Here is a 56079-nt window from a genome sequence, read left to right on the forward strand (position 1 = left end):
AGCCCGAGCTGCGTCGCGGCCAGCACGCGCCCGTGGCCCGCAATCAGCTCGCCGTCCTCGCTCACGAGGCAGGGCACGGTCCAGCCGAACTCGGCCATGCTGGCGGCGATCTTCGCGATCTGGTCCGCGCCATGCGCCTTCGCGTTCTTCGCTTAGGGCTGGAGGCGCGACAGCGGCCACGTCTCGATCGCGTCCGGGGCGAAGCTCAGCGTCATGGTGGACAAGGTTCCTCGGTCGGGTGGATGCCGGTGGCTTCCGGACTCCGGATGCCGCGCCGGACTCCAGGCGGGGTCCAGCGGCCACCAGCGGTGTCCGGTCGGAAGGCCAGCGTTCATTGGTGTTTGCGCGGGGTCAGATGGCTCCGGCTTCCGGGTGGCTTCCCAAAAATCCGGCCCTGTCGCTGGCGATGTCCCGCGCTTCGCCCGCCAGCATACGAATATCGCCAGGAAGGACCCGTGAACTCGTCTTGAACCGGTCGAGGTCCTGGCGCGCGCGCCTCCCGCGAGGATAGCTGAAAACCTAGTCTGATCCGCTGTTTATGTCCGTTCGAAAACCGTCCGGCGGACACTTTCCTCGCTGCTGCTCACCGCCGCACCGCGCCTGCAAGCTCAATTACCTTGCGCTTCGAATAGCTGCGATTGAGCCGCCGACCATTGAGCCGGAACGCAATGACGCACAGCGCATACAGCCAGCGCTCGTGCGCCGCCGACCGCTGCAGTCCCACCGTCCAGCAGATGGTTTTCCAACGCTCGCCGTGCGCACGCAGCCAGATGATCTTGCCGTCAACAGGGTCGAGCCCCACCGTCCAGCTGAGCGTCTCCTCCATCCGACTGATGGCGGCGGGCGACGGTACGATGCGCATTGGCTGGGGCTGCTGTCCAACCTTGTCGGCGAAGTCATGGACGACCTCCGGCCATGTGCTGAAGTATCCCTGCCGCCGCGGTTCGGGCAGTCGCTTGAGCACGTAAGCGGCTTGAGCCAGACGTTCCTCGACGAGGCTGGGTGTCCATTGGGTCATCGGCGCGCCTCCTTCGCCTGATCGCGATCGCCATAGAGCTTGTCGCCGAGTTGCCGGATCAGTTCACGTTCGGGCCAGGTCAGCCGGTCATCATCGAGCGACACCGCGAGGACGCGCTGCTCCCGCCAGCCCTCGCGCTTGACCTCTTCGGGGCTGCGGCGCTGTCCGCCATAACCTCGTGGCGCCCACCTCACAGCACACCTCCCCGGGTCTCCATCGCCCAGAGCAGGATGGCGATTGCATCGGCCTCATTATCGTCGGCGGGCTGGAATCCACGCTCGCGCATTGCGGCCAACACGGCTTCCTTGCCGGCGTTTCCCTTGCCGGTGGCGAAGCGTTTGATCGTGCCGACCGGAACGCCCTGATAGGCGACGCCCCTGCGCTCGCACCACGCGGTCAACGTCGCCAGGAAGCCGCCGTAGAGGTGGGCCGCATCGGTTCCAATGTGGCGGCGGACCTCTTCGAAATAGATCGAGGCCAGCCCGCCGCTATCGTCGGCCAGCTGTTCGAGCCAGTGCTGGAAGCGCAGATACCGCATGCCGCCGCCGTCGTAGCGCCCGGTCCGGAAGGTCGCGGTGCCACTGTGAACGATCCCGTTGACAAGGCTCGCCCAGCCGGTGGTGGTCCCGAGGTCAAGAGCGAGGATGGTGCTGCCGGCACAAGCGGAAGCAACGTGCACGGGAGAGAGATCGGCTACGGGGATGGGTGATGGATGCATATTCATGCGGATTGATCCTTCTCGTGTGCTGTCGGGGATGAGAGGTCCGGCACGCCATGCGCACGCGAAGCCCCTGGGGGTGGGCGAGGGAGAACCCGCCTGCGGCGTTCTCCCCCACCCCTGAAGGGGGTGGCTTTCACCCCCACAACTTGGGAGGCCAGACAATGCCTTGTTCTTGTTCCGGAATTTCATGCTGGGGATGGACTGGGGAGCCGCCGCTTCCCCAACTTGAACCTGCGCAGCCCATCGGGGACGCGCGAGCAGCAGCGCAGGTAGTTGGAAGAGGTCTTCCCAACTTGACGCTGCGCAACAGGGGGCAGTCGTGCGGACTGGGGCGCAGGAAGTTGGAAGCCGCTTTCCCAACTTCCCCAACTTGAAGCTGCGCAAGTCTGCGCATGATGCGGATCGACCTAGGGCAATCATTCGGCGCCCTCCGGATAGACCCAGATGCCGGGATTTTCGACCGGCAGGGCGGCCCCCGTTTGGGGGCACTTGTACGTGCTGGGCAGGACCGGAATCTGCTCCGGGATGACCTCGCCGGTCTCGAGATCGGCCGCCTCTTCACCGGTCGGGAACACCATGTCCTCGACGCAGAGATAGCCAAACTTCGACTTGGAGGTGGGCAGGCCAAAGGGTGCGCCGTCGCGCACGAACTTGATGAACCCCTTGGTCGCGAGCACGCTGATCCGATCGCGGATCGTGTCCTTGCCGCCGAGCCCGGCGCGGTTCTCGAAGCTCTCGGCAAACTGCAGCGCCGTGTAGAGCCGCCCGGCCTGCGCTTCATCGAAGAGCAATTGAAGGATGACGTCGTGCTTTCGGACGCGCTCGGCATCGAGCTTTTCGCCGAACTCACGCCGGACGATCCGTTCGCCGGAGCGGTCGATCTCGACCCAGCGCCCACCGGCCTTGTCGACGACCATCGGCTCGATGCCCGGCCCATTGCGCAGCTCGAAATGCAACATCCGCTCCGGGCGCTCCTCATCGGGCCGGTGCATGATGATGCCGGAGCTGTAGAAGCTGCGAAGCGATCCGGCGCCCGAGAGCGCCATGAACGGATCCTCGACCAACTGCTTCTTGGTGATCTTGCGCGTGTGGTGACAAAGGATCACGCCGGCATCGGGCGCGACAGCGTCGCGCAATGCCTCGACCCGCTCCTGCAGGAAGAAGAGCATCGCCGTGTTGTCGTTCTCGCCACCTCCGTCAGGGCCGCCATCGAAGAGGTTGCGGATCGGATCGATGCAGAGGATGTCGGGTGCGCCATGTCCGTAATGAGCACGAGCGGCAGCGACGGCGAGAGCGACCCCGCCGGCGTCGAGCAGCATGCGCACCTTGGGCGTGGCGACCAGATTATCGCGCGCCATCGCCAGGAGAGCGGGATCGACTCGGATGGCCTGGAGACGCTCCCGGAGATAATGGTACTGGATCTCGGCCTGCAGATAGAAGATCCGCAGCGGCCGGCTCGGCGCAAAACCGAGGAACGGCACGCCCGCTGCCATATGGACGAGCAGGCTGATGAGGAAATCGCTCTTGCCGACCTTCGGCGCGCCGCCGAGCACCAGCATCCCGCCCGGAGTCAGCAAGCGCGGAGCGATGATGTCCTCCGGCATCGGGCTCAAATCATCGAGCAGCGCGCCGAGTGTGAAGGCCGGCAGTGCCGACATGGGTGGGGCGGAGAGCCGCTCGAGCGCCGGCCCATGGCGTTCCTCGTGCAGTCTCCAGAGGCGCTGCGCGTCCGAGGCGAGTCGGTCGAGCGGCCAGCTGGGACGGAGCTGGGCGGCGTTGTACTGACAGATCGCCTCCCAGGCCTCATCCCGGCTCATGCGGCCTTCGTGGGCCATCCGCACATAGTGACCGATCGCAGCGCTTGCGCCCTGAAAGCGCGACCAGTCGTCCGCGCCGCCTTCGCGGACCGGCGTCTTCAGGATCTCGTCGATTGATGGTTTGTCGGCCGCTGGTCCTGGCTCGGAACCAACACCCGCGAGCGGCGGCATGTCCGCGACGAGTTCGGCGAAATCGCCGAGATGGACCTCGACCCAAGGGCTGTGGCGGCGGATGTTTACCAGCCGTCTGAAACCGCCCTTGTGATAAACCGAGCCGGCCAAACGGATGGGCTGGTGAGCCGATCGGAAATGGGTGTCGCCGCCGACTTTGACCGCAATGTCGCCCCGCAGCCGGCAAAGGAGCGCAATGTCCTCGCCCTCGGCCGGTTCGCTCAGGCGCCACCAGACATGGAGCTTGTCCAGGCCATCTGGCGTGCGGCCGCCGCTTTCAACGAGCAGCGTCGGTTCGCCGAGATGCCGGATGAGATGATCGAGCTTGGCTGTGATGTCGCCCGCGTCGAGATCGACCAGAACGGTCTGCATTTGCCGGACGTCGGCGGCCTTCGCCTTGCCGGTCTCAGCGACCGTCCCCGGCACCACATAGAAGGCCGCGCCCTCGCGCGCCGCCCAGCTGGCGAAGGCCCCCGCTTTCTCGAGAAGACTGTCGCCGATCTCGATCCAGGCATTATGGGGGCGGCCGTCGATGCCCTGGCCCTTGTCGACGAAGCCCCGCAGCGGCACCCAGCCCTCGCAATAGCCGAAGACAACGTCGAGAAAGATTGCAATCTGCTCGGGATCCGGCTCGATATCGAAGGGATCTGCTTGCGGGGCGGCATCGTTGAAATCCCGCCATGCATCGAGGGAGACGACCTTGTTCTCACTCATGCCGACAACCCCCAGCAGCGATCCGCCCACGGGCACATTCGGCATTCGTGAAAATCGCGCGTCGTGGCGATGCGGGGAAGCAGCTCTCCTGCGTCCGTTGCCTGCAGGATCCGCACGCCGCGGTCGCTCATGCGCTGGGCCAGCACTGCGTCGAACGGTACGAGCTCGTGGTGGAGTTCGGCGGTGTCCTTGTTGATGGCGGTGAACAGCGCCGGATTGGCGGACATGCCCGGCACCTGCGCTTCCATGTAGGCTTGGTAGAGCGAGATCTGCGCCGCGTAGATGGGCTTTGCCAGAACGACGCCCCTGGCTACGGTGTCGCGCCAGTTCTTCGCGTTCATCGTCTTGCATTCCCAGAGCGCCGGAACCTTGATCTGCAGCGGCTCCGGTGCGGCGGCGATGATTCCGTCGACATGCCCGCGAATACGTCCGCCGGCGGCAGAGAAGCCGAATTGCTCCCCGTCCGGGTGATTGCCCTTGCGGGTGTAGAGATCGAACCCGGCGCCGCGCAGCCACCGGATCGCGAGGTCTTCGAGGGCGTGTCCGATCTCGAAGATTCGCAGTGTCCGCCCGCCGAAATCGGCGCCTTCGTCCTTCGAAGCTCCGGCAAACTCGAACTGCAAGGCGCGCTCGCAGGCGTGTCCGAGGCGAGAGCCTCCGAGATAAGTTCGTGGCGGGATTGCCGCTCGTTCAGCAACGATCGCCTCGTCAATGACCGTGTTGATGTGTTCCGCGCAGCTGGCGCGGTGATTGTAGTCGAGCATCAGAACGGCACCTCCGCGTCGGCACTTGCCGCGATGCCGTGCATGGCGTCCTGAAAGCCGCCGACGGCGACCTCGATGAGCGTCAGCACCTGCGCCTCGGAGAGGTCGGAGAGGCGCGCTTGCCAGCCGATCTCCTCCATGATTTCGGCGAGCGGTTTCATCGCGGCGCGGATCGCCGCCGTCTCGTGTTCGGTAAGGTCAACCATGGCCCAGCGCTCCCGCGCCAAGCGCGTCCAGAAGCCTTGGCAAGCCATCGAGCAGAACCAGACCGAGGGGCGCGGTTGCTTGGACCGCACGGGGTCGGACCAGCCAAAGCCACGGGTTGGCCGCCGACATACGGCGCAGAGCGTCCCACGCGGATGCCAGAGCCGCAGGCGATCGGAGACGGACGTGACCATGAGCACCCTCCATCACGCCGCCGCTCCGATCAGTGTCTGGGGATCAGCGTCGGCCGCCCCGAAGACGAGGGAGCGGATAGCATCGCGGTTGAAGCGGAAGGACAGCAACGCCGAGGCCTGGTAGCGGGTGAGCCCGAAGTCCTGCCGGTATTCTGCCGGCAGGAAGGCGAGTTGCCGGCTGGTCGGCGGCTCATTGAGCCAGCGACGCGTCTTGTGGGCGCTCTCGTCGCTCTCATGCTCGTTGAGCCAATCGTCGGCTGCCGCGAGGCACACAGTACGCTCGCCCAGCGCCAGCAGATGCGGCCGCTGCTTCTGCAGGCCGCCGACGCCATACCAGCGTCCGCCCAGAAAGAAGACACCGCCCCAGGCGTTGAAGCCGTTGGCGACAAGCGCAGCATCATCGCCGAAGAGATCGCACCAGCGGAAACTCGACCGCTTCAGGAGATCAATCTCCGACATCACGAAGTCGCCAAGCGGGGTTGCTTCGCCGCCTTCAGGGCGCTCCCAGCGATGACCGCACAGCGGGCATTCGGTGGTGGCGAGCGGCACAACGGCGCCGCAGTCGGGGCAATCCTTTGCTGGTGCCTCGCCGGAGGGCTCATGGCCGTTCAGGTCGACGTCCTGCTCCAGCGATCCATGCAGCAGGGTCGAGGTGCCGAAATCGAGCACGATGCAGTCAGTCTTGACGATGCCCGGATGCTCTTCGGGCGAGACCGTGCGCAGGCCCCGGCCGACCATCTGGATCATGGTCGACTTGTAGGAACTCGGCCGCAGCAGCACGACGCAGCTGGTCGGCGGGTGATCCCAGCCTTCGGTCAGGACCGCGACGTTGACAACGACCCTGAGTTCCCCGGCGCCATAGGTGTCGAGTGTCGCCTTGCGGTCCACATCGCTCATGTCGCCGTAGATCAACCCCGCAGCGATGCCCGCCGCGTTGAAAGCGTCAGTGACGTTGCGAGCGTGGTCGACGGTGGAGCAGAACACCACCGTCTGGCGCTCGCTCGCCTTCTCCTGCCAATGTCGAATGACCGCTTCGGTGACCGGCGAGCGGTTCATGATCGCGTCGACCTCGGCCATGTCGAAATCGTCGGCGGTGCGGCGCACCCTGGTGAGCTGATCCTGGACGCCGACATCGATGACGAAGGTGCGCGGGGGCACGAGGTGGCCGGAGGCAATCAACTCCCCGATCCGGATCTGATCGGCAACGTTCGAGAACACCGGGCGCAGCCCGCGCTTGTCGACCCGGTTGGGGGTGGCGGTAACGCCATAAATGCGGCACATCGGATTGCGCTTGAGCGCGGTGTCGATGATGCGCCGATAGCTGTCTGCCGCCGCGTGATGCGCCTCGTCGATCACCAGGAGGTCGAGCGCAGGGATCTGATCGAGATTGCTGGCGCGTGCCAGCGTCGGCACCATCGCAAAGGTGACCTGTCCGCCCCAGGATTTCTCCTTGGCATCGACGACCGAGGTCGTAATCCTCGAGTTCACCCGGCCGAACTTGCTGCGGTTCTGGACGGTCAGTTCGTCGCGGTGGGCAAGCACGCAGGCCTTGGCTTCGGTCTCGGCGACCATGCGCCCGGCGACCGCAGAGAGCATGATCGTCTTGCCCGCTCCGGTCGGGGCGACGCCGAGGGTGTTTCCATGCTCGCCGAGCGCGCGGACGCTGCGCTCGACGAACTGCTTCTGGCGAGGGCGCAGCAGCATGGCGTGCTCCTCACTGTGCCCAGGAGGGGCGCACGCCCGGCTGCGGCATCGAGGACTGGGGAGCAAAAGTCTGGGGCTGCGGCGGCGCCACCGTGCCGGCTGCGCCCATGATGGCCGCGTATTCCTTGTGGTCCGGCGTCACCGCCGCGCGAACCTCGTTCTTCTCGTCGCCATTGGTGTCCGTGCCAACATCGATCTTCGCAACGAACTCGAGCCCGTCAAGATCGGCGAAGCTGCTGATGCGGCGGGCGGACTGCGCCTGTGCAGAAAGGTCCTTGTCCGAGATGCCGCGCGCAGAATTCAGCATGCCGCGGATCAGGCTGCGGCCCATGTTTGCCCAATCCGGGCCCTTCGGGCTGTAGAGCCCGATCAGGGTGAAGATCTTGCGCCGGGCGTACGGCCCTTCAAGCACCGTGAACTCGCCCGAGAGGTAGACCGAACCGGTCGTTCCCCGCGTGGCGTATCCACCGGTCCAGCCCTGCGCCGGGTCGTCGAAACCGCCCGGGCGGATCGTCAGGCGGACCTTGGCCAGCGTGCCCTTGGGGATGATGTTGGTGTTCTGCTTGGCGTCGTTGAAGTCGTTCCAGGATCCAGACATGACTGGGCTCTCCTCGTTCAGGCGTTTTCGGATTGGGTGGGCGTGTAGGTGGCCGGAGCGGCGGCGGCCGGTGATGGGCTGCGATAGTCGAGCCGCTCGGAAGCGGGTTTCACCGGCCCTCGAATCTTCGCCATGAGACGGCCGAGATGTGGCTCCTCGACAGACAGGAGCCGGCCGGAGCGGTCCTTAGCCGGGAAGTTCCAGGGATTGATGGTCTGGCAGACAAAGGCGCGGTAGGGCGTGCCCGCCTCGTCCTTGATCTCGGCCATCGTCAGGACTTCATCGACGATGCCGGGGAGCTCGAGGCCGGTCTTCGACCCGTCGATCTGCGCCGAGAAGACGCGCCGGTTGAAGTCGTCGAGCTTCTCGTCGAGGATCCCGACGAACCAGACGTTCTTTGCTCGCGTGTGCTGCAGATGGGTGAGCCACGCGATCATCTCGCGGCCGTGCAGTCCGTATGCGCCGCGGATGTCGGGCTTGCCGGTCTTTTCCGAAAAGGCCTCCGGCTGACCCTTGCACCACTGGAAGCAGAGTCTGGCCGCAACGGTGATCGAGTCGATGAAGATGGTCCGGTAGCCATCGAGCCCTGATGGATCGCCGAAGCGGTCGCACACTGCAGCGTGGTGGGCGTCGCTATAGACCTGGTCGTCCCGGAGCGCCGGATTGGGCCCGCCGATGAAGACGGCGAAGTCGCGGCATTCGGCCCATGTACGCGGTCGGACGCTGTCACCGGGCCAACCTTCTATGGCGAGGTCGCCCGCCTCCAGATCGATGAAGAGCGTGGTGGCCGGATCGAGCGTCCACAGCAGACTGGTCTTGCCGATGCCGGACTTGCCGAAAATTGCACCCTTGATGCCACGCGGTTCGGCGAGCCGCTGATCGGCCGAAATGATGGGGAGGGTCATTTCATTCCTCCCCGGCCCGGATGAGCCTGAAGGTCATCTTGCCAGTGCGGACCGTACGAGCCGGTTCGAAGATCTTGCGGATGTGGGAAGGCCAGGCCGCATAAGCGCGCTCGGTGATGTCGAACTTCGTCCTGACGTATTCGGCAGGGTCTTCGCAAGCGGCTCTGATCTTTTCGACGAGCGCAGCTAGGATATGCTGGTCCCAATCGACCCTCTTGGGCGTGGTCACGGCAACGACGACGCCATCTTCGTCCGCGAGGCGCACCGTGCCGGTGTCCTTTGCAGCCTCGAGGCGCGCCATGGCTGCCCGGTCGGTGTATTTGAGTGCAATGGCCCCGTTGAGCCACTCGCTGATCGCTTCGGCGCTGCGCAACCGTTCGCCGGCCTCCTCCTGCAGCAGCGCCAGTTGCTCGGCGGGCAGAGCGGCGATGTCGCCGACCGGCATGAGCCCGAGCTCGTCAAGTGAAATGCGGTTGGAATCTCTCATTGCCGCACCCCTCACGCCGCAGGATTGGTGAAGGTGCGGGCGGTGCTCGCGCGCATCTGCTCGCGCTCGTACTCCTCGATGTCCTCGAGCCGGTACACGACGCGGCCGCCCAGCTTGACAAAGCGCGGGCCTTCGCCCGTCCAGCGCCACCGCTCAAGCGTGCGGTGCGAGATGTTCCAGCGCGCAGCCAGATCAATTTGATTGAGGTGTTTCGTAGCCATCTGTCTGTCCTTCGGTTCCAGTCGAAAACCTGCGGAGAGGATGGCGAAGGATCAGAACTGCGTCGTCGGGACGGAAAGTGGATCGTCAGGGGATGAAATAGGATGATTTTCCCATGCCGCGGGGGATGGCTGGGGGATTTGGTCAGACGAGCCAGGCCCGTCTAAAGCGAAAAGCCCGGCTGAACCGGGCTTCGTGGTGGGGGATCAGGAGAACTTGATGTTGAGCCGATATCGGCCGCGCCGATCGGATTGGATGAGCTTGCGCCATTCCGGCTGTGTCTTGAATAGATCAGACAGTCGGGTGCAGGAGGAGCCAGCATCCGCCAGCACCGCCTTACCGTGCTGCCATGGGCACCCGCTCATGGCCGCATCATGGAGGATTTTCACGACGCGAGCCTGGAACTGCCCGAGCATGTAGGTTCGCTCTCCGAGGACCACCTCGCTGAAGTCATCCCTTTGTTCGAAGACGATCTCGGAACCGCGCCCCGTGCCCGCCAGTCCGTGCTTGGCTTCAGCCCGGTCCCGCTCATCTCGCCGGACCACCAGTTCATCCTGCTTGATCAAGATGCCGCTCTCCGGCTGCAGCACCACGCAGTAGCGGCCAGCGGATGCATCGAAGCGCTCCACGCGCAGCGCACCCTCGTGGAACAGACGATAGGCGTCGTGAGCCCTAAGGTCCTGAAGCCCGTGAAATAGACTCTGTTCTTCGGGGATGCTGCACCACTGGCCCTTATCCACCTCCTCGTAGCAGCCCTGTTCCAGGCGAACGCCATAGAGGCGCACCGAGACTTTCAGCAGTCCGTTCTCGGCAAGGTACACCAAGTCGCGGTGAGGCAGTTCCCACCGCTCCTCCAGCTCTTCGAGCGCAAAATACTCCTTCTCGATGCCTGCCATGCCACGGACTCGCCCACTACCATTCGTTCCGTGTTTGTTCTATTTCCTTGACGCGGACGAATCAATCCGTCTATGTCCACATTATCCACATATTGGATGGTCCAGATGCAGATGAAGCTCGCTGAACGGCTCAGGGCACGCGCTCAGCAGTTGGCAATGAACGCGCGCGAAGTGGCAGAGCAGGCCCGCGTCAACCGGTCGTTCGTCTACGACATTATGCGCGGTCGGTCGGAGCATCCCAACCTGGAGAAGCTGGACAAGATCGCCAAGGTGCTGAAGGTCGATCGTAACTGGCTGCTGCACGGCAGAGGCGAGGTAGAAGGCGAAGAACCCGACATGGGCGGGGAACCCGACGGGTTCGTTGCCATCCCCTCAGTCGAGGTCACGGCCTCGATGGGTGGCGGGAAACTCGTCGCCGACGAAGTGGAAACCGGCGAGCCCTACCACTTCAAGAGCTCCTGGATCACCCATAGCCTGCGCGCCAACCCCGCGAACTTGAGGATCATGCACGTCGAAGGCGACAGCATGATGCCGACCCTTCACGACGGAGATGTCGTCCTTGTGGATCTCGGTCGCGCTCTCCCAACGCCACCCGGCATCTTTGTGTTGTTCGATGGGATGGGACTGGTCGCCAAGCGACTGGAACATATTCCGAACTCCGACCCGCCACAGGTCCGCATCATCTCGGACAACACGTTCTATAGCCCCTATGAGCGAACGGCCGAGGAGATCAAGATCATCGGGCGCATCAGGTGGTTCGGGCGAGAGATCTAGTGGGAGAGCATGTGTCAGCGGAGGCCGCAGCTCGGGCTTCAGAGGTCATCGCTGGGCGGGTCTCCAGCCAGCATCTCCCGCTTCAGCCTCCCTGCAGAACCAGCGCTCACCCGCACGCTCGTTGATCCGCGTCCGGTCATAATCGCGCATGCCTGGAACGTGATAGATCCGCTCGCCACTCCTGCTGATGTTGCCCTTGATGTCGCAACCGTCCGACGTGACCGGCGCGATCAGAGGGGCGACAGGTGACGAATTCCGTTGTGCTGCCCGCCACTCCCATGGCGGCTGAAATTCGCCCTGCCAGATTCCTGCTTTCTCGACGGCCGCCGCCGACTGCTCATCCGCGTAGGCGCCACCACTATAACGCGGCCAGTCCATAGCCATTCCGGCTCGCACCATTGCAGCTGCCACGCCGAGCCCGTCGGCGCGGAAGCAGTCCCCGACGAACCGACCATATTGATCCCGCTCCACGAACTCGCAGCGCACGGGTCGAGACTCAGCAAGCAATTGGTCGATGGCGCGAGCCGAGATCGCTCCGCAGCGGTATGATCGTCCCTGATCGTCCTCGCAGAGCTGCGAGGATTCAGGCGCATCTATGCCGTTGATCCTGATGCGCTCGCCGGCGATCTCGATCGTGTCGCCATCAATAACCGAGGCGCGACCAACCAGTGACCGCACGCTCTCGTCCGCAACCAGCGAGTCTGCCGAACTTGCAACGAGCGCAAAAGCAGCAAAGATAAACGGCAAGATTGCGCGTTGGATCATTGGCATGTTCTCCATCTTCTCCAAATGGCTCGAAAGACGACGAGAGTTAAGACGGCTTTGTCGGGATGACGCACGCCAACTTGTAGAGCGGGATCCCCTGACCGCCTATTATGATGCTCAACGCGCCGCCGCCCGGGCCCGCTTCGCCGGTGATGGCGGGGCTTTTCTTCATTGGGCGCGTGTCGCGGCCGAAGTTGCGCGAATCAGTCAGGCGCCAATGAACTTCGAAATCGTCGAATCGATCGTTGACGAGGAAGAGCGCAGAGCAAAACTGTCGTAAGCTATCTGCGCAGCAACTCGCGATGTTGCTTTTGTTTTCTAGAAGCTTCTATAAACATCTGTTTTTGCTGTTCTTTCTGCCTTCTGCGTGATTGCCTTGGCTCCAAGAGGGAGCAATCAAAGGCATGAATCCACTTTCCCCGGACCGAATGAGCCCAGTTGAGCGCCGCGCAGCACTTTGCGCGATCCTCGGTCGCGGACTCGTCCGGCTGCGTATGCGCGAGCAGACGCAAGTCTCTGACGATATTGGAGAAAGTTGCCTACACTTGCCGCCCGACCAATGCCGTCATGCAACCGCAACTCAGCGGAGCGACGCATGACCAATCTCGATCCGATCCCCGCGCGCCTGGCCGCGCTGAAGACCACGTCGACTCCCGAACTGAAACAGCAGTGGCGCGAACTCTTTGAGTCCGAGCCGCCAGCCTTCAACCGTCGCTACCTCGAGAGCAGGCTGGCGTATCGTATCCAGGAGCTCGCCTACGGCGGCTTAAAGCCGGAGACGGTGAAGCGCCTTGAAGCCCTTGGCGAGCAGCTTGATGGCGGCAATATCACCACCCGCCGCATCCGTGCCGATCTCAAACCGATAGCGGGCACGCGGCTGCTGCGCGAGTGGCAGGGCGTCGAACAGATCGTCACCGTCACAGCCGACGGATTCGAATGGCAGGGCCGCCCCTACAAGTCGCTGTCCGCCATCGCGCGCGCAATCACCGGCACGCGCTGGAACGGCTGGGTCTTCTTCGGGCTCAAGAACCACAGGGCGCGGACATGACGAAGCCCGCGGAAAAATTGAAGGTCGTCCGGAAGCTGCGATGCGCGGTCTACACCCGGAAATCTTCCGAGGAAGGGCTGGAGCAAGAGTTCAACTCGCTCCACGCCCAACGCGAGGCCTGCGAATCCTACATCGCCAGCCAGCGCTCCGAAGGCTGGGTGCTGGTCCGCGACCACTATGACGACGGCGGCATCTCCGGCGGGACACTGGAACGACCAAGCCTGCAGCGGCTCGTCGCTGACATCGAAGATGGGCTGGTCGACGTGGTGGTTGTCTATAAGATCGATCGTCTGAGCCGCTCGCTTGCCGACTTCGCCAAGCTGGTCGACGTGTTCGACCGCAATGGCGTAACCTTCGTCTCGGTCACGCAGTCCTTCAACACCACCACCTCGATGGGCCGGCTGACGCTGAACATCCTGCTCAGCTTTGCCCAGTTCGAGCGGGAAGTGACGGCCGAACGCATCCGCGACAAGGTCGCCGCCAGCCGCAAGAAGGGGATGTGGATGGGCGGCGTGCCGCCCTTCGGGTATCGCGTCGAGAACCGCAAGCTGCTGGTCGACGAGGAAAGCGCCGCGAATGTGCGCTGGATCTTCGAGCGCTTCCTCGAGATTGGGTCCTGCACGGAACTGGCGCGGGAGGTCGGCACGCGTGGTATGTGCACCCCGCGCGGCAACCGGATCGACAAGAAGTACATCTACCGCATGCTGAGCAACCGCGCCTACATCGGCGAGGCGGTCCACAAGGGCGACAGCTATCCCGGAGAGCACGATGCGATCATCGACCGCGAGATGTGGGACAAGATTCACGCCATCCTGCAGGAAAGCCCACGCAAGCGCGCCGCGCGCACCCGCGCTGACACGCCCGCGTTGCTGAAGGGGCTGCTGTTTGGCCCCGACGGCGCCGCGTTCTCGCCCACCCACACACGTAAGGGCGGTAGGCTCTATCGCTACTACGTCAGCCAGACCGTGCTGAAGCATGGCTCCGGGTCATGCGCCGTGGGCCGTGTGCCAGCAGGCGAAATTGAGGCCGCCGTCATTGACCAGCTCCGTGCCGTGTTCCGCCAGCCGGAGATCGTGGCGGGGACTTGGAAGGCTGCTCGCGCTGAGAGCGACGACATCACCGAGACCGACGCTCGCGGCGCCCTACACCAGCTCGACCCGCTGTGGGAGGAACTCTTTCCCGCCGAACAGGCCCGCATCGTGGCGCTGCTGGTGGAGCGCGTGGACATCGGCACGGAGGGCCTGAACGTCAGGCTGCGCGTCGATGGCCTTGGCAGCCTGGCTCGCGAGATGCAGGGCGACGACATGGGCGTGGCGGCATGAACCGAGGCTCGCCGATCCCGGACACCGTAACGCTTCATGTCCCGTTCCGCGTCGTGAAGCGCGGCGGGCGGAAGGAGATGCAATTGCCCGAGGGGGCCGCTCAGCCGCGCAGGACGGACAGCACACTGGTCAAGGCGCTCGCCCGCGCGTTCCGCTGGAAGCGGATGCTGGAATCAGGCGAGTTCGCCACCATCGCCGAGCTGGCCGAGCGCGAGGACATTGCGCCCTCCTACATGACGCGCGTCCTGCGCCTGACGCAACTTGAGCCTGGTATCATCGAAGCGGTTCTCGACGGACGGCAGGCAGATGCCGTTACGCTTGGCCGACTTATGGACCCGTTCCCGATCAGCTGGATCGAGCAGAAGAACACCTTCTCCAACACCTGATCACCTCGGTCCATACATCTCACGTTACTGCCGCCATTGCTTCGTTGGGCCAAATTGGCCAAAAGTATCGAAGGCATGGGCGAGGATTCGAATGCAGACCCTGAGCGCAAAAGACGCGAAGTACGGGTTCGGACGGTTGATCGATCTCGCCCGAGCCGAGCCGGTGGCGGTGGCCAAGCACGGGCGGACTGTCGTCGTCGTGTTGGCCGTTGAGGAATATGAACGGCTGAAGGCGATCGAGGCCGGCGCAGCACCCAAAGCCCCTGGTGGCGGTCAGAGTGAAGAATGAACGATTCGTTGAACAAGGGTCTGCAATTGAAATCTGCGATGTGGGACGCCGCGAATACTCTTCGCGGCTCCGCTGTCGATCGGACGGATTGGAAGGGTTACATTCTTCCTTTGCTGTTCTTCAAGCGCATCTCCGACGTCTGGGACGAAGAGACGGCTGAGGCTCGGGAGATCTATGGCGAAGCGGACCCCTCCCTGTTTCCGGAGGTGCACCGTTTCGTGCTGCCTGAGGGCTGTCACTGGAACGACATCAGGGAAGTCCCGGCCAACGTCGGCGCGGCCCTCCAGAGGGCCATGCAGGAGATCGAGCGGGCCAATCCGGACACGCTGTTCCGCGTATTCGGTTCGGCGGACTGGGGCAACAAGGAGAAGTTTTCCGACGAGTTACTGAAGGATTTGATCGAGGGATTCTCCGAGATTGGGCTCGGCAACACCACCGTCAGCACTGACGTGCTGGGCGACGCCTACGAATATTTGGTGGGCAAGTTTGCCGACGTCACCCGCCGCAACAAGGCGGGCGAGTTCTACACGCCGCGCAGTGTCGTGCGCATGATGGTCGAAATCCTCGACCCCAAGGAAAGTGAAAGCATCTACGACCCCGCCTGCGGCACGGGCGGCATGCTGCTCGGGGCTATCGAGCATGTCATGCGCAAGGGCGGCGATCCGCGCACCTTCTACGGCAAGATCTACGGCCAGGAGAAAAACCTGACCACGGCCGCGATCGCCCGGATGAACCTTGTCCTGCACGGGATCGAGGATTTCCAGGTGGCCCGTGAGGACACGTTGCGGTACCCGGCCTTCACGGATTCCAGCACCGGCGGCCTTGCCACCTTCGACTGCGTCATCGCGAACCCGCCGTTTTCGCTCAAGGAATGGGGGCGTGACTTGTGGGAGGCCGACCCTTGGGGCCGGGCCCAGTACGGCATCCCGCCTGAGAGCTATGGCGACTACGCCTTCGTCCAGCACATGATTGCGTCGATGGCGCCCACCGGGAACAGCCGCATGGCGGTCGTCCTGCCGCAGGGCGCGCTGTTCCGGAAATCTGCCGAAGGCTCGATCCGGCAGGCCCTGCTTGAAATGGACATGGTCGAGGCGGTCATCGGCCTTGCGCCGAACCTTTTCTACGGCACGCAACTGGCCGGATGTGTCGTCATCCTGCGCCGCAAGAAGCCCGAAGCCCACAAGAACAAGGTGCTGATCATCGACGCCTCCAGCCTGTTCCGCAAAGGCCGGGCGCAGAACTTTCTCGATCAGGAGCACAGCGGCCAGATCGTCGCCTGGTACCGCGCATTCGAGGATGTCGAGGATCGCGCCAAGGTGGCGACGCTGGAGGAGATCAAGAAGGAAGGCTGGACGCTGAACATCTCGCGTTACGTCCTGCCGCCCATCGGCCAGGACATCCCGCCGCTCCCCGAAGCCGTCGAGGCGTTCAAGACCGCGCTGGCCGACGCCCGGGCAGCCGAGGATCACCTGCGCAAGGTGCTGGTCGAAGGGGGGTGGCTGCAATGAGCGGGCTGACCCAACGCGAACTCGAAAGTTATCTCTGGGGCGCCGCCACCTTGCTGCGCGGCCTCATCGATGCCAGCGACTACAAGCAGTACATCTTTCCGCTGTTGTTCTTCAAACGTCTGTCCGACGTCTGGGATGGGGACTACCAGGAAGCTCTCGATGAAACCGGCAACGAGGGCTATGCCACCGCCACCGCCAACGACCGCTTCGTGATCCCCGAAGGCGCGCACTGGAACAACGTGCGCACGGCACCGCGCGATGTCGGCCGGGCGCTGCTGTCGGCTTTTCTCGCCATCGAGGCCGCGAACCCCGAGCGCCTGCAGGGCGTCTTCGGCAATGCGAACTGGACGGACAAGGCCCAGACGTCCGACAGCACGCTGAAGAACCTGATCGAGCATTTCTCCAAGCACGATCTGACCCTTGCCGCCGTGCCTGAGGATGAGCTTGGCAATGGCTACGAATACCTGATCAAGAAGTTCGCCGACGACAGCGGCCACACGGCGCAGGAGTTCTACACCAACCGCACCCTCGTCCATCTGATGGCGCAAATGCTGGAACCCCAGCCGGGCGAAAGCATCTATGACCCGACCTGCGGCACCGGCGGCATGCTGATCTCGTGCCTGGCCGAGGTGAAGCGGCGCGGGGGCGATATCCGCACCACCGGCCTTTACGGGCAGGAGCTGATCACCATCACCGCCGCTATCGCGCGGATGAACCTGGTCATCCATGGGGTGGACGATTTCCAAATCGCCAGCGGCAACACGCTGGCCACGCCCGCCTTCGTGCAGGGCGACCGGCTGCGCAGCTTCGACGTGGTCCTGGCCAATCCGCCCTATTCCATCAAGAAATGGAACCGCGGCGCGTGGGAACAGGATGCCTGGGGGCGCAACTTCCTTGGCACCCCGCCGCAGGGGCGGGCGGATTACGCCTTCTTCCAGCACATCCTGTCGTCGATGCACGCCAAGACCGGGCGCTGCGCGATCTTGTTTCCGCATGGCGTGCTGTTCCGCAATGAAGAGGCCGAGATGCGGCGCAGGCTGGTCGAATCCGACCGGGTCGAATGTGTGCTGGGGCTCGGGCCGGGGCTGTTCTACAACTCGCCGATGGAGGCCTGCGTGGTGATTTGCCGGTCGCAGAAGCCCGAGGCGCGCAAGGGGCGCATCCTGTTCATCGACGCGGTGGCCGAGATTGCGCGCGAACGGGCGCAGAGCTTTCTGCGCCCCGACCATCAGGCGCGTATCTTATCGGCCTATCACGCCTTTGCGGATGATCCCGGCTTTGCCGCGGTGGCGGATGGGGCCGATGTGCTGGCGGCCGACGGCAACCTGTCGATTGCGCGGTATGTGAAGCGGCCCAAGGCAGCGGTCGCAGGCGGAGGCGCGACGCTGGCGGCGACATGGGCGGCGTTTGACGAGGAGGGGCGCGAGTTCTGGACGGGCATGAACGCGCTGGTGGACATGCTCGATGGCCTGACGCCTGCAGAGGATGCCGATGCTTGAGCGGCCGATTTCCAAGGCGGGGTGGACGCGCGTGGCCTTTGGCGACGTGGTGCGCCTGTCAAAAGCGCGGGTGGCCGATCCCGAGGCGGCCGGGATCGAACGTGTCGTGGGGTTAGAGCATATCGAACCCGGCGACCTGCGCATCCGGCGCTGGGGTGACGTGGCCGATGGCACGACGTTCACCACCTTGTTCAAGCCCGGTCAGGTTCTGTTCGGCAAGCGCCGCGCCTATCAGCGCAAGGTGGCGGTGGCGGATTTCGAAGGGGTCTGTTCCGGCGACATCTATGTGCTGGAACCGGCCAACGACCGGTTGATGCCCGAACTGCTGCCGTTCCTGTGCCAGACCGATGCCTTCTTCGATCACGCCGTCGGCACCTCGGCCGGGTCGCTGTCGCCGCGCACCAACTGGACAAGCCTCGCCAGCTTCGAGTTCCTGCTGCCGCCGATTCAGGAGCAGGCGCGGTTGGTGGAAGGACTGACAGCGATTGATAGTTCGGGAAATGAACTTGAACAGGTGGTGAAGACTTCGGAATCTCTGATTGTCCCAATTCTGCGTAGCCTTGTTGGAATCCTCGATGGCGATGTCGAAGGCTTTATCGTAAAGGGCCGTGCGCACAGAACCCCCAATGGAACGCCGATACTGAGCGTGAAGGAGTTCGGCAGCAAAGCTCGGCAGGCTGTCCAGGTGGGGCCCTTCGGAGGCTCGGTATCAAGCAAATACTTCGCAGAATCCGGCGTCCCTGTTGCCAAAATCAATAACATTACACCATTTGGTGCGCTTGACCTGAGCGAACTGGTCTACCTCGAAGCAAGTCACGCGAAGTCGCTTGCAGGCAGATACTCTATTGAAGCAGGTGATTTGTTGACCGCAGCCCAAGGTGCAACGATAGGAAAATCGGCCTTGGCAGATGATAGGCTCTCTGGCGCAATCATCTCTCAGCACCTTATTCGAGTTTCGTGTGACAGGGGGCGGTGTCTCCCTGAATGGCTCCATGCTTGGTTTATCTCACCATTCGTCTTGCGTCAGATATTCGGCTCGATTCAAGGGGGGACCAGAGGAGGCCTGAACACCACTGACGTGGAAGAATTGCTGGTTCCTCTCCCTGACCTTCAGGATCAGGTTGCTCATGTTCGCACATTGAACGGCCTAAGATCGACTGCTGAAAAAGCGCGGCGAAGGCTACAGGTATTGGCTGAACTGAGGGCCAGACTTCTAAGTTTGGGAGGTGCCGAATGACCTTCAACGAATCCAACACCGTCGAAGCCCATCTGCGCGACCTTCTCGCGGGCGCGGCCTCGGCCCGCCCGGCGCAACTCTCCATCGGCCTTGCCCGCACGGGCGGCAGGATCGCGGGCCTCGGTTGGCATTACGTCGCCCCCGCCGACCTTCCCCGCCAGCCGCAAGAGGTGCTGGTCGAGCCCCATCTGCGCGACGCCCTGATCCGCCTGAACTCCGACATCGCCGCTAACCCCGGCCGGGCCGATGACGTGCTCTATCGCCTGCGCGCCATCGTCATGGGCGCACGGTCGGACGGGCTGGTGAAGGCGAACGAGGAATTTGCCGAGTGGCTCTTGGGCGAACGCTCCATGCCCTTCGGCGCGAATGGCGAACACGTCACCATCCGCCTGATCGACTTTGACGAGATCGAAAACAACAGCTTTGTCGTCACCCAGCAGTTCACCATCCGGGCGGGCAAGACCGAAAAGCGCGCCGATCTGGTGCTGCTGGTCAACGGCATTCCGCTGGTCCTGATCGAGGCCAAGACGCCGGTACGGTCCAGCCAAAGCTGGCTCGACGCCGCCTTGCAGGTGCATGACGATTACGAACGCAACGTGCCGGAACTGTTCGTGCCCAACGTCTTTTCGGTGGCGACCGAGGGCAAGGAGTTCCGCTACGGCTCGATCCGGATGCCGGTCGATCTGTGGGGCCCCTGGCGCGACGGCGACGGCAAGCAATCGCTGGGCGAGGTGGAAAAGGCCGCCGCCTCGATGCTGCGCCCGGCGATGGTGCTCGACATGCTCGACAGCTTCACCGCGTTCGCCACGCAGAAAGGCAAGCACCGCATCAAGATCATCGCCCGCTATCAGCAGGTGGACGGCGTCAACAAGATCGTCGCGCGGGTCGTGGCGGGCCAGCCGCGCAAGGGGCTGATCTGGCATTTCCAGGGATCGGGCAAATCGCTGCTGATGCTGTTCGCCGCGCGCAAGCTGCGGCTGCACCCGGCGCTGAAGAACCCCACGGTGCTGATCGTGGTGGACCGCATCGACCTCGACAGCCAGATCTCGGGCACCTTCTATGCCGCCGACATGGCCAACATGGTGCGCACGGAAAGCCGCAAGGAGCTGTCCGATCTGCTGGTCAAGGATGCGCGGAAGGTGGTGATCACCACGATCCACAAGTTCGCCGAGGCAGATGGAGTGCTGAACGACCGCGACAACATCATCGTGCTGGTCGACGAGGCGCACCGAACGCAGGAAGGCGATCTGGGCCGCAAGATGCGCGACGCGCTACCGAACGCGTTCCTGTTCGGCCTGACCGGCACGCCCATCAACCGCGCCGACAAGAACACCTTCTACGCCTTCGGCGCCGACACCGACGATGGCGGCTACATGAGCCGCTACGGCCTGAACGACTCGATCCGCGACGGAGCGACGAAGGAGCTGCATTTCGAGCCGCGCCTGGTGGACTTGCACATCGACCAGAAGGCCATCGAGGAGGCCTATGCCGAGCTGACGCAGGGTCTGACCGACGAGGACCGGGATCGGCTGGGCAAGGCGGCGGCCAAGATGTCGATCCTGGTCAAGGCGCCCGAACGCATCCGCGCAATTTGCGGTGACATCGCCAAGCACTTCCAGGAGAAGGTCGCCCCGAACGGCTTTGGCGCGCAGGTGGTGACCTTCGACCGTGAGAGTTGTCTGTTATACAAGCAGGAACTCGACCGCCACCTGCCGCCCGAGGTGTCCGACGTGGTGATCTCGGTCAACAGCGGCGAGCCCGAATATGCGGCCTTCAAGCGCGACCGCGATGCCGAGGAGAAGCTGCTCGACCGGTTCCGCGACCCGAAGGACCCGCTGAAGATCATCATCGTGACGTCGAAGCTGCTGACCGGCTTCGATGCGCCGATCCTGCAGACGATGTATCTCGACAAGCCGCTGCGCGACCACACGCTGCTGCAGGCGATCTGTCGGACCAACCGTCCCTATGGCGAGCAGAAGACGCATGGCCTGATCGTCGACTACCTCGGCATCTTCGACGACGTGGCGCAGGCGCTGAAGTTCGACGAGGAAGGCGTGCAAAAGGCGGTGTCGAACATCGCCGAGTTGATCAACGCCCTGCCGACCGCCCTGCAGAAGTGCCTCGCCTATTTCGCGGGAGTAGACCGAAGCCTGACCGGCTACGAGGGCCTGATCGCAGCGCAGGAATGTATCCCGAACAACGACCTGCGCGACGCCTTTGCGGCCGATTTCAGCGTTCTGGCGCGTATCTGGGAGGCGCTGTCGCCTGATCCGGTGCTGACGCAGTACGAGAACGATTATCGCTGGCTGGCGCAGGTCTACGAGTCGCTGAAACCCTCCAGCGGCACAGGGCGGCTGCTTTGGCATCGGCTGGGCGCCAAGACCATCGAGCTGATCCACGAAAACGTCCACGTCGATGCGGTGCGGGATGATCTCGACACGCTGGTTCTGGATGCCGAGCTGCTGGAGGCCGTCCTCGGCAATCCGGACCCCGAAAAGAAGGCCAAGGAAATCTCGGTCAAGCTGGCGGGCCGCCTACGGAAGCATGTGGGCAATCCGAAGTTCAAGGCGCTAGGCGAGCGCCTGGAGGACCTGAAGAACCGGCATCAGCAGGGTCTTCTGCTGTCGATCGACTTCCTGAAGGAGCTTCTGGCGCTGGCAAAAGACGTGGTGAAGACCGAACGCGAGACGCCGGAAGAAGAGGATATTGACCGGGGCAAGGCGGCGTTGACCGAGTTGTTCGAGGAAGCCCGGAACGGCGACACGCCGGTGATGGTCAAGCGGGTTGTGGACGATATCGACGAGATCGTGCGTGCGGTCCGTTTCGATGGCTGGCAGGCCACGCACGCGGGTGAACGCGAAGTCAAGAAGGCGCTTCGCCAGACCCTCTTCCGCTTCAAGCTGCATCAGGACGCCGAGCTCTTCGAGAAGGCATACGGCTACATTCGCGAGTATTACTGAACATGAAGGAGTTGCTCGACAACGCGGTGCTTTCGATCGAGCTCGGAGTTGAGGACTACCAGACAGGCGACGAGCGTCGTGTGCTGTCCGCCATCCGGAACCTTTACGCCGGCGTCCTGCTGCTATGCAAACAGGTGCTTTGGAACGAGTCGCCGCCAGGAACAGACGGCTCACTGATCTACAAGGATCTTGTTCCGCGAAAGATAGATGGCCGCGTTCTCATGGTGCCTAAGAAGCCACACCGGAACACGGTTGACCGACAACAGATCGAGGAGCGTTTCAAGGAGCTGGGGCTCAATCTAAACTGGTCAAAGCTCCAGGAGCTTGCTCGGATCAGAAATGATGTCGAGCATCTGTTCATGACGGTGAAACCTGCGATTGCGAAAGAAGCTCTTGCTTCGGCCATGCCAGTCATCGAGCAGCTGTTGGTGGGGCACCTTCAGGAAGAGCCCGCACACCTCTTCAGAGATGGTGTCTGGAAGTCACTTCTTGAGAATAAGGATGTTTTTGATCAGCAGCAGGTGAGATGCACTGAATCGTTCCGGCACATGAACTGGGAGTTTGAGACCCTCGTTGAAGCGGTCACAGAACTCAGGTGCTCGAATTGTGGATCCTCTCTGGTTCGGCAGATTGATTCCGACAACCAGAGCTTCGAGGCAATGGAGATCGATTGCGCGGAGTGCGGCGAGGCATTGGATCGTGAGGATGTTTTCGAGGCTGCAATCGGCGAGTCTGTGGCAAGCGACGCATACATCGCCATGACGGACGGCGGAGAACCGCCAGTCACAACCTGTCCCGAATGCCATCGCGAAAGCTGGGTGAACGGAGAAGGTTGCGTCCTCTGCCCGGGCGCTGATCTGATATGTTCAATGTGCGGAGAGGAGTTCAATCCAGACGACTTCAACTATGACGCGGGCATGTGTTCATACTGCGCATGGCGAATGGACAAGGTCATGCGCGAGTAGCTCATCCGGGTTCTTCACTGTCGCCACCCGGCAAAGTTCGATTTCTGTTCCACGCGGCAAATGCCCCTGAAATTGAAGTGTTTAGCGGGACACCTGATAAAACCTTGTTTTATCAGGTGCTTGTAAAAACTTCACCGAAATGACGAAGGCAACAGGTCCAGAGAATATCGGCCCTGAGAGACCGCTTCCGAGCCCCTTGGCGCAGCGGCCAGGGCTCAGCCCCTCCCGCATAACCCTCGAAAACAACGGAAAAATCCGGCCGCGGCCGGATCGGGAGAACGCTTTCGCTGGGGCAAGTGGCGGAGGGAGTGGGATTCGAACCCACGGTGAACTCGCGCCCACGCCGGTTTTCAAGACCGGTGCCTTAAACCGCTCGGCCATCCCTCCAACCAGAGCGCGGTTATAGCTGCGTTCCGGTCGGCGTCAACGTGTCCGCCGCAGCCTCTGGCTGCCTCTGCGTTCGCTAAGAACGACGCGCAAGCCTCAGCGCGTCGTTTGGGCCAGGAAACGGCGCAACTGCGGCAGGCGGTCGGCTCCGAAAAATCCTTCGCCATCGACAAGAAAGAAGGGTGAACCGATCACCTCTTGGTCCACCGCCCATTGGACGGCCTCCTGCAACAGGGTGCGCCCGGTCTGTCCGTTCAGCGCTTCCTGAACTGCGTCGGCTGGGATGCCGCACTCGCTGGCAACTTCGGCAAGCACCGATTCGGATTGGATATCCCGCTGCTCCGCGAAAAACGCGGTGAACAAACGCCGCCCGAGGCGCGCTGCCGCATCCGGGTCGCTTTCCCGCGCGACGTACCAGAGACGAGCGGCGAGGTGCGAGGACAACGGCAGTTTCACCGGCTCCCGGTAAGGCAAACCGTAGAACGCGGCAGACCGCTCCATGTCGTGGAGAAAGTAACGCCGCTTGGCCGGAACATCCATGGGCGCCGGAATGCCGTGTGCCTTCAACACCGCCCACATCAGGATGGGCTGCCAGCGAACCTCCCGCTGGAACTCCGCGCCGATGCGTTCGATCTCGTCCACGGCGCAATAGGCGTAAGGCGAAGCGAAATCGAAAAAGAAGTCGATTGGGCCCATGTCAGAACCGGAAAACGCCATAGCCGGGCTCGGCGAGAGGTGCATTCAAGGATGCGGCGATCGCCATCCCGAGTGCGTTGCGCGTGTCGAGCGGGTCGATGATTCCGTCATCCCATAGCTCCGAGGTGGAGTAATAGGCCGACAACTGCTCCTGGTAGGCGAGGCGGGTTTGTTCCCACAACCGCTTGACCTCGGCCTCGTCCACCGTGCCGCCGTTGCGCTTCATCTGGTTGACCTTGACTTCCGCGAGCGTGTTGGCGGCTTGGTCGCCGCCCATGACGCCGATCTGGTGGTTAGGCCAGGTGAACAGGAAGCGACCGTCGAAGGCGCGCCCGCACATCCCGTAGTTGCCCGCCCCAAAGGACCCGTTGCACATCACGGTGAATTTCGGCACTCGCGAACAGGATTGGGCCATGATCATTTTGGCGCCGTCCTTGGTGATGCCGCGCCGCTCGTACTCGCGGCCGATCATGTAGCCGGTGATGTTCTGGAGAAACACCAGCGGCGTGTTGTTCTGATTGCAAAGCTCGATGAAGTGGCCGCCCTTCAGGGACGAGTCGTTGAAGAGAACGCCATTGTTGGCGAGGATGCCGACTTTGTAGCCCCAGATATTCGCATAGCCGCAGATCAGCGTCGTGCCGTAGTTCGGCTGGTATTCGTGGAACCGGCTGCCATCGACTATGCGCGCAATGATCTCGCGCATGTCGAACGACTTCTTGATGTCATCGGGAATGATCCCGTAGATCTCGGCAGGGTCATAGGCCGGATCCTCCGGCGCCTCCTGCTGGCATTCCCACTTCTTCGGCCGATCCCATTGCGCAACGATTTCGCGGCCAAGATGGATGGCTTCGTCTTCCGTCGCCGCCGGGTAATCGCAGGTGCCGGATACGCTGGTGTGCATCTCGGCTCCACCGAGATCCTCGACGCTGACTTCTTCGCCGGTTGCAGCCTTCACCAGCGGCGGACCGCCAAGGAACACGGCGCCAGTGCCGCGCACGATCACGCTGTAGTCTGACAAGCCGGGGATATAAGCGCCGCCCGCCGTGCAATGGCCGAAAACGAGCGCCAACTGCTTCACGCCCATCTTGGAAAGGATCGACTGGTTGCGGAAGATGCGGCCCGCCATGTACTTGTCCGGGAAGACCTCGGACTGAAGCTGGAGAAAGCCGCCGGCGGAGTCGCACAGATGAATCACCGGCAACCTGTTTTCCATGGCGATGTCGAGAGCCCGCACGATCTTCTTGGCCGTCAGCGGATACCAGGCTCCGCCCTTGACCGTCGGGTCATCGGCACGGATGACCACTTCGCGGCCTGACACGATGCCGATGCCGACGATCGAACTGGCCGAGGGGCTGTCCCCACCATAAGCCATGTTGGCCGCAAGCGACGAGAGTTCAAGGAAAGGCGTGCCGGGGTCGAGCAGCTTCTCAATGCGATCGCGCGGCCGCATCTTGCCTTGCTTGGCGAGGCGGTCGAGATCGCGTTGCGGACGCACATGCCGGGCAGCTTCCTGGCGTTCGCGAAAGGCAGCCACGACCTGCCTGTTGTGCGCTTCGAAGCGGCGGAAGTCGCTTGAAGCGGTGCTGATCATGGATTGGATCTTGCGCATGCGGCCTCAAACCTTCTCGCTCTCGGGCTCGAGACGGACGATCACCTCATCCTTCTCGAAGGTGTCGCCTTCGCTGCGCAGCACGGCCGCAATTGTTCCGTCGCGTGGCGCGGCAAGCGTCGTTTGCAGCTTCATGCTCTCGATCGTGACCAGAGGCTGGCCGCGCGTGACGCTATCGCCCGGCGCACATTGCAGGGAAACGATTGCGCCCGGCATCGGCGCCTTCACGGCGTCGGCGCCGCTTGCGCCTCCACCCGCGGTGCTGAAAGGGTCGACGAAGCCGACCTCGAAGGTCCGGCCGCCCAGCCGCACGAGCTGCTTGTCAGGGACTTCGGCCCGGGCGAATTCAACGCGCCGGCCACCAACAGCCATCAGGTTGCGCCCGTTGCCGATTGCCGGCGTCCGCGAAACCTCGTGCTCAACCCCGTCGATCAGGAGGACGAGATGCGGTTTTCGCCGGGCGACGGTGACATGGTGCTCCACGCCGTCCACTGTAAGCCGAATGCTCATTCAGTTCCTCCAGCCGCCAATCGCGGCATAAGGTTCGGGTGTGCCAAGGGCGAGATCCTGAAAGTCCCGGTAACCGAGAGCTGCAGCCGCAAGCGCCTGCACCAGCGATAACCCTGTCGCCGGAGGCGCGGCGAGGGCCTGCTTGTGCTCCTGCACAAAGCTCGTGTGGAGATCTCCGTCCCGGAATGCCGGATGGTCCAGGACACGCGCGAGGTAATCGATGTTGGTGGTGACCCCGAGGAGCGATAGGTCGTGCAGGGCGGCGACAGAACGGTCAACGGCGTCCGAGCGCGTGCTGCCATGCACCACGAGTTTGGCCAGCATGGGGTCGAAATCGGCCGACACCTTCTGGCCCTCCTGAAGCGCATTTTCGAAGCGCAGCCAGTCCGCTTCAGGCACGCCGAGATATTGCACCACGCCGGTCTCAGGCATGAAGTCGTTGTCAGGGTTTTCAGCGCAGATCCGGCATTCGATGGCATGCCCGCTCTCCACCAGGTCGCCCTGCGCGATCGGCAGACCCTTGCCGGCAGCAATCTCGATTTGCGCGCGCACAAGATCCAGGCCGGTGATCATCTCCGTGACCGGATGCTCCACCTGCAAACGCGTGTTCATTTCCAGAAAGAAGAACCGGCCGTCGGCGCCGAGGATGTATTCGACGGTGCCGGCGTTCTTGTATTTGGCCGCCCGTGCGAGCTGCACCGCTGAAGCGCAGATCTCTTCGCGAAGGGCAGGGGACAGGTTTGCTGCTGGTGCTTCCTCGATGATCTTCTGGAAGCGCCGCTGCACGGAGCATTCGCGCTCCCACAAGTGGATGGCGTTTCCTTGTCCGTCGCCCAGCACCTGCACCTCGATGTGGCGAGGGCGCTCGACATAGGTTTCTGCGTAAACGCGTCCGTCGCCGAAGTACCGCTTGGCTTCGCTGGACGCGAGGCGGGCAGCTTCGGCGAGGTCTGCGGCGGTCCGCACGATGTTCATGCCCTTGCCGCCACCACCAGCCGCAGCCTTGATCAGCAGGGGGAAGCCGATATCACCGGCCTTGGCGATGAAGTCGTTGATGTCGTCCGTCGGCATCACGGAAGGCGCAACCGCCACGCCATGCGCTTCGGCGAAGTTGCGGGCGGAAATCTTATCACCCATCAGCGAGATGGTTTGCGCATCTGGCCCGATAAAGGTGAGGCCAGCTTCTGCCACAGCCGCTGCAAAGGCGGCATTTTCTGAAAGGAAGCCATAGCCTGGATGAATGGCGTCGGCACCCGCGGTGTTCGCGGCGGCGATGATCTGCCGAATATCGAGATGCGCGGCCACAGGGGTGTCGCCCGTGATCTCGATGGCTTCGTCGGCCATGGTCACGTGACGCGCGCGGGCTTCCACTGGGTGATGGATGGCGACCGAGCCGATGCCCATCTCGGTCAAGGTCCTCATGATACGGCAGGCGATCTCGCCGCGATTGGCGATCAGCACTTTCTTGAACAGCGGCGCGGCTGTCATGCAGCTTCCTCCAGGTTCCACATCGCCAGCCGTCCGCCGACTTCCAGCCAGGCTGCGGGAACCTCCACGGGGAAGTCCATCAGGATCTGCGCCAACGCCTTTCCCTGCGGATCGTGGCGAAGCGAAGCAACGCCGCCGCCGCCGAGACCTTCATGCAAAAGGAAGTTGAGGCCGTTCAGTCCGGACCATTCGAAGCGCTCGACGTCGCCGTTCACAAAATGCGCGAAGTAGGTCTTCACAGCCTTCGTCGAAAGGCTGCGGCGGAGCCACGGAAGATAATCGGCATGGCGAGCGAGAATGCCGATGTTGGCGATGTCGCCTTTGTCGCCGCTGCGGCCATGCGCCAAAGCGATCAAGGGAACGGTACCAAGCGGCAGGGACGCGTCGACCTGCATCTCAGGCTCGTCCGGCGGTGGCAAGGCACCTGGCTGTGCTGGAGGCAGCGACACCTCGATCGGAAGAACCTCGTCGTCCAGGCGCACAGTAACCGCGATGTCGGCCTTGGGCGCCAGAAAAGAAAACAAGCGGATCACCGGTTGCGGCTCGGGCCGACCGCCGGCAAAGCCGGTCAGGCTCTGCGCCATTGCCGTGGCTGCCGGATAGATCTCACGCGCGAAGATCGCCAGAGCGTCGCGGTTGGCGTGGCGCACGGCGATCTTCAAGACGATCTCGCGGGCCGCGCCGCCACGCGCCTGCGCGCCATAGTTGGTTTCGCTACCGAGAAGCTCGTACGACGTTTCTGAAAAATCGTCGAAGCCCTCTTCCTGCATCAGCCGCGACGCACGCTTGAGGATCGCCTGGGCGGTCGCCTGGGCTTTGGCCGGCGCTTCGCGGCCGGCGATCATCATCGTTGCGACCGCACGATAACCATCAGCGTAGGTGGCGCTCACCTTGTAGCTGTCGGTTGGTGCGGACCCGCGAGCGCCGGTGACCCGAACCTGATCAACGGCCGTTTGCTCGAGATCAACCTCGCTCCAATCCGCCAAGACATCCGGCAGGATGTAGCGGCAGGGATCACCGACCTCGTAAACGATCTGTTCGGCCACAGTGGCCGGGGTAACCTGTCCTCCAGTGCCTTCCGGCTTGGTGACAACAAAGCTGCCATCGGCTTCGCACAGCGCAATCGGGAAACCCATCCGGTCCCAGCCCTCGACATCGCGCCAGTCAGTGAAGATGCCGCCGGTTGTCTGGGTTCCGCATTCGATGATGTGTCCGGCAAGGCTTCCCGCGGAAAGGAGGTGGTAATCGGACGCTCCCCACCCGAACTCATGGATCAGCGGCCCAAGCACCACGGCCGAGTCCACCACACGCCCGGTCAGCACGATATCCGCTCCTGCATCGAGGGCAGCGGCGATCGGGAACGCACCCAGATAAGCGTTCATGCTGGCGAGCTTGTCCGGCATGGGGGCGCCGGAAAACATTTCGCGCGTTCCGTTTGACCGATAGCGATCGGCCGAGGGCAAAAGATCGTCACCTTCTACCACTGCGACCTTGAGATCGACGCCGACTTCCTTGAAGACGGCGAGAAGCGCGTCCCGACAGGCTCCCGGATTGACGCCCCCCGCATTGGTCACGACGCGAATCTTCTTGTCCGCGATTTCCTTCGCGAGCGGCTTCATCACCATCGTCACGAAGTCTGTCGCGTAGCCCATATCCGCCCGCTTGGCCTTCATCCGGGCGAGAATCGACATGGTGATCTCGGCAAGATAATCCATCACGAGGTAATCGATGGCGCCCGAGCGAACCAATTGCTTCGGTCCTTCGGGGCTGTCGCCCCAAAACCCGGCGCCGCAGCCGATGCGAACTGTTTTGCCCATCGACCTCACTCCGCCGTCCATTGGGGCGAGCGCTTTTCGGCGAAAGCTGCGAAGCCTTCGCGGGCGTCCTGCGTCCGTGCCATGTTCGCCAGCATGAACTGGGCGTATTCAAGTGCGCTTTCGGTTGACATTTCGCGGATCTTGCCGAGCGCCTGTTTGCCCAGCCGGATGCCAGTCGGCGACTTGTCGGTGATGCGTGCCAGAAGCCAATCGAGCTTCGCGTCCAGGTCTTCGGCAGGCACCGCGTAATTGACGATGCCTTCTGCAACGGCATCTCGCCCTGTGATGGGTTCGCCGGTGACGCAGAGTTCCATCATGCGGCGGTATGAAAGGATCCGCAGCAGATAAGGCAGGATCATCATCGGGAAGAGGCCGACCTTGACCTCGCTTACGCCGAGCATGGCGTTGTCGGTGCAAACGGCCATGTCGCAGGCGCAAACCAGCCCGAAGCCGCCCGCAAGCGCATGACCGTTGATCCGCGCGATGAGCGGAAGCCGGCATGCATCCATGCGCTTGAGCAGTTTGGCCACATAGTGACGGGGATCCGCGGCATCGATGGTGAAGGGGGTTCCATCAGCGGCGGGCTGGAGATCGCCTCCCGCGCAAAAGGCTTTGGTGCCCGCGCCGGTGAGCACCACCGCGCGCACGGAGCGATCGGCTTCCGCTAGATCCAATCCGGTCGCGATGCCTGCCGCAACCCTCTCATTGAGCGCGTTGCGACGCTCTTCGCGGTCGATCACGATCCATTGCACGGCGCCACGACGTTCAATGCTGATAGGTTCGCTCATCACTCCCCCAGTACCTGTGAGCCCAACCAAATGATTTGAATTCATCAGCCTTGTCAACAACCCTGATGCGGAGGGGGCAGTCACTTTGCCGGAATGTCTAGACCACAGGGAGCGCTGGTTCGGCGACGACTTGTTTGTTGATGAAATCTGTTCATTATGAGAAGAGGACGCGGGACGCACGGGAGGAGGACGCCTTGGACGCGATACGCAACGAGAAGCCGAACCTGTTCGACTTCGATGCCGACCACGAGATGATCCTGGACAACGCGGATCGATTTGCCCGCAATGAGCTCTATGGCTTGTCCGAGAGGATGGACAACGAGGAATGGTGGCCGGACGAGGCTTTTCCAAAGATCGGAGACAACGGGCTTTTCGGCATCACCATTCCCGAGGAGTTCGGTGGCGCCGGCCTTGATCTCTTCGCGGCCGGCCTTGTTTTGCAAGGGCTAGCGCGCTGGAACCACGCAATGGCGCTTGCTTGGGTTGCGCATGACAACCTTTGCGCCAACAACATCTATCGCAACGGCAATGAAGACCAGCGGCGGCGCTATCTGCCGGACCTCTGCGCCGGCCGCAAAATCGGCGCTCTCGGCTTGACCGAACCCGGTGCAGGGTCCGACGCGCTGGGCTCGATGCGCACCACGGCGCGGCGTGACGGCGATCACTACGTCCTCAACGGCAGTAAGATCTACATCACCAACGGACCGGTCGCCGACGTGCTTCTGGTTTACGCCAAGACCGATCGCGAAAAGGGTCCGCACGGCATCTCAGCCTTCATTGTCGAAAAGGACATGCCAGGCTTCAAAGTCGCGCAGAAGCTCGTGAAGATGGGCTATCGAGGCAGCCAAACGGCCGAGCTTCTTTTTGAAGAGTGCCGGGTGCCCGCGGCGAACCGCGTGGGAGAAGAAAACGAGGGGGTCAGGGTCGTGATGAGCGGGCTCGATCTCGAGCGCGCGATGATCTCACCCTTGTGCCTCGGCATTGCCGAGCGCGCACTCGAACTGACGGTGGACTTCGCCAAGACGCGGCAGCAATTCGGCAAGCCGATCGGTTCGTTTCAGATGGTGCAGTCGATGCTGGCAGACATGTATGTGCATGTGGAGACCATGCGAACCTTCACCTACCGAACCCTGTCTGCGGCTGCCAAGGTCGAGATTGGCGAGGGCGGTCGCGGCGACATCCACCGGCTCACCGCCGCTTCAGTGATGTATGCCGCGGAAGCCACCCACAAGGTTCTGGATCTGGCCGTGCAGGTGCATGGTGGCAGCGGTTACATTTGGGAGTCCGAGATCAACCGGTTGTTCCGCTCCACCAAGCTGATGGAAATCGGCGCGGGCACGACGGAAGTGCGCAAGATGATCATCTCGGGCGAGCTCCTGAAGGGCATGAAGCGTGACTGACGCGCGAGAAGCGGGGACCTTCGGGCTCGACGACGAGGCGCTCGCGACACGTTCGACCGTTTTTGCCCCCAACTCCTTCAATGGCAAAGTGGTTGTGGTGTCTGGAGGCGCCGGTGGCATCGGACGTGCAGCCGCCTGGCTGTTTGCCCGATTGGGCGCTCATGTCGTGATATCCGGCCGAAGCCAGGAAAAGATCGACGCTGTCGCAAACGCGCTTCAGGCGGCGGGGCTGAAATGCAGCGGCCATCCGGTTGATGTGCGCGATCCGGATGCGGTTGCCGCATTCTTCGACACAGTCTGGGCCGAGCAAGGTCGCCTCGATATTTTGGTGAACTCTGCCGGCGGCCAGTTTCCGCAAGCGGCCATTGATTATTCGGTAAAGGGCTGGAACGCCGTCATCAACACGAACCTCAACGGGACGTGGTTCATGATGCAAGCGGCGGCGCGCAAATGGCGCGATGCCGGGCAGGCTGGCAGCATCGTCAACATCGTTGTTGTGACGACGGGCGGGCTCTACGGCGTGGCACATTCGGTTGCGGCGCGGGCCGGAGTTATCAGCTTGAGCCAAAACCTTGCCGTGGAATGGGCGCCGCTCGGGATCCGCATCAACTGCATCGCGCCGGGCGCAATCGAAACGGAAGGCTGGAAAGTCTACGCTCCCGAAGCGCGTGCGGCATATCCAAGCTCCAACCCGTCTATGCGCGTCGGCGACGCCTGGGATATTGCCGAAGCGTGCGTTTATCTTGGTGGCCCCTCCGGCAAGTTTATCACCGGCGATCTCTTGACGATCGATGGGGGCGCGCAGCACTGGGGCGAGACCTGGACCACTGGGAAGCCCGACTACTTCAAGCAGGCCGATTAGCCTGCGGGCCTGACGAACTCCATCAGTTCGATCACGACCCCATCCGGATCTTCCACGCAGAAGACCATCAGCTCCGATCCACCCATGCGGATCGGAAGAGCTTCGCTATAGGGCTGATACCCGGCTTCAACAAGCCGCTTATGCAACGCCACGGCATCAAGCGTGCGGAGGCAGATCCGACCAACGCCGGGCTGGGCGAGGTTCGCACGCGCGTCTCCGACAACCTTGGGAGAACGCCACTCGATCAGATCAAGCCGTGTTCCGTCGCGCCGGCCCTTGGGCATCAGAAGGACAGCACGTCCGTCGACGTCAGCCGGGAGGCGGAGCACCGGCGCGAGCCCTATGGTGCCAAAATCAGGATCACCCATGGCAGCGAAGTCGGCCACCAGTTCGAAGCCGAGCAGGTTGTAGAAGGCCAGCGACCGGTCGAGGTCGGTGCAATTGACATTGATGTGGAAGAACGACTGGATGTCGCCCAGCTGCCGTTCGGAATGGTGGTCCGTCACTTGAAGATCTTCCCTTGCAGCAGCTTGACATAAGTTTCGACGACCCCGGCGGACGGACGGACATATTGCCCGTCTTCGAAGCAGAAGCGGCCACTCAGATACTCGCGCGTTGAAATCAGCATCTGGGTGAGCATGTCCATCTCAACGGGATCGTCGATCAGGAGATTGCCGCGAAGGCGTTCATATTCCAGAGCTCGACGGTAGCTGGCCGACTGCATCTCCAGATGCATGCGAAAGCCGCGCGGCGCTTGCACCGTGCCTTCGCTCAGGATCTTGAAGAGGTGCGGCTCCTTTTCCAGGAACTCAAAGAAGCCGCTGAGGCGTGCCTTTTCCCGCTCGATAGCATCGTCCGGCGCTTCCAACACGCGTTGGCGGACCAGCGCGTGCAAGCGCCTGCTGATCGAGGGCAGCAATTGGTCGAGCAGGTCCTGCCGCGACTCGAAGTAATTGTAAAACGTTCCCTGCGCCACCTTTGCTCGCGCCGTGATGGCGGCAATCGAGGCAGCCGCATACCCCGACTCGCCCACGGTCTGCACAGCGGCATCAAACAACCGTTGCCGCGTGGCTTCTGCCTTTTCCGCCCGCGTCAGCCGCGCCGGCCTACGCCCTGGGGGGTTTGTATCGTCATCTGCAGCGAGTTTGAGGGAAGTGCTCATGACTAGCAAGGGTACGGTCGCATGCGAAATGAAGCAATCGAAATGAATTATGAGTCGGGATTCATTTCTGTTTACAAGCGCGCGTTTTCCGCTAGCGTGGGTCTTCAAGAGACGGTCCGGGAGGAGCACCCACGCAGAAGGGGTGAAGGATCGCTCCACGCCGCCTATCCGGCTGCTTCCTGATCCATTCCGTCGAGGTTCAGCCTCGAATTGTTCAGCTATCCCTGGGAGGAAACTGATGATTAAACACGCTCGTTCTCTTGTTGCCGCGACTGCGCTGCTGGGCACGCTGTTCTCAGCGCCGGTGCAAGCAGCCGAATTCATTATCTCGACCGCGCTTGGCAAGCCGCACCTTTGGGTCGGCGCGCATATGGACCCATTTGCTGATGCCATTGAAAAGGCCAGCAATGGCGACATCACCTTCACCCGCTTCTATGCCGGCGAGCTCAGCGCCGTTGGGCGCGAACTCGACAGCCTCACCAGCGGGACGATCCAGGTTGCCGCGCCACTCCTGGCACCTTACCACGAGGGGCTTTTTCCCCTTTCCGACGTGACGCAGCTTCCGACCTACGGAACGACGTCGCCGATGGTGACGCGTGCCTTCCAGAAGCTCCTCGATTCGGACCAGGAGTTGAAAGACGGAAAGACGTTCTACGAGTATGAGATTTCGAGCAAAGGGATCCACGCCTGGGCTCTCGGCGCGACGGCGGCTTATTCGATTTCTACGGCCAAGAAGGTTCTGAAGGAGCCGGGCGACTTTGCGGGTGTGCCTCTGCGCGCTGGTTCGGCCCTGCACACCATCATGCTCGAGAAGCTTGGCTCCACCCCTGTCACCATGCCGGGTTCCGCTGCCTTCGAGGCGGCATCCCGCGGCACGATCGAAGGGCTGGTGATCGCCATCTCCGACTGGCCTTCCTATTCGCTTCAGCAGGTGATGCGGCACTCAATCGTGGATGTCTCGATTGGGCATTGGGAAAGCTACCTCGCCGTCAGCGACGCGATGTGGAACGAGCTGACGGAAGAGCAGCAGAAGCTTTGGGACAAGACCGCGCGCGAGATCGCCCTCACAAACGCCGAACAATGGGAAAGCCGCGTCGACACGGTGAAGGAAGCGTCCATCAAGGATGATGGCGGCTCCTTCGTGTCGATCAACGACCTGTCGCCAGCCATGAAGCAGCACATCGACAAGGCTGCGGCGGACACCTGGACGGCATGGATCGAGCGGACGGAAGCCAATGGTCATCCAGCCCGCGCAACGGCGAAGCTTTACGCCGAGCTGATCCAGGCCGAGGGCGGCAAGCTGCCGGATGGCGTCGCCGAATACCTGGCGAAGTAATTCTCCGGGTGCCGGCTTCTGCCGGCGCCCACTTGACCTCGTTTCACTCCTTTCAGAACAGGTAAAACAACCGTGTCCAAGGATCTGATTATCTGGGCCATCGGGCTTTGGATCATCGTCTTCCTGCTTGCCGGGCAGGCGGTTGCCACGGTGCTTCTGGGTGCCGGAATCGTCGGCATCTTCCTTTGGGTCGGTCCCGGCGTATTCAACGGCATTCTGGCGCAGGACGCGTTCTACACCGCTTCTACCTACACGCTTTCAATCATCCCGCTTTACCTGTTCATGGCGCAACTGCTGCTGAAGGGCGGCGTCATCGTGGACCTTTATCGCGTAGGGCACAGACTCGCCGGGTACCGTCGTTTTCCGCTCGGTGTAGCGACGCTTCTCACGGGCGGGCTACTGGGCGCGGTGTCCGGTTCAGGAACTGCCAGCGCAGCGGCGTTGGCAACGCTGGCCGGTCCGGAACTCCAGCGCGTCGGTTACACCCGACCCTTCTCGGTGGCGCTCACGGCAATCGCCGGTTCCTTGTCCGTAATCATTCCGCCGAGCCTCCTGATCATGATCTATGGCTCATTGACGGAAGTACCCATCGGGCATCTTTTCATCGGTTCAATCGGGCCGGCGGTCTTGTGCATGCTCGTTTACGTCGGCTGCTTGTATTTTCTCGGCGACATCGATGAAGAGGCAGCCGCACGGTCTGCCCTCTCGGTCGCCGAGCAACGAGGCGAGGGCGCGACGCCGCGTGCGGTGAGTGCCTTCCTGTTCGTCATCATCCTGATGTTCGTCGTATTCGGCGGCATCTATGGTGGCGTGGTCACGGTCGGCGAAGCGGGTGCCCTCGGAGCGTTCGCAGCCTTTGTCGGCATGGTCGCCATGGGTCGCGTCGGCTTCCGGGACATCGCGGCAGCCTTGGTTGACTCCGTGAAGGTCACCGCGATGCTGCTGATCCTGATGATCGCGGCGCAGATCTTTTCGCGGTTCATGTCTTTCTCGCGCTTGCCGACTGAGTTGTTGCACTTCGCAGAGCCGCTGGTCGCCAACCCTACCATGCTCATCCTTGTCCTTATGCTCGGGCTCTTCATCGCAGGAACCTTCCTGGAAGAAGTCACCACGATCGTGCTCGCGATCCCGATCATCATGCCCATGGTGCAGGCGGCGGGCGTGGACGTGATCTGGTTCGGCGTCATGACCTGCTTCGTGATCTCGCTCGGCCTGCTCACCCCGCCAGTCGGCCTTGTTGCCTTTTCCGCAGCAACGGCCGCCCGAACCCCAGCCGGTCCCGTCTTTCGGCCTTGCATGGTGTTTTCGTCCATTGCCGCCTTTGTTGTGGTGATCGCGATGATGACCTTTCCCGAAATCGCAACCTGGTTGCCGAGCCACCTGAACTGAGATGACGGCAATGCGCTTCTGGAAATCCGTTGGGGTCTTGGAATGGTGGCTCGCTGCCGCAGGCGCGGGATCCATGCTGTTCATCATGATGATGGTAACCGTGATCAGCGTGGCCGGCCGCTACTTCCTCCACATGGACCTGATCCCCGGCGCCTACAACATCGTCGAGCGCGTGATCTTTCCTCTTCTCGTGTTCTGGGGACTGCCCCTTGCACACCGCGAAGGCATGTTCCCTCGCCTGGAAACACTGGCCGACACGCAGCCGCCACGCCGCCGCGCTTTTCTGGCAGCCTTCGTGACCCTCGTGGAAGTGGGATTATACGCCGTCTTCCTCTGGTACGTTACCAAGTTCACGTGGGCGAGCTTCGCTTCGGGTCGCACCATGCAGATCGGCGCCAGCTACCTGCCGCTTTGGCCTGTGCTTGTACCCATGCCACTCGCGGTCGCCCTGATGCTGCTGCAAATGGGGCGAACGCTTTATCACTACGTGCGGGCGATGTTTGGCCTGGAAGAGATGGCGGCCCCGCTCGGAGCCACAGAAAGCGGCGCGGTATGACCAGGCTCCAGGCAAAAAGCCAGGAACAGACCGAGCAGCCCATGCCGGTGTTCGACGCCTTCAACGCAGAGCAGGTGCGCGAACGGCTAACCGGGTACCTCTTGCATTCTGCCGAGGCGATCACGATCGGTCCGTTGAAGCGCTTCACCGTTGGCTTTTCCTGGGTGACCTACGGCTTTCGCGCGAACTGGATCGATGGCGGCAAGAAAGTGGAGCGTGAACTCATTCTTCGCGTTGGACCACCGAACGGAATTTTCGGACCTTATCGCGCTTTTCCGGAATTCGTGACGCTGCAAGCCCTGGCAGGCAGCGCAGTGCCTGTACCCCGGGTGTACTGGTACAGCGATGACGTCACCGTGCTAGGCGCGCCCTTCTTCGTCTGCGATCTCGTGCCGGGCGAAGCTCCGATCCCCTGGACCCACGATGGCGGTCCGGCGTTCAACGAGGAAAGACGCGTCGTGCTCGGCAAGCAGTTCGTGTCGGCTCTGGCAGCGCTGCACGATTTCGCCTGGCAGGACACGCCCGTCGCAGCCGTCGAAGGCATCCGGGACGTGCGCACAACCGCGGTTGCGCAGGTCAATCACTGGCTGGGCCTGCTCGGCCAATGGTCCCCCGAACGGGTGCCACTCCTAGAACTGGCCGCCCTGTGGTTGCGCGAAAACGCACCGGTCGCGGAGCGTATCTCCATCACCCATGGAGATTATCGCATCGGCAATTTCCTGGAAATCGAAGGCCGCATCACGGCCATCCTGGATTGGGAACTGGTGCGTCTAGGCGATCCGATGGAGGATCTCGGCTGGGTGTGCCTTCAAGCCTGGCGCGGACGATCCCCTTACATGTGCCACTTCTTCGAGCGGGAAGAACTGCGTGATCGCTACAGCGCACTGACCGGCCGTGAAGCCAGGCTCAGCGACATGGCCTATTGGGAGGCGTTCGGCACGTTCAAGCTCGCCGTCATGCATTACGGGGCCACCGACTGCTTCGCACGCCGCGGCTTCAATGATCTGCGCATGGCTGGGATGGCCGCCCAGATCCCGCGCATGCTGCTTCAAGTCGAGTCAGCGATGGAGCGGGCGGCATGAACATCCCCCTGTCCCGGCTGATCGAAGGCATGATCGCGACGCTGCGGACCGACGTGATCCCACATGTGCAGGATCCCTATGCCCGCGGCCAGGCGGTAGGGATCATTGATCTTCTGAACAACATCGAACCTCGTATCGATTGGGCAACACCGCCGCTGGCAGCGCTTGTGAAAGTCAAACACGAGCTGCTTTCGAAGATTGCGGCCGTTGCGCCAAAAGCGATCGATGTTCCGGCACACCGCAAGTGCCAGACTGCGGGTGATTATCTCGCTTTCAAAGCCGAGTTGGATGCCGGCCTTGGCAACGCGCTGGCAGCGCTTTGGCCCTCGCGCGGCGAAGCTCGATCTGCGGACGCCATCGCCCTGATCCAGGCACATCTGCATGACGAAGCCAGCACCGCGATGAGAACCACGCGCAAACCATCGTTTGCCGAGATTGCAAGCGGCGGAGTTCAGGCTCGAAAGGCCTGACAGGCATCTTTGGGGGGAGGAGCCCATGGCCTACAACATCGACCCAAGAATGCCCGCGCCTGAAGCGTGCGTGCAGCGCTACATGCTGGAACGATGGGCTGCGGAACAGCCGGACAAGATCTTCGCGATCTTCGCCGATGGCGAGCAATGGACCTATCGCGAAACGCTGCGGCAAGCCATCTGCACGGCCAACGCTTTGCGGGATCTCGGCGTGAAGCAAGGCGAGCGCGTGATGTGCTGGCTGCCCAATGGCGCCGAGTGCCTGCGCGTCTGGATGGGTTTGAACTATCTCGGCGCTGTTTTCGTGCCGCTGAACCTTTCTTATCGCGGCAATCTTCTGCGCCATGCGGTGAAGCTGTCGGAAGCACGGCTCGGCATCGTGCACGCCGACCTGCACCAACGGCTGGGCGAGGTCGAACTGGGGCCGCTTCAGGAGATCGTGGTGCTCGGCGGCAAAGCACAGGCTGTGGCGGGCCTCTCGGTGCGGTCATCCGATGCGATGCAAAGCGAGAACGAGACACCTCCGGACCTGGAGCGCCCAATCGCGCCCTGGGACATGCAGTCGATCATCTTCACGTCCGGAACGACCGGGCCTTCCAAGGGCGTGATGTCGTCTTACTGCCACCTTTACAGCATGGCTGCCGCCGCGCCCTTCCTGGACGAAAACGACCGCTACATGGTGAACCTGCCGATGTTCCATTCGGGCGGGGTGATGCCGGTCACCGCCATGCTCGTACATGGCGGTTCCATCGTCATGGTCGACGCCTTCGACACGGACAGCTTCTGGCCGACCGTCCGGCGCCACGGCATCACAACGGTCATCCTGCTGGGAGTCATGGGGGGCTTTCTCCTGAAGCGGCCGCCTCTCGGCGACGACAAGGACCACACTCTGCGGACCTGCACCTATGTGCCGCTCAACGACACGGCACCGCAGTTCCACGAGCGGTTCGGCACGGACATCCACACCCACTTCAACATGACCGAGATCTGCATGCCGATCGTGTCCGAACCCAATCCGACGGCGCTCGGCAGCGCTGGCCGGCCGCGTGCGGGCGTGGAGGTGCGGATCGTGGACGAGAACGACTGCGAAGTGCCGGTGGGGCAGGTCGGGGAAATGGTGGTGCGTACGGACTGCCCCTGGGCTCTGAACCACGGCTATGCCGCCAATCCCGAGGCAACCGCCGCCGCTTGGCGCAACGGCTGGTTTCACACCGGCGATGGCTTCCGCCGCGATGAAGCGGGCAACTATTTCTTCGTCGACCGCCTGAAGGACGCAATCCGGCGGCGCGGCGAAAACATCTCGTCCTTTGAGGTCGAATCCGAGGTGCTCGCGCATCCTGCGGTGAAGGAAGCCGCGGCCGTGGCGGTTAAAAGCGAGATTGCCGAAGATGAAGTGATGGCCGTGGTCGCCTTGAAGGAGGGCGTGGACTTCGACCCGGCCGAACTGATCGAGTTCCTGCGTCCTCGCATGGCCCACTTCATGATTCCACGCTACGTGCGCATCGTCGATGCGCTGCCCCGCACACCAACCTCCAAGGTCGAAAAGGTGAAGCTGCGGCAGGACGCGCTGACCGCCGGCGTTTGGGATCGCGAACAGGCCGGCATCACGGTGAAGCGCGAGAAGATCGGCCAGAAAAGGGCTTGAGCATTATGTTTGCCGAACTGCCTGCACATGCGAGCGAGCTAAAGCAGCGCCTCGCCCGTTTCATGGACGAGCATGTCTACCCCAACGAGCGGGCCTTGCTTGCGCCCCCTCCGGAAAGCTCGCGCTGGGCGCCACGGCCGCTCGCCTTGGACCTCATGCGCGAAGCGAAGGCCCAGGGACTGTGGAATCTTTTCTATAACCACGGGCCCGAAGGGCAGGGGCTGACGAACTATGAATACTCGCAGCTTTGCGAAGTTCTGGGCCGCTCCCTGGCCGCGCCGGAGCTTTTCAACTGCAACGCGCCTGACGTCGGCAACATGGAGATCTTGGCGATCTACGGCACGGAGCAGCAAAAGCAGCACTGGCTGAAGCCGCTGCTGGAAGGCGAAATCCGCTCCTGTTTCGCGATGACTGAACCACGCGTCGCATCCTCGGATGCCACCAACATCGAGACACGGATCGAGCGGGATGGCAGCGATTACATCATCAACGGTCGCAAATGGTGGGTGACGGGGGCACCGTCCGAGCGCTGCAAAGTGGCGATCGTCATGGGCAAGAACGATCCCACTGCGCCCAGACACAAGCAGCAGTCGATGATCCTGGTGCCGATGAACGCGCCGGGGGTCCGGGTCGAGCGGGCGCTAAGCGTTTACGGTTACGAGCATGCGCCGCTCGGCCACGCTGAAGTCGTTTTCGATAACGTCCGCGTGCCAGCGGAAAACATGCTGCTTGGCGAAGGGCGCGGCTTCGAGATCGCTCAGGGGCGCCTGGGACCAGGCCGCATCCACCATTGTATGCGCTTCGTGGGTCTTGCTGAGCGCGCGCTGGAAATCATGTGCGCACGCGCCAAAAACCGGTTCGCGTTCGGCTCCACCCTGTCTGACATGGGCGGCGTACGCCAGGCAATCGGCTTGTCTCGTTGCGAGATCGAACAGGCTCGGCTCGTGACGCTGAAGGCTGCCTGGGCCATGGACAGGCTCGGCAACAAGGAAGCGCGCAACGAGATTGCTGTCGCAAAGATCGTGGTGCCGACCTTGACCGGGGCGGTTATCGACCGCGCCATCCAGGTTCATGGCGGAGCAGGGCTGTCACAGGATTTCTTTCTTGCTGAAGCCTTTGCGGAAACGCGCTTTTTGCGCATCGGCGATGGCCCGGACGAAGTCCACCGCGAGGCGCTGGCGCGCTTCGAACTTTCCCGCACTGCATGAGAACCACGGACATGAGACAGCTTGAGGTCGGGCAAACCGTCACAACACCGGGTCGTACGATCGGCGAGGGTGACGTCAACCTTTTCGCCGGGTTGGTCGGTGATTTCACGCCGATCCACATCGATGAGACGTTCGCCCAAACCACTCCGCATGGCACGCGCATTGCACATGGGCCGCATACGATGGCAACTGCGATCGGCATGGCGACGCACACCGGCCTGTTCGGCGAGCGCGTCATCGGACTGGTGAACATCAGTTGGGACTTCAGCGGCGCCGTGAAAATCGGCGACACGATCCATTCGCGCGTCACGGTCGAGGAACTTCGTGCGACCTCGAAGCCCGGCCGCGGTCTCGCGACATACGCCTTCGAGGTGGTCAACCAGCGAACCGAAACCATCCAGCGCGGCCGCATGAAGGTCGTCGTACGCACAGACTGAGGGGCGGGGATCAATGAGCAGCAAGTTCATCATGCGGCCGGAACATGAGTTCATGCACCAGCCGGACACTTCAACCAACTTCAACGAAAGCGTTTACACCAACGGCTTCGACACGAAGAACAACGTCGGCGGCTGGATGCGGCTCGGCAACCGCGTGAATGAAGGTCATGCGGAACTTTCCGTCTGCTTGTACCTGCCGGATGGGCGCATTGCCTGCCAGTTCAAGCGCCCGCCGATCACCGCCAACAACGGCTTCGATGCCGGCGGCCTTTCTTATGAGGTCATCGATCCGCTGCGCAGCGTGTCCATGACCTATTCAGGCGACCTGATCATCGTGGATGATCCGAACTCCCTGCGCGAACCGCAGGCACTGTTCGCAACCGGCCCGCGCCTGCCTGGCCATGTCAGCTGGGTTCATGAAGCCGAGTCACCCATCCACGGTGGCGAACCCGCGGACGATTCCGTGCAAACGATGTATGGCCGCGATTTCTCGCTTGGTCATTTCAACCAGCACGGTCGGGTCAAGGGCGAGATCCGCGTCGGTGACGAGACCTGGCCGATTGACGGCCGAGGCTGGCGCGACCATTCCTGGGGGCCGCGCTATTGGCAGGTGATCTATTTCTACCGCCTGTTCATTGCCAACTTTCCAAATGGCGATGGCTTCATGCTCCTGAAGATCACGGATCAGCAGGGCCGTGTTCGCCGGGAAGGAGTGCTGCTGGTTGACGGCGAGTATGAGGAGATCCTCGATCTGGACGTTTCGACGGATTGGACCGATCAAAAGGATCCCGCCCGCGTGCGCCTGGGTGTGCTGACAGCCAAGCGCAAGTCACGCATCGACGGTGAAATCCTGCGCCTCGCTCCCTTACGCAATCGCCGCAAAAGCGACGGCGAAGTTCTCGTGTCGCGCATTGCCGAAGGGTACACGCGCTTCAGCTGGGGTGATCAAGTAGGCCACGGCATGACGGAGTATATCGAGCGCATCGAAGACGGAGAGCTGTCGGGTTATCCACTCTGAGGTGGATGATGAGCGATGCTCATTATCAGTTCGCGAGGGACGGAAATTGCTTCCGAAAGGAATTATCCCAAGCTGACGTAGTATAGCTAGGCCAACGAATATATCGTCGTTGACAAATCAGTGCCGGACTGAACTTAATTCATTTAACAAGCTGATGATGGCGATCAGCTGCTGGTGGTGGGGAGGAGACCGCACCTATGGCGCATGGCCTGAGCCAAGAACGCATCGTTCTGATGATCGCGACGGGATTGTTTATCCTGTTTTCAGTGACGCTGAACGGCTTCCTGTCCGCTGACAACCTTCTTTCCCTGGTCCAGAACGTCTCGATCCTGGGCATTCTGGGTGTCGGCATGGCGATCGCCATCATCGGGCGTGGCATCGATCTTTCGATCCTATCCACCATGCCCGTATCCGTGGCCTGGCTGCTCAATCTGATCAACGGCGGAATGCCCATCTGGGCCGCGCTGTTGTGCGCGCTTGCCCTTGTGGTTGTTATCGGCGCCATCAACGGTTTCCTGATCGCCTATGTGGAGATACCCGCAATCTTTGCGACGCTCGCGATGGGTATCGTGGTCTATGGCTTCGGCAAGGCCTATCTGGCGCCGATCGACGCCGTCTACATCACCCGCACGGATGCCTGGTTCTACAGCATCGGAAGCGGACGGGTGCTTGGCGTCCCAACTCCGGTGATCGTGTTCGCGCTTGTCGCCGCGGCGGCTTACCTTTTCTTGCGGTATGCCAAACTCGGCCGCTTCATCTACGGGATGGGTGACAACCCGCTGACGGCACGAATTACCGGCATTCCCGTGCGGCCGATGATGCTGGTTCAATACATCATCATTTCGGTCATCGCGTTGATCGCCGGCATCGTCATGGCCACCGCGTTGTCCGGCATCAACACACGTCTCGCCCTGTCCACGATGGTCTACGACGTGATCCTCGTGGTGGTACTCGGCGGGATCGGCTTGTCCGGAGGCAAGGGCGGCATCCGCAACGTCGTGGTGGGCACGCTTCTGATCGGCATCCTGCTGAACGGGATGACGATCATGAACCTCACCTACACCGTCCAAAGCATCTTGAAGAGCACGATCCTGCTTCTGGCGATCGTGGCCGACACGCTGCTCAATCCACGCGACGAGCAGACCGCGCAGCACGGGGATATCTGACGCGATCCACGGGCCTGCAAGACCGAGCAAAGCATGATCTGGGAGGAACATGAAATGACTGGAAAGAAGCTTTTGAAGGCGATCTTCGCGGTGGCCGCATTGGCCAGCGCGACAAGCATGGCCATGTCCGAGCCATATGACGACGGCCAATCCAAGACCTATTATGAGGCGCTGAAGGGCAAGAAGGTCGCCTTCGTGCCCTTGTCGATGGGCTTCGACCTGACGGAAGGCTGGAATGCCGGCCTGCAGAACCAAGCGAAAGCGCTCGGCTACACCGTCGACATTCGCGACCCCAACTGGAACGTGGAAGCGGGCGTGCAAGCTGCGAACGGTTTCATTTCGGATCAGCCGGACGTCCTGATCCTGCATCCGCTGGACCAGCAGGCCTACAACCGCATCGTTCCCAAGGCGATGAAGGCCGGCATCAACGTGGTGCAGATCAACATGAAATCGGTGACGAACGGCGACGCCTTTGTGGGCACCGATTGGTATGAGCTTGGCTATAAGCAGGCGCAGGAAATTGTGAAGGCCTGCGGAAAGGATTCGGGCAAGAACGGCAAGATTGCGATCATCACGGGCCAAGCCGCCACGCCAACCATCGTGATTGGCAACCAGGCTTTCGACGACGTGTTCGCCGAACATCCAGAGATCCAGGTTGTTGCCAAGCAGTCCGCGGATTTCGATCCGGCTAAGGCTCAGGCGATCACGTCAACGATCCTGAAGCAGAACCCGGATCTTTGCGGCATCCTGGGTGTCTGGGATGGCCAGGACGGCGGAACCGCGGCAGCCATTCGAGAGGCCGGGATGAACGACCAGATCTTTATGGTGTCTTCGGGGGGCGGTGCTCAGGCCGCGGCTTGCGACAACATCGAGAACGGCAGCTTCGACGCATATGTGAGCTATGACGTGCCGGGGCAGGCGCGGGATCTGAACGCTGCCGTGAAGATCCTGCTGCAGACGGAGCCGGAGCCCGGCAGCGCACCTTTCGCTCTCTACACACCGCTTAAGGTCATTACCAAGGACAACATGAACGCAAGTTCCTGCTGGACGCTTGAGCAACTCAAGGCAAGCGGCGGCTGACCATCGTTCGATGACTCACCCGGCGCGGCTCTGTCGCGCTGGATCCATCCTTGCACTGTCGGAGCACGATGAACATGGCAGCGTCAGAAACCTGGACGCGCTGGCGCTACCGCTATGTCCCGGACAAGCTGGTCGGCGAGATTCTGGCGAAGAACTGGATCGATACGCTGATCCCGGTGGTGATCCTTTCCGGCGTGCTGACCTTCTTCAGTGTGCAGATGCCGGGATTTCTCGGCGGCTCGAACCTCACCGACATTGCCCAGATCTATGGTGAGTACCTGATCATCATCGTCGGCATCACCTTCGTGATGATGGCCGGCGGGATCGACCTGACCGTCGGCTCTGTTTTCGCGCTCTGCAACCTGGCGGCGCTTCTTCTGATCAATTCGATGGAGATCAACCTCGCGATCGGAATCCCGGCCATCATGCTGCTGGGTGGATTGGTCGGTCTGATCAACGGCGTGCTGATCGGCTATCTTGGGATGCGCGCCTTTCTCACCACGTTGGTGATGCTGATCATCGTGCGCGCGATCGTCGACAAGGGCCTGCTGGACTACGGCCAAACCATCAGCCGCGGCTTCAACGCTTCGTCGGCCTGGGAGTTCATGGCGATCGGCAGCGTATTCGGCGTCCCTTCAAGCCTTGTTGTTGCAGCGGCGATCGTTCTGGTCGGCCACGTCGTCCTTACGCGCATGCGCTTCGGCTGGCATGTCACCGCGGTGGGTGGTTCCCGGCGCTCGGCCTATAATGCCGGTATTCGCGTGAAGCGGACCATCTGTCTCACTTATGTCCTTTCGGGCCTGCTCACGGGTCTGGCTGCCACCTTCTATGCAGCGCGCCTTTCCAGTGCCGGCACGGATGTCGGCAAGGGCTTGGAAGTGACGATGCTGACCGCCGCCGTTCTGGGTGGCATCAGCCTCGGCGGCGGCCGCGGTTCCATCGTGAAGGCGATGCTTGGTGCCCTCATCATCCTGCTCGTGCAGAACAGCCTGATCCGCATGGGCCTCACATCAGGCACGAGTTCCCTCGTGCTCGGCGGACTTCTGCTTCTCGCCGTTGCGATCGATGTGCGCTGGGTGAAGAACCGCCACAAAGTGCTGGCTCGAGCCTATGTTTCGCCGACCTACTTCAAGCTCCCGCCACTCCCCGAAACTGCGGCCGATTCCGGATCGGATTACGCACTGAACGACAAGCTTCGCGGCGTGGAAGCGATCGGCCTCGGCGAACTGGATGGCCCTGAAGACGTCATCTTCGACCGGGAAGACAACCTCTACTGCGGCAGCCGCCACGGCGACATCATCCGCTTCTTTGCACCGGATCACACGCGCTGGGAGGTGTTTGCTCATATCGGAGGCCATCCGTTGGGTCTTGCCTTTGATGGCGAAGGCAACCTGCACACCTGCGTGGGCGGCATGGGGCTCTACAAGATCACGCCGGAGCGCGAGGTCATCAAGCTGTCCGACGAAACCAACCGCAGCCTGCTTTCGGTGGTGGACGACAGCCGTTTGCGCCTTGCGGATGACCTCGACATTGCGCCGGACGGCCGGATCTTCTTCAGCGAAGCCACCGTGCGCTACGAGATGTATGACTGGATGGTGGACGCTCTGGAAGGTCGCGGCAACGGGCGCATCATCTGCTACGATCCACGATCGAAAAGCTCACGCACCGTGCTCCCGAACCTCCAGCTGCCGAACGGCATCTGTGTCGAGCGGGAAGGGCAGTCGATCCTTTTTGCCGAAACCTGGGGCTGCCGGATCACGCGCTGGTTTTTCGATGGTCCGCGAAAGGGCGAAACGGAGATCGTTGTTGCCAATCTCCCGGGATATCCGGACAACATCAACCGCGCCTCCGACGGCACCTACTGGTGTGCCCTGTGCGGCATGCGCTCCCCCGTCTTCGATCTAGCCCTGCGGATGCCAAGCTTCCGCAAGCGCATGGTCCAGAAGGTCGGCCGCGACGACTGGCTTTATCCCAACATGAACACCGGCTGCGTGATCAAATTCGACGCGCAGGGCAACATCCTTGATGTGCTTTGGGATCTTGGAGGTGAGGCCCATCCGATGATCACCTCGATCCGCGAGCACAAGGGCTTTCTCTATCTCGGCGGCATCTACAACAACCGGGTCGGCAAGTATCGCATCCCCGGCGCCGACCCGAACTGGACCTCCTTCGACGATTACTGGGGACCGTCCGCATGATCAGCGCACTGAAGGCAAGATGGGACGCTTTCCGCGGCAGCGGTGAAGCGGCGGTGACCGTACCTCCGATGGACGGCGCTTTGCGGCCGAACCAACTGTTGGAGGATGCACCCTTGCTGTGCGCCATCGCTGCACCGGACGATCTTGCGGTTCGCAGCGGGGACCTCCTCGTGTCCAGCGGCACGGAGATTCGCCGGATACGCGCGGACGGTGGCACCGACCTCGTCAAAAGTTTTCCGGTTGAGGTCACCGCCATCGCGGCATCAGCCGGCGGAACGCTCGCAGTTGGCTTGGCAAATCGGACGATCGAGCTTGTCGGCGGTAAACCCGATGGGCTGGTTCTTTCCACCCTTGGGGGGCGATCAGCCGTGTGCACAACGGCACTCTGCTTCAACGGTGAAGATCAGTTGCTTGTGGCGCAAGGCTCCGCCACGCGTCCGGTGGCCGAATGGAAGCGCGACGTGATGGAACGCCGGGCGACCGGTTCGGTGTGGCGAGTGCACCTGTCCGACGGCAAGGACCAAGCTTTGGCGCAGGATCTTGCATGGCCTTTTGGCGTTGCACCAGGCGACGGTGGCCAGACCATTGTCAGCGAAAGCTGGCGTCATCGACTTCTGCAAGTTGGATCGGGAACGGCACCCAAGGCGGTGCTCAGTGATCTGCCAGGCTATCCAGCACGCCTCCACAGGGACCAAGCCACCGGCGAGTACTGGCTAGCCTTGTTCGCGCCGCGAAATCAGATCATTGAGTTCGTTCAGCGGGAGCCGGAATTCCTGAAGCAGATGATGGCGGATGTGGATCCAGCGTTCTGGGCTGCCCCCGCCCTCAAGCCTTCAGCGACATTTCTGGAGCCCTTGCAGGGCGGCGCGCAAAAGCATCTCGGCATGCTTAAGCCTTGGGCGCCGACACGATCTTATGGCCTTGTGGTCCGCTTGTCGTCCGACTTCCGGCCGCTCGGATCCTTTCACAGCCGGGCCGACGGTACGCGCCACGGCGTGTTCACCTGCCTGCGCTTCGGCGATCACCTCGTCGCGGCGTCGAAAGGTGGCGATGCCATCGTCGAGCTCGCCAGAAGCGCCGCTGTCCGACCGGTACCAGAGCTGGAGTTCGCCTGATGCAGCCGCTTATCGAGATGCAAGGCGTCACGAAGGAATACCGCGGTGTCCCCGCCGTGACGAAGGTCGACTTCGTACTCCAGAAGGGCGAGATCCATGCGCTTCTGGGTGAGAACGGCGCGGGAAAATCAACCCTCACCAAGATGATGTCTGGGGTAACGCAGCCAACCCATGGTGAGGTCCGGTTGAAGGGGCGCCCCGTCGCGTTTCGAACGCCATCCGAAGCGCTCACTGAAGGCGTCGCCATGGTGTTCCAGGAAACCAGCCTGGTGCCTTCCATGACCGTGGCGCAGAACCTCTACCTTGGTGATGAAAACCTCTTCAACCGCATCCGCGGCTTGAACATCGCCGCCCAAACCTTTCTCCAGTCGCTCAATTTCAACGTCAATCCGACCGCTCTTGTGTCGTCGCTGGGTGCTGCACATAAGCAGATGGTGGAGATTGCGCGCGCGGTGCGCAAGAATGTCGAGGTCATCATCTTCGATGAGCCGACGGCAGCGCTGACGCCGGAAGAGAAGCGCCATTTCTTCGCTCTCGTGGAGCGGCTGAAAGCACGCGGCGTTTCCATCGTGTTCATCTCGCATGCCATTGAGGAGGCGCTGGCAATCGCCGATCGCATCACGATCCTGCGCGACGGGGAGCTCGTGGCGAGCGATGCAACAGCCGCGTTCAATCGGGACACGATCATCCGCGCCATGGTCGGCAGGAGCCTGTCAGACGGGCTTTACCGCCGCGATACAGGACAAGAACCCCGGCCGGTCGGCGAAAAGATGCTGAGCGTCCAGAACGTTTCGATGGGCTCCATCGTGCGCAATACGTCCTTTTCGATCTATAGCGGCCAGATCACCGGCATGTTTGGCCTGATCGGCTCCGGCCGAACCGAAGTTGCCAAGATCATTGCCGGCATCGTGAAGCGGAACTTCTTCAATGGCGGAGAAATCCGGTTGCGCGAAGAACCGGTGCGCTACCGCGTGCCCCGGCAGGCAGTGCAGGACGGGATCGTGTATGTTACGGAAGACCGCAAGGTCGAGGGCTTCTTTGAAACCATGACGATTGCGGAAAATCTCCATATGGGCGTGCTTTCGGCGGGGCTTTCCCGCGGCAACATCGTCAACATGGGAGAAATGCGCGCAATCGCTGCGGAATGGACGAAGACGCTCAACATCCGCGCCATCAACAACAATGCGCGCGTGATTGAGTTGTCGGGCGGCAATCAACAGAAGGTTGTGATTTCCAAGTCGCTGGTTCAGCAGCCGAAGATCATCATCTTCGACGAGCCGACGCGCGGCGTGGATGTCGGCGCCATTTCTGAAATCCACCAGTTCATCAACCGGCTCGCAGACCAAGGTCTCGCCGTGGTCGTGATCTCTTCTTACCTTCCCGAAATCCTCAACCTGTCGGACCGCATTCTCGTGACCCGAGCGGGCAGGGTCGTGGAAGAGTTTTCACCCGCGGAAGCCACGGAAGAGAAGATCATGTACGCCGCTGTGCACTAACCCTGCGGCGCCTGTTCTGCTCGGGCGCGCAGGCGCGCCTCCATCTCATGGCGCAGGATCTTGCCCGTGGTACTGCGGGGGAAATCCTCGAATGCGATGAAGTGGATGCCCTTCGGCCGCTTGTAGCCTGCGAGGGATGAGCGGCACATCTGCTCCACGATGTCCGCGGTCAGGCTGTCATCCTTGCGGGAAATAAACGCCACCGGAACTTCGCCCCAGCGATCGTCGCGCTGCCGAACCACAATCGCGTCGCTCACACGCGAATCTGCCAGCAGCACGCGCTCGATCTCGGCCGGATAGATGTTCTCGCCGCCCGACTTGATCATGTACTTTGCGCGATCAACGAAGTCGTAGCTGCCATCCGGGTTGCGCCGGAAAAGGTCGCCGAGCCGAAACCAACCATCGGCAAAGTCGCGGGCGTTCGTCTCGGCCGCATTCCAATAACCGGAAAAAACGGTGGGACCCCGGACGGCAACTTCGCCGGGCTCGCCATCGGGAACATCACGCCCTTCCGGATCCAGCAAGCGCAGATCACACAGCGCGCTTTTGCGCTTCGACAGGCTGGTTGGCATTTCACCGGCCGGAAGGAGGCGCGCCGAAGCCGGTGGCAGACCTGTTTCGGTGGAGCCAAAGCTGTTCAGGTAAGGCGCGTTTGTCAGCCGCGAAAGTTCAACGATGAGATGATGCGGGACGAGGTCCGCCATGGCGCCCACCGCCCGAATGCTTTTCGGCCGCCGCCCGCTCGCGCGCAGGAGTTCCACGACCGGTTCGATGGAGCCCGGCATCAGCAGCATCCAGCCGAGGTCATGATTTTCCATGATGGACACGATGGTTTCCGCCTGAAAACCATCAACGACGTGCACCGTAGCGCCTGACATGAGGGCGCCGAGCACCTGATCGGTCGACCCCATGTGGAACATCGGAGCCCAGGCGATGAAGCCGTCGCTTTCGCGTGCATGCATGTCGACCCGCAGAACCATATTGCGCGCGATCTCAGCCCGGTGGCTGATCAGCGCCCCCTTCGGCAATCCGGTGGTGCCGCTCGTATAAAGGATGACGAGACCGTCTTCCGGATCGACGTGAGGCAGGGGCTGCAGCGGCTCCGCATTGGCCAGCATAGGCTCGTAGCCGGACTCCAGCGTCAGCACCTGCCGAGTGTCCAAGGTGAGCCGGTCGATCGTTGATAGAAACCGCTCGGATGTGACCACCAGAATCGGATCCACCAGATCGATGCAGTGCTGCAACTCGCCTTCGGACAGGCGCCAGTTCTGGCACGCGATGATGCAGCCGAGGCACGCTGCTGCCAGCTCCAGCTCCACATATTCCAAGCGATTTTCGGAAAGCAGCGCAACCCGGTCGCCTTGTTGAACGCCCTTGCTTTGCAGCGCTGACGCCAAGCGCAACACGCGCTCGTTAAGTTCTTCATAGGTCACGCGGCGGGAAACCGTCTGGATTGCAACGGCGTTGCGGTCGCGGCGAACGCAGGCTTGGAACAACTCGAAAACTGTCAGCCGTCCTGCTGCTTGAATGGCGCCGCGGCTGCCTTCAACGCCGCTGGTTTTCGCTGGTGCATGCATCCGGAAGCTCCTCTCTTCGGCGCAAGGTGTCGTGGTCAGCTTGTGGAGACGCTCAACCGTTCCAGGCGCTCCACCGCCTTTTCCAAGCGGGTTGTAAGATCCGCCCCGCTCTCAATCGGCTGCTGCTGCTGGAGTCCGCCAAACACGAGATCCACGATGGCGTCCGCAGTGGCGTCGGGATCGAAACTCCCTTCACCGCGGATATAGGCCCAGGTGCGATGTTCCACGCATCCGTAGATCAGGTCGCGAACGAGACGCAGATCCGCATTCTCTCGCAGTTCGCCCTTCGCCATACCCTCCTTGACGATATCGAGCGTGCGCCTTGTGTACTGCCGGTTCAGCTCGAAAACGGCCGTATGGCTGTAATCGCCACCCGTTCGCAGAAACTGAAACATGAGGTTGCAAAGAGCGGGCTCCTCATGGATCGTCTTGAGGTGCCGCCAGATCATGAAGCGCAAGCGGTTTCGCGTGCCATGAATGCCCGATAGCTGCTGATCGTAATCAGCCAGCATGGATTCATACCAGTCTTCGATCACCTTGACGAGCAGATCACGCTTGTTGTCGAAGTAGCGGTAGATGCTGCCTTCCACGACATTCGCGCGTTCGGCGATCTCCGAAAGCGGGGCGTCTTCGTAGCCCTTGCTTCGAAACACATCGCGTGCGGCCGCCATGATGTCGGAAACCCGCCGTTCCCTCGATAAACGGAAGACCTGTCGTCGCGCGGTCGCGTTGCTCATTTCGACTCCAGCCGGAAATCTGGTTTTCGCTTCTGCGTAAAGGCAGACATTCCTTCCCACCACTCCGGACCCGAAGCGGCGACGGCCACCGCGTCGAGCGCGATCCGGTCCGCTTCTTCCGCCGTGGCTGTCTCGCAGCGGTAAAGAGAGCGCTTCGTTTCCGCAACAGATATCGGACTGCAAAGAAGAAAGCGGCGCGCGAACGCCACGGCGGCGTCCGCAAGTTGATCGGCTTCATGCACGGCATAGACGAGACCTGTCTCCTGCGCCTGCGGGGCGGTGAGTTGATCCCCGAGCAGGGCGATTTCCAAAGCCTTTGTGCGCCCGACGATCCGCGACAGGAGCTGCACGCCGCCGGCGCCGGCCAATGCGCCGAGACGCGTTTCGGTCAACCCGATCTTTGCTTCGCTCGCCATCAGCCGGAAATCACAGTTGAGCGCGAGTTCACAGCCGCCGCCAAAAGCGAACCCATTGATCGCAGCGATCGTGGGAAAGGGCGCGTCCCTCAGTTGTGCGAACACACGGATGATCGGCGCCACGTAGTCGTCGCGGATCGCAACCGGATTGCGAAAGAAGGGTGAGGTCTCATCCGTGAAGTACTTGATGTGGGCTCCGCCGCAAAAAGCCCGGCCTTCGCCCGTGACAATCAGGACCCGTGTTTTTGCCGCCCTTAGCTGGGAAAGAGCGGACCCGAACTCCTCCAGCAGCTCCATAGTAAGCGTGTTCATGGCTGAGCCCCGGCACAGCGTGACCCGCGCAATGCCTTCGGCCGGCCAGTCGAGGCGAATGGCGCCCTTGTCCGTCGGCTCAATCATGCCTCGATATCCGGCCAAAAATCCGTTTGACAAACGTTGCCCCTCCACTCTTAATGAACAGCATTCATCATTTTGCTGCACCGAGCAAGCGTATTTGCCAGGTACCGCAAACGTCAGGGAGGACGAAGGTGAAGCGGGGAAGGAGGAGCGCGGATTGAGCATGGTCGCAGCCGATATGTGCCGTCGCTTCCTGGTCACAGGGAAGGATGCAGCTACTTTGATAAGCGCCGCTCATTTGCAAGAGACCGGCTTCTCATGCTTGCGTTGAACAACCTGCAGATCCTGTATGACCGTGCGATCGAAGCCGTTCGCGACGTCTCGTTACAGGTGCCGGCCGGTTCCATCGTCGCTCTCCTGGGTTCCAACGGCGCAGGAAAATCCACCATCCTGAAGGCGGTGTCGGGCGTCCTTTACCAAGAGGATGGTGAGATCGTGAGCGGGACCATACAGTTGGACGGAGCCGCCCTGGCCGGATCGTCTCCGCGCGCCATCGTTCAGAAAGGCGTCGTTCAGGTTCCGGAGGGAAGGGCACTTTTCGGCACTCTGTCGGTGGAAGAAAACCTCCTGATGGGCGGGTTCACGCGATCAAGATCAGAAAGCGCTGCCGGCTTGGAGCGCGTTTACGCGATGTTTCCGAGGGTCAAGGAGCGCCGCAGCCAGGTATCCGGATATCTCTCCGGCGGTGAACAGCAGATGGTTGCGATCGGTCGCGCCTTGATGGGCGACCCGAAGCTCCTGATGCTCGATGAGCCTTCGCTCGGCCTTGCGCCGCAGATCGTGGAAACGATTTTCGATGCCATCATATCCTTGAACAAGGACAGCGGCCTCACGGTTCTGCTTGTCGAGCAGAACGCCCAACTCGCGCTGCAAACAGCGGCCTATGGCTACATCATCGAGAATGGTCGTATTGTGCTCGACGGTCCGGCCGAAAAGCTGCGCGCCAACGACGACGTCCAGGAATTCTACCTCGGTTTCTCGGGCGGTGAGCGCAAAAGCATGCGCGACGTCAAACATTACAAGCGCCGCAAACGGTGGCTTTCATGAGCGACCTCCTGCAACTCCAAGGTGTTACAAAGCGGTTCGGCGGCTTGACCGCGGTGAACGACGTCAGCTTGTCTGTGCGGGAAGGGCAGATTTATAGCCTGATCGGACCCAACGGCGCAGGCAAGACCACGCTGTTCAACCTGATCAGCGCAGTTTTCCGCCCAACCTCGGGAAGCATCCTGTTTCAGGGACAGGATCTTACCCGTATGCCCACGCATGCCCTCGCACGGCTGGGGATTGCACGCACGTTCCAGAACCTGGCGGTGTTCAAGCACGAGACGGTGGTGAACAACCTGCTGGTCGGCATGCACTCGCATTTGCGCTCCGATCCGTTTTCTTCGGCTTTGTTCTGGGGCCGCACGCGGCGGGAAGAACTGCGCGCCCGTGATCGCGTGGAGGAAATCATCGATTTTCTTGAGATCGAGGATATCCGCGACCACCCGGTCGGCACCTTGTCTTACGGGCAGCAAAAGCGTGTGGAACTTGGCCGCGCCCTGGCGATCTCCCCCAAACTCCTCCTGCTGGACGAGATGGTGTCGGGCATGAACCAGGAGGAGCGCGAGGACATCGCCCGCTTTATTCTCGACCTGAAGGATGAACTCGGCATGACCGTTTTCATGGTTGAACACGACATGGGGATCGTCATGGACATCTCCGATCGTGTTTGCGTGGTCAACTACGGCAGCAAGATCGCCGAAGGAACGCCATCCGAGATCGCGCAGAACCCGGCCGTCGTCGAAGCTTATCTTGGCACCAAGCGGAGCGCGGCATGACGGCTCGGCTCAACATAAGCGGCCTCACGATGCCGCAGGTGCTGAAACACCACGCCGACACGCAGGGCTCGGCGCTCGCCCTGAGGGAAAAGGCGCGAGGCCTTTGGCGCCGCTACAGCTGGCGCGACTACTACGCGAATGCCCGGTTGGCTGCCATCGGTCTGCTCACGCTTGGATTTCAGCCGGGCGACCGCTTGGCCGTCGCGGGTGATAACTCGCCACAATGGCTCTTTGCCGACCTCGGAGCGCAGATGATCGGAGGTGCCTGCCTTGGCATTTACCCGACAAACCCTTGGCCTGAACTCCAGTACATCGTCCGCCATTCGCGTGCGCGTGTCATCATCTGCGGCGATCAGGAACAAACGGACAAGGTTCTCGAGGCGCAGGCCAATGGCGAAGGTCTGCCGGACCTGCAAACGATCATCTGCGTCGACACGAAAGGCATGCGCCACTACGACCGATCAGGTCTCATGTCGTTCGACGATCTTCTGGCGCTCGGCCGCGACCATGAGGAGGAACTCGGTCAGGTGGTCGATCAGGCGCTGGCGTCGGGTAATCCTGACGACGTCGCCATCATCGTCTACACATCTGGAACGACGGGCATGCCCAAGGGCGCCATGCTCACGCACCGCAACATGCTCCATTCCGCTGCGGAGGTCGTCTCCATTCATGCGCTGACGCGGGACAGCTATTCGGTGCTTTGCTATCTGCCACTTTGCCATGTCGCGGAGCGCAGCTTTTCCACCGAGATGCAGCTTGTCACAGGCTGTGTCGTCTCCTTCGCGGAGTCGGTCGATACCGTGGTGCCCAATCTCCGGGAGATCGCGCCGAAAGGCTTTCTCGGAGTGCCCCGCATTTGGGAAAAGATGCAGCAAAGCGTTCTTTACAGGGTCAAGGATACGACGCCCTTCCAGCGCCGGGTCTTCGAAACATGCCTGCAGCGCGGGCGGCCCATTGCCGAGCGCCGCCTGGCGAACGGCGGGGCGTTTGCCAGCACGGGCGACCGCCTCCAGTTTGCGCTTCTGTCGCTGATTTGCTTCCGCAGCATCCGCT

The 56079-nt window shown here is 62.1% G+C and carries 55 protein-coding genes and 1 tRNA gene (2 of these 56 running past the window's edge); 30 read left to right on the forward strand and 26 right to left on the reverse strand.

The annotated features are described in order from the left end of the window. From J5Y06_RS23670 to J5Y06_RS16095, 13 genes are all read right to left on the reverse strand, one after another. A protein-coding gene (locus J5Y06_RS23670; RefSeq protein ID WP_245247959.1) for a site-specific DNA-methyltransferase crosses the window boundary here: on the reverse strand, positions 1 to 98 show its 5' end (the start). Its footprint begins 1162 nt before the window's first position; 98 of the gene's 1260 nt are visible here — the first part of the coding sequence; the start codon lies at positions 96 to 98; its stop codon lies off the left edge, out of view. Positions 99 to 583: 485 nt separating this feature from the next. Next, positions 584 to 1018 carry a DUF6362 family protein gene (locus tag J5Y06_RS16040; RefSeq protein ID WP_209336198.1) on the reverse strand — a complete coding sequence of 145 codons (435 nt, stop codon included), beginning with the start codon at positions 1016 to 1018 and terminating at the stop codon, positions 584 to 586. Beyond that, complete coding sequence (locus J5Y06_RS16045) at positions 1015 to 1212, reverse strand: hypothetical protein (protein ID WP_056337505.1); 198 nt, start codon at positions 1210 to 1212, stop codon at positions 1015 to 1017. The genes J5Y06_RS16040 and J5Y06_RS16045 overlap by 4 nt, the downstream gene beginning before the upstream one ends. Then, positions 1209 to 1742: a crossover junction endodeoxyribonuclease RuvC gene (locus J5Y06_RS16050; protein ID WP_385932297.1), complete on the reverse strand. Its 534-nt coding sequence runs from the start codon at positions 1740 to 1742 to the stop codon at positions 1209 to 1211. Before J5Y06_RS16050 ends, J5Y06_RS16045 begins: the two co-directional genes overlap by 4 nt. 413 nt (positions 1743 to 2155) lie before the next feature. Next, positions 2156 to 4441 carry an AAA family ATPase gene (locus tag J5Y06_RS16055; protein WP_209336199.1) on the reverse strand — a complete coding sequence of 762 codons (2286 nt, stop codon included), beginning with the start codon at positions 4439 to 4441 and terminating at the stop codon, positions 2156 to 2158. Then, positions 4438 to 5064 (reverse strand): hypothetical protein, encoded by a 627-nt coding sequence (locus J5Y06_RS16060; RefSeq protein ID WP_209336200.1) that lies wholly within the window; start codon positions 5062 to 5064, stop codon positions 4438 to 4440. Before J5Y06_RS16060 ends, J5Y06_RS16055 begins: the two co-directional genes overlap by 4 nt. Before the next feature lie 140 nt (positions 5065 to 5204). After that, positions 5205 to 5411, reverse strand: coding sequence for a DUF6511 domain-containing protein (locus J5Y06_RS16065; protein WP_209336201.1), 207 nt, complete (start codon positions 5409 to 5411; stop codon positions 5205 to 5207). A 204-nt stretch (positions 5412 to 5615) separates the two neighbouring features. Beyond that, complete coding sequence (locus tag J5Y06_RS16070) at positions 5616 to 7307, reverse strand: DEAD/DEAH box helicase (RefSeq protein WP_209336202.1); 1692 nt, start codon at positions 7305 to 7307, stop codon at positions 5616 to 5618. A gap of 10 nt (positions 7308 to 7317) precedes the next feature. Continuing rightward, the gene (locus J5Y06_RS16075; RefSeq protein WP_209336203.1) at positions 7318 to 7905 is read right to left on the reverse strand and encodes a hypothetical protein; all 588 of its coding nucleotides are present in this window, start codon (positions 7903 to 7905) and stop codon (positions 7318 to 7320) included. Between the two features lie 17 nt (positions 7906 to 7922). Then, a complete protein-coding gene (locus J5Y06_RS16080; protein ID WP_245247961.1) occupies positions 7923 to 8810 on the reverse strand; it encodes an ATP-binding protein in 888 nt (295 codons plus the stop codon). A gap of 1 nt (position 8811) precedes the next feature. Continuing rightward, on the reverse strand, positions 8812 to 9297 hold the full coding sequence (locus J5Y06_RS16085) for a hypothetical protein (protein WP_209336204.1): 486 nt from the start codon (positions 9295 to 9297) through the stop codon (positions 8812 to 8814). Between the two features lie 11 nt (positions 9298 to 9308). Then, positions 9309 to 9518 carry a helix-turn-helix transcriptional regulator gene (locus J5Y06_RS16090; RefSeq protein WP_035033040.1) on the reverse strand — a complete coding sequence of 70 codons (210 nt, stop codon included), beginning with the start codon at positions 9516 to 9518 and terminating at the stop codon, positions 9309 to 9311. 204 nt (positions 9519 to 9722) lie between these two features. Next, the gene (locus J5Y06_RS16095) at positions 9723 to 10412 is read right to left on the reverse strand and encodes a hypothetical protein (RefSeq protein WP_209336205.1); all 690 of its coding nucleotides are present in this window, start codon (positions 10410 to 10412) and stop codon (positions 9723 to 9725) included. A 105-nt stretch (positions 10413 to 10517) separates the two neighbouring features. Here J5Y06_RS16095 and J5Y06_RS16100 point away from each other — a divergent pair, with 105 nt between their 5' ends. Further along, positions 10518 to 11186: an XRE family transcriptional regulator gene (locus J5Y06_RS16100; protein WP_209336206.1), complete on the forward strand. Its 669-nt coding sequence runs from the start codon at positions 10518 to 10520 to the stop codon at positions 11184 to 11186. A 45-nt stretch (positions 11187 to 11231) separates the two neighbouring features. On the opposite strand, the gene J5Y06_RS16105 is transcribed toward J5Y06_RS16100, so the two are convergent. Beyond that, the gene (locus J5Y06_RS16105; protein WP_209336207.1) at positions 11232 to 11951 is read right to left on the reverse strand and encodes a thermonuclease family protein; all 720 of its coding nucleotides are present in this window, start codon (positions 11949 to 11951) and stop codon (positions 11232 to 11234) included. A 4-nt stretch (positions 11952 to 11955) separates the two neighbouring features. On the opposite strand from J5Y06_RS16105, the gene J5Y06_RS16110 reads away from it, so the two are divergent. From J5Y06_RS16110 to J5Y06_RS16155, 10 genes are all read left to right on the forward strand, one after another. Beyond that, entirely contained in the window at positions 11956 to 12231 is a 276-nt protein-coding gene (locus J5Y06_RS16110) for a hypothetical protein (protein ID WP_209336208.1), read from the forward strand. 315 nt (positions 12232 to 12546) lie between these two features. Beyond that, positions 12547 to 12999 carry a DUF2924 domain-containing protein gene (locus tag J5Y06_RS16115; RefSeq protein ID WP_209336209.1) on the forward strand — a complete coding sequence of 151 codons (453 nt, stop codon included), beginning with the start codon at positions 12547 to 12549 and terminating at the stop codon, positions 12997 to 12999. Beyond that, positions 12996 to 14321 (forward strand): recombinase family protein, encoded by a 1326-nt coding sequence (locus tag J5Y06_RS16120; protein WP_209336210.1) that lies wholly within the window; start codon positions 12996 to 12998, stop codon positions 14319 to 14321. The genes J5Y06_RS16115 and J5Y06_RS16120 overlap by 4 nt, the downstream gene beginning before the upstream one ends. After that, positions 14318 to 14707 carry a hypothetical protein gene (locus J5Y06_RS16125; RefSeq protein WP_245247962.1) on the forward strand — a complete coding sequence of 130 codons (390 nt, stop codon included), beginning with the start codon at positions 14318 to 14320 and terminating at the stop codon, positions 14705 to 14707. Before J5Y06_RS16120 ends, J5Y06_RS16125 begins: the two co-directional genes overlap by 4 nt. Before the next feature lie 91 nt (positions 14708 to 14798). After that, positions 14799 to 14996 (forward strand): type II toxin-antitoxin system Phd/YefM family antitoxin, encoded by a 198-nt coding sequence (locus tag J5Y06_RS16130; protein ID WP_209336211.1) that lies wholly within the window; start codon positions 14799 to 14801, stop codon positions 14994 to 14996. Beyond that, positions 14993 to 16504 (forward strand): type I restriction-modification system subunit M, encoded by a 1512-nt coding sequence (locus J5Y06_RS16135; RefSeq protein WP_245247964.1) that lies wholly within the window; start codon positions 14993 to 14995, stop codon positions 16502 to 16504. The genes J5Y06_RS16130 and J5Y06_RS16135 overlap by 4 nt, the downstream gene beginning before the upstream one ends. Further along, a complete protein-coding gene (locus J5Y06_RS16140) occupies positions 16501 to 18003 on the forward strand; it encodes a type I restriction-modification system subunit M (protein ID WP_209336212.1) in 1503 nt (500 codons plus the stop codon). The genes J5Y06_RS16135 and J5Y06_RS16140 overlap by 4 nt, the downstream gene beginning before the upstream one ends. Beyond that, complete coding sequence (locus tag J5Y06_RS16145) at positions 17996 to 19240, forward strand: restriction endonuclease subunit S (RefSeq protein WP_209336213.1); 1245 nt, start codon at positions 17996 to 17998, stop codon at positions 19238 to 19240. Before J5Y06_RS16140 ends, J5Y06_RS16145 begins: the two co-directional genes overlap by 8 nt. Next, positions 19237 to 22200 carry a type I restriction endonuclease subunit R gene (locus J5Y06_RS16150; protein ID WP_209336214.1) on the forward strand — a complete coding sequence of 988 codons (2964 nt, stop codon included), beginning with the start codon at positions 19237 to 19239 and terminating at the stop codon, positions 22198 to 22200. Before J5Y06_RS16145 ends, J5Y06_RS16150 begins: the two co-directional genes overlap by 4 nt. Positions 22201 to 22202: 2 nt before the next feature. Next, entirely contained in the window at positions 22203 to 23165 is a 963-nt protein-coding gene (locus J5Y06_RS16155; protein WP_209336215.1) for a hypothetical protein, read from the forward strand. Positions 23166 to 23462: 297 nt separating this feature from the next. On the opposite strand, the gene J5Y06_RS16160 is transcribed toward J5Y06_RS16155, so the two are convergent. The 7 genes from J5Y06_RS16160 to J5Y06_RS16190 form a co-directional block, all read right to left on the reverse strand. Continuing rightward, positions 23463 to 23552: transfer RNA gene (locus tag J5Y06_RS16160), tRNA-Ser, on the reverse strand. 96 nt (positions 23553 to 23648) lie between these two features. Next, entirely contained in the window at positions 23649 to 24248 is a 600-nt protein-coding gene (locus tag J5Y06_RS16165) for a 2-hydroxychromene-2-carboxylate isomerase (protein WP_209336216.1), read from the reverse strand. A gap of 1 nt (position 24249) precedes the next feature. Beyond that, entirely contained in the window at positions 24250 to 25857 is a 1608-nt protein-coding gene (locus J5Y06_RS16170) for an acyl-CoA carboxylase subunit beta (protein ID WP_209336217.1), read from the reverse strand. 6 nt (positions 25858 to 25863) lie between these two features. Continuing rightward, the gene (locus J5Y06_RS16175) at positions 25864 to 26367 is read right to left on the reverse strand and encodes a biotin/lipoyl-containing protein (protein WP_209336218.1); all 504 of its coding nucleotides are present in this window, start codon (positions 26365 to 26367) and stop codon (positions 25864 to 25866) included. Beyond that, complete coding sequence (locus tag J5Y06_RS16180) at positions 26368 to 27855, reverse strand: acetyl-CoA carboxylase biotin carboxylase subunit (RefSeq protein ID WP_209336219.1); 1488 nt, start codon at positions 27853 to 27855, stop codon at positions 26368 to 26370. It lies immediately after the preceding gene. After that, positions 27852 to 29672, reverse strand: coding sequence for an acyclic terpene utilization AtuA family protein (locus tag J5Y06_RS16185; protein ID WP_209336220.1), 1821 nt, complete (start codon positions 29670 to 29672; stop codon positions 27852 to 27854). The genes J5Y06_RS16180 and J5Y06_RS16185 overlap by 4 nt, the downstream gene beginning before the upstream one ends. A 5-nt stretch (positions 29673 to 29677) precedes the next feature. Next, on the reverse strand, positions 29678 to 30460 hold the full coding sequence (locus J5Y06_RS16190) for an enoyl-CoA hydratase-related protein (RefSeq protein ID WP_209336221.1): 783 nt from the start codon (positions 30458 to 30460) through the stop codon (positions 29678 to 29680). A 194-nt stretch (positions 30461 to 30654) separates the two neighbouring features. On the opposite strand from J5Y06_RS16190, the gene J5Y06_RS16195 reads away from it, so the two are divergent. Next, positions 30655 to 31860, forward strand: coding sequence for an acyl-CoA dehydrogenase family protein (locus J5Y06_RS16195; protein ID WP_209336222.1), 1206 nt, complete (start codon positions 30655 to 30657; stop codon positions 31858 to 31860). Further along, the gene (locus tag J5Y06_RS16200) at positions 31853 to 32722 is read left to right on the forward strand and encodes an SDR family oxidoreductase (protein ID WP_209336223.1); all 870 of its coding nucleotides are present in this window, start codon (positions 31853 to 31855) and stop codon (positions 32720 to 32722) included. Before J5Y06_RS16195 ends, J5Y06_RS16200 begins: the two co-directional genes overlap by 8 nt. Here J5Y06_RS16200 and J5Y06_RS16205 read toward each other — a convergent pair. Continuing rightward, positions 32719 to 33228 (reverse strand): VOC family protein, encoded by a 510-nt coding sequence (locus J5Y06_RS16205; protein ID WP_209336224.1) that lies wholly within the window; start codon positions 33226 to 33228, stop codon positions 32719 to 32721. The genes J5Y06_RS16200 and J5Y06_RS16205 overlap by 4 nt on opposite strands. Beyond that, complete coding sequence (locus J5Y06_RS16210; RefSeq protein ID WP_209336225.1) at positions 33225 to 34043, reverse strand: TetR/AcrR family transcriptional regulator; 819 nt, start codon at positions 34041 to 34043, stop codon at positions 33225 to 33227. Before J5Y06_RS16210 ends, J5Y06_RS16205 begins: the two co-directional genes overlap by 4 nt. Positions 34044 to 34122: 79 nt before the next feature. On the opposite strand from J5Y06_RS16210, the gene dctP reads away from it, so the two are divergent. From dctP to J5Y06_RS16280, 14 genes are all read left to right on the forward strand, one after another. Then, complete coding sequence (dctP, locus tag J5Y06_RS16215) at positions 34123 to 35220, forward strand: TRAP transporter substrate-binding protein DctP (protein WP_209336226.1); 1098 nt, start codon at positions 34123 to 34125, stop codon at positions 35218 to 35220. Positions 35221 to 35292: 72 nt separating this feature from the next. Continuing rightward, positions 35293 to 36609 carry a TRAP transporter large permease gene (locus J5Y06_RS16220; protein ID WP_209336227.1) on the forward strand — a complete coding sequence of 439 codons (1317 nt, stop codon included), beginning with the start codon at positions 35293 to 35295 and terminating at the stop codon, positions 36607 to 36609. A 1-nt stretch (position 36610) separates the two neighbouring features. Then, entirely contained in the window at positions 36611 to 37165 is a 555-nt protein-coding gene (locus J5Y06_RS16225; protein WP_209336228.1) for a TRAP transporter small permease, read from the forward strand. After that, on the forward strand, positions 37162 to 38247 hold the full coding sequence (locus J5Y06_RS16230; RefSeq protein ID WP_209336229.1) for a phosphotransferase family protein: 1086 nt from the start codon (positions 37162 to 37164) through the stop codon (positions 38245 to 38247). The genes J5Y06_RS16225 and J5Y06_RS16230 overlap by 4 nt, the downstream gene beginning before the upstream one ends. Then, on the forward strand, positions 38244 to 38717 hold the full coding sequence (locus J5Y06_RS16235; protein WP_209336230.1) for a hypothetical protein: 474 nt from the start codon (positions 38244 to 38246) through the stop codon (positions 38715 to 38717). The genes J5Y06_RS16230 and J5Y06_RS16235 overlap by 4 nt, the downstream gene beginning before the upstream one ends. 25 nt (positions 38718 to 38742) lie before the next feature. Then, positions 38743 to 40362, forward strand: a complete 1620-nt coding sequence (locus J5Y06_RS16240; RefSeq protein ID WP_209336231.1) for an AMP-binding protein — start codon at positions 38743 to 38745, stop codon at positions 40360 to 40362. 5 nt (positions 40363 to 40367) lie between these two features. Further along, positions 40368 to 41570 carry an acyl-CoA dehydrogenase family protein gene (locus J5Y06_RS16245; protein ID WP_209336341.1) on the forward strand — a complete coding sequence of 401 codons (1203 nt, stop codon included), beginning with the start codon at positions 40368 to 40370 and terminating at the stop codon, positions 41568 to 41570. A gap of 11 nt (positions 41571 to 41581) precedes the next feature. After that, positions 41582 to 42007, forward strand: a complete 426-nt coding sequence (locus J5Y06_RS16250; RefSeq protein WP_209336232.1) for a MaoC/PaaZ C-terminal domain-containing protein — start codon at positions 41582 to 41584, stop codon at positions 42005 to 42007. A gap of 13 nt (positions 42008 to 42020) precedes the next feature. After that, positions 42021 to 43025, forward strand: a complete 1005-nt coding sequence (locus tag J5Y06_RS16255; protein ID WP_209336233.1) for a DUF7064 domain-containing protein — start codon at positions 42021 to 42023, stop codon at positions 43023 to 43025. Between the two features lie 197 nt (positions 43026 to 43222). Then, positions 43223 to 44191: an ABC transporter permease gene (locus tag J5Y06_RS16260; protein WP_209336234.1), complete on the forward strand. Its 969-nt coding sequence runs from the start codon at positions 43223 to 43225 to the stop codon at positions 44189 to 44191. A gap of 54 nt (positions 44192 to 44245) precedes the next feature. Then, complete coding sequence (locus J5Y06_RS16265) at positions 44246 to 45271, forward strand: sugar ABC transporter substrate-binding protein (protein WP_209336235.1); 1026 nt, start codon at positions 44246 to 44248, stop codon at positions 45269 to 45271. A 74-nt stretch (positions 45272 to 45345) separates the two neighbouring features. Further along, positions 45346 to 47469: an ABC transporter permease gene (locus J5Y06_RS16270; RefSeq protein WP_209336236.1), complete on the forward strand. Its 2124-nt coding sequence runs from the start codon at positions 45346 to 45348 to the stop codon at positions 47467 to 47469. Further along, positions 47466 to 48584, forward strand: coding sequence for a strictosidine synthase (locus tag J5Y06_RS16275; RefSeq protein WP_209336237.1), 1119 nt, complete (start codon positions 47466 to 47468; stop codon positions 48582 to 48584). Before J5Y06_RS16270 ends, J5Y06_RS16275 begins: the two co-directional genes overlap by 4 nt. Further along, complete coding sequence (locus J5Y06_RS16280) at positions 48584 to 50080, forward strand: sugar ABC transporter ATP-binding protein (RefSeq protein WP_209336238.1); 1497 nt, start codon at positions 48584 to 48586, stop codon at positions 50078 to 50080. The genes J5Y06_RS16275 and J5Y06_RS16280 overlap by 1 nt, the downstream gene beginning before the upstream one ends. Here the strand turns inward: J5Y06_RS16280 and J5Y06_RS16285 are convergent. The 3 genes from J5Y06_RS16285 to J5Y06_RS16295 are packed head-to-tail and all read right to left on the reverse strand — an operon-like array spanning position 50077 to position 53209. Next, entirely contained in the window at positions 50077 to 51657 is a 1581-nt protein-coding gene (locus J5Y06_RS16285) for a class I adenylate-forming enzyme family protein (RefSeq protein ID WP_209336239.1), read from the reverse strand. The genes J5Y06_RS16280 and J5Y06_RS16285 overlap by 4 nt on opposite strands. Positions 51658 to 51692: 35 nt before the next feature. Next, positions 51693 to 52394, reverse strand: a complete 702-nt coding sequence (locus J5Y06_RS16290; RefSeq protein ID WP_209336240.1) for a TetR/AcrR family transcriptional regulator — start codon at positions 52392 to 52394, stop codon at positions 51693 to 51695. Beyond that, positions 52391 to 53209 carry an enoyl-CoA hydratase/isomerase family protein gene (locus J5Y06_RS16295; RefSeq protein WP_209336241.1) on the reverse strand — a complete coding sequence of 273 codons (819 nt, stop codon included), beginning with the start codon at positions 53207 to 53209 and terminating at the stop codon, positions 52391 to 52393. The genes J5Y06_RS16290 and J5Y06_RS16295 overlap by 4 nt, the downstream gene beginning before the upstream one ends. 255 nt (positions 53210 to 53464) lie before the next feature. Between J5Y06_RS16295 and J5Y06_RS16300 the strand changes: the two genes are divergently transcribed. The 3 genes in view from J5Y06_RS16300 to J5Y06_RS16310 are tightly spaced (each overlapping or abutting the next) and all read left to right on the forward strand, a layout consistent with a single transcriptional unit that may run on beyond the window. After that, positions 53465 to 54253, forward strand: coding sequence for an ABC transporter ATP-binding protein (locus tag J5Y06_RS16300; RefSeq protein ID WP_209336242.1), 789 nt, complete (start codon positions 53465 to 53467; stop codon positions 54251 to 54253). After that, on the forward strand, positions 54250 to 55026 hold the full coding sequence (locus J5Y06_RS16305; protein WP_209336243.1) for an ABC transporter ATP-binding protein: 777 nt from the start codon (positions 54250 to 54252) through the stop codon (positions 55024 to 55026). Before J5Y06_RS16300 ends, J5Y06_RS16305 begins: the two co-directional genes overlap by 4 nt. Further along, positions 55023 to 56079: the 5' portion of an AMP-dependent synthetase/ligase gene (locus J5Y06_RS16310; protein WP_209336244.1), read on the forward strand. The gene runs 788 nt beyond the window's last position; only the first 1057 of its 1845 coding nucleotides appear in the window; it begins with the start codon at positions 55023 to 55025; its stop codon lies beyond the right edge, outside the window. Before J5Y06_RS16305 ends, J5Y06_RS16310 begins: the two co-directional genes overlap by 4 nt.

This window comes from Tianweitania sediminis (assembly GCF_017813335.1).
Lineage (GTDB): Bacteria > Pseudomonadota > Alphaproteobacteria > Rhizobiales > Rhizobiaceae > Tianweitania > Tianweitania sediminis.

What these genes read in the sequence shown, in the direction of transcription:
- J5Y06_RS16040 (WP_209336198.1), bottom strand. Translation starts at nt 1,018, where the DNA reads ATGACCCAATGGACACCCAGCCTCGTCGAGGAACGTCTGGCTCAAGCC.
- J5Y06_RS16050 (WP_385932297.1), bottom strand. Translation starts at nt 1,742, where the DNA reads ATGAATATGCATCCATCACCCATCCCCGTAGCCGATCTCTCTCCCGTG.
- J5Y06_RS16055 (WP_209336199.1), bottom strand. Translation starts at nt 4,441, where the DNA reads ATGAGTGAGAACAAGGTCGTCTCCCTCGATGCATGGCGGGATTTCAAC.
- J5Y06_RS16065 (WP_209336201.1), bottom strand. Translation starts at nt 5,411, where the DNA reads ATGGTTGACCTTACCGAACACGAGACGGCGGCGATCCGCGCCGCGATG.
- J5Y06_RS16070 (WP_209336202.1), bottom strand. Translation starts at nt 7,307, where the DNA reads ATGCTGCTGCGCCCTCGCCAGAAGCAGTTCGTCGAGCGCAGCGTCCGC.
- J5Y06_RS16075 (WP_209336203.1), bottom strand. Translation starts at nt 7,905, where the DNA reads ATGTCTGGATCCTGGAACGACTTCAACGACGCCAAGCAGAACACCAAC.
- J5Y06_RS16080 (WP_245247961.1), bottom strand. Translation starts at nt 8,810, where the DNA reads ATGACCCTCCCCATCATTTCGGCCGATCAGCGGCTCGCCGAACCGCGT.
- J5Y06_RS16085 (WP_209336204.1), bottom strand. Translation starts at nt 9,297, where the DNA reads ATGAGAGATTCCAACCGCATTTCACTTGACGAGCTCGGGCTCATGCCG.
- J5Y06_RS16090 (WP_035033040.1), bottom strand. Translation starts at nt 9,518, where the DNA reads ATGGCTACGAAACACCTCAATCAAATTGATCTGGCTGCGCGCTGGAAC.
- J5Y06_RS16095 (WP_209336205.1), bottom strand. Translation starts at nt 10,412, where the DNA reads ATGGCAGGCATCGAGAAGGAGTATTTTGCGCTCGAAGAGCTGGAGGAG.
- J5Y06_RS16100 (WP_209336206.1), top strand. Translation starts at nt 10,518, where the DNA reads ATGCAGATGAAGCTCGCTGAACGGCTCAGGGCACGCGCTCAGCAGTTG.
- J5Y06_RS16105 (WP_209336207.1), bottom strand. Translation starts at nt 11,951, where the DNA reads ATGATCCAACGCGCAATCTTGCCGTTTATCTTTGCTGCTTTTGCGCTC.
- J5Y06_RS16110 (WP_209336208.1), top strand. Translation starts at nt 11,956, where the DNA reads ATGTTCTCCATCTTCTCCAAATGGCTCGAAAGACGACGAGAGTTAAGA.
- J5Y06_RS16115 (WP_209336209.1), top strand. Translation starts at nt 12,547, where the DNA reads ATGACCAATCTCGATCCGATCCCCGCGCGCCTGGCCGCGCTGAAGACC.
- J5Y06_RS16120 (WP_209336210.1), top strand. Translation starts at nt 12,996, where the DNA reads ATGACGAAGCCCGCGGAAAAATTGAAGGTCGTCCGGAAGCTGCGATGC.
- J5Y06_RS16125 (WP_245247962.1), top strand. Translation starts at nt 14,318, where the DNA reads ATGAACCGAGGCTCGCCGATCCCGGACACCGTAACGCTTCATGTCCCG.
- J5Y06_RS16130 (WP_209336211.1), top strand. Translation starts at nt 14,799, where the DNA reads ATGCAGACCCTGAGCGCAAAAGACGCGAAGTACGGGTTCGGACGGTTG.
- J5Y06_RS16135 (WP_245247964.1), top strand. Translation starts at nt 14,993, where the DNA reads ATGAACGATTCGTTGAACAAGGGTCTGCAATTGAAATCTGCGATGTGG.
- J5Y06_RS16140 (WP_209336212.1), top strand. Translation starts at nt 16,501, where the DNA reads ATGAGCGGGCTGACCCAACGCGAACTCGAAAGTTATCTCTGGGGCGCC.
- J5Y06_RS16145 (WP_209336213.1), top strand. Translation starts at nt 17,996, where the DNA reads ATGCTTGAGCGGCCGATTTCCAAGGCGGGGTGGACGCGCGTGGCCTTT.
- J5Y06_RS16150 (WP_209336214.1), top strand. Translation starts at nt 19,237, where the DNA reads ATGACCTTCAACGAATCCAACACCGTCGAAGCCCATCTGCGCGACCTT.
- J5Y06_RS16155 (WP_209336215.1), top strand. Translation starts at nt 22,203, where the DNA reads ATGAAGGAGTTGCTCGACAACGCGGTGCTTTCGATCGAGCTCGGAGTT.
- J5Y06_RS16165 (WP_209336216.1), bottom strand. Translation starts at nt 24,248, where the DNA reads ATGGGCCCAATCGACTTCTTTTTCGATTTCGCTTCGCCTTACGCCTAT.
- J5Y06_RS16170 (WP_209336217.1), bottom strand. Translation starts at nt 25,857, where the DNA reads ATGCGCAAGATCCAATCCATGATCAGCACCGCTTCAAGCGACTTCCGC.
- J5Y06_RS16175 (WP_209336218.1), bottom strand. Translation starts at nt 26,367, where the DNA reads ATGAGCATTCGGCTTACAGTGGACGGCGTGGAGCACCATGTCACCGTC.
- J5Y06_RS16180 (WP_209336219.1), bottom strand. Translation starts at nt 27,855, where the DNA reads ATGACAGCCGCGCCGCTGTTCAAGAAAGTGCTGATCGCCAATCGCGGC.
- J5Y06_RS16185 (WP_209336220.1), bottom strand. Translation starts at nt 29,672, where the DNA reads ATGGGCAAAACAGTTCGCATCGGCTGCGGCGCCGGGTTTTGGGGCGAC.
- J5Y06_RS16190 (WP_209336221.1), bottom strand. Translation starts at nt 30,460, where the DNA reads ATGAGCGAACCTATCAGCATTGAACGTCGTGGCGCCGTGCAATGGATC.
- dctP (WP_209336226.1), top strand. Translation starts at nt 34,123, where the DNA reads ATGATTAAACACGCTCGTTCTCTTGTTGCCGCGACTGCGCTGCTGGGC.
- J5Y06_RS16225 (WP_209336228.1), top strand. Translation starts at nt 36,611, where the DNA reads ATGACGGCAATGCGCTTCTGGAAATCCGTTGGGGTCTTGGAATGGTGG.
- J5Y06_RS16230 (WP_209336229.1), top strand. Translation starts at nt 37,162, where the DNA reads ATGACCAGGCTCCAGGCAAAAAGCCAGGAACAGACCGAGCAGCCCATG.
- J5Y06_RS16235 (WP_209336230.1), top strand. Translation starts at nt 38,244, where the DNA reads ATGAACATCCCCCTGTCCCGGCTGATCGAAGGCATGATCGCGACGCTG.
- J5Y06_RS16240 (WP_209336231.1), top strand. Translation starts at nt 38,743, where the DNA reads ATGGCCTACAACATCGACCCAAGAATGCCCGCGCCTGAAGCGTGCGTG.
- J5Y06_RS16245 (WP_209336341.1), top strand. Translation starts at nt 40,368, where the DNA reads ATGTTTGCCGAACTGCCTGCACATGCGAGCGAGCTAAAGCAGCGCCTC.
- J5Y06_RS16250 (WP_209336232.1), top strand. Translation starts at nt 41,582, where the DNA reads ATGAGACAGCTTGAGGTCGGGCAAACCGTCACAACACCGGGTCGTACG.
- J5Y06_RS16255 (WP_209336233.1), top strand. Translation starts at nt 42,021, where the DNA reads ATGAGCAGCAAGTTCATCATGCGGCCGGAACATGAGTTCATGCACCAG.
- J5Y06_RS16260 (WP_209336234.1), top strand. Translation starts at nt 43,223, where the DNA reads ATGGCGCATGGCCTGAGCCAAGAACGCATCGTTCTGATGATCGCGACG.
- J5Y06_RS16265 (WP_209336235.1), top strand. Translation starts at nt 44,246, where the DNA reads ATGACTGGAAAGAAGCTTTTGAAGGCGATCTTCGCGGTGGCCGCATTG.
- J5Y06_RS16270 (WP_209336236.1), top strand. Translation starts at nt 45,346, where the DNA reads ATGGCAGCGTCAGAAACCTGGACGCGCTGGCGCTACCGCTATGTCCCG.
- J5Y06_RS16275 (WP_209336237.1), top strand. Translation starts at nt 47,466, where the DNA reads ATGATCAGCGCACTGAAGGCAAGATGGGACGCTTTCCGCGGCAGCGGT.
- J5Y06_RS16280 (WP_209336238.1), top strand. Translation starts at nt 48,584, where the DNA reads ATGCAGCCGCTTATCGAGATGCAAGGCGTCACGAAGGAATACCGCGGT.
- J5Y06_RS16285 (WP_209336239.1), bottom strand. Translation starts at nt 51,657, where the DNA reads ATGCATGCACCAGCGAAAACCAGCGGCGTTGAAGGCAGCCGCGGCGCC.
- J5Y06_RS16290 (WP_209336240.1), bottom strand. Translation starts at nt 52,394, where the DNA reads ATGAGCAACGCGACCGCGCGACGACAGGTCTTCCGTTTATCGAGGGAA.
- J5Y06_RS16295 (WP_209336241.1), bottom strand. Translation starts at nt 53,209, where the DNA reads ATGATTGAGCCGACGGACAAGGGCGCCATTCGCCTCGACTGGCCGGCC.
- J5Y06_RS16300 (WP_209336242.1), top strand. Translation starts at nt 53,465, where the DNA reads ATGCTTGCGTTGAACAACCTGCAGATCCTGTATGACCGTGCGATCGAA.
- J5Y06_RS16305 (WP_209336243.1), top strand. Translation starts at nt 54,250, where the DNA reads ATGAGCGACCTCCTGCAACTCCAAGGTGTTACAAAGCGGTTCGGCGGC.